A 49812-nucleotide genomic window follows, 5' to 3' on the forward strand; every position below is an offset into this window, starting at 1 on the left:
GGTCAATTCGCTGACCAGCTGTAGGCAGGGATTCGACAAATACCCGAAATTCATCAACCACGACTACAAGCCGTGGCAATGGTTGCGGAACTGGCGTGAGCATTTGATATTCGCCGAGATCGCTACATCCGCTATCAGCAAGGAGTTTTTCCCTACGACGTATTTCGAATTCAAGTTGTTCAAGGGTGCGCTGTGCGGAGGACTCGTCTAAATCACTGGCGAAAAGTTGAACGTGGGGGAGCGGCTCAAAAACTGATAATCCTGCGCCTCCTTTGAAATCGATAAGGACGAAAGCTATATGCTGCGGCGAGAAGCTATGTGCAAGATCCGCAACTATGCGGCGCAGGGCTTCCGATTTTCCTGAACCGGTCGTTCCGCAGATCAGCATGTGTGGCCCGTCCGAATCTAGGTCAAGTGCTACCTCGGTTCCTTCATCGGTGACTCCGATAGCAGCTCGCACGCTGTTTGCAGGTTCCGATAATGCTTGTTGCGCGGCAATAGGCGCTGATGGCAGCAAACGCAATAACTGCTGGATGGTTCGGTCGAATCGCATCAAGCTTAATCGGTGCAAATTCTTGAGTACGAAGCGCTGGTCAGGAAGGTGAGTTGATTGGGAGTTAATTTCGATCCAGTGTTCTGCGGCCTCCGGGAGCCTAGGGCCAAGGCCGATTATTAAGGTCTCGGGGAGGAGCCGAGTCGGCGCGGCTGTTAGATAAATGGACTTAAGCAAAGGAACTTCGCGTTGCCAGGGACTCTGCTCCGAGGGCATCGGTGGGCTGGAAGCGGTGACATTCTTCATCAGTAATAAGGAAGCCGGCAAACAACGGATGCTCGGATCGATATAGAGCGATAGTTTTCCCGTGGCGATCAGCGGTAAGAAACGTGCAAGAACACTGGCCAAGACTTCTCCAGTTTCCGGACCTTGAGCCCCGACCAAATGCCAAACTCCAGGAACTGGCGGAGAAAAGACAGGACCATGCCAGGGCGCACCTAGCTCCCGGCTCTTGAGCTTGAACCGTGATCTTTGCGTAGCATCGGACTGTGGAGACTCATGCAATTCTGGAGACCAGAGCCCGTCGCCCCAAACCAACGGAGGTACGGACGGCGAGTTAATGTTCAAGGCGGTCGCGTCTAGCCCTGCAATAATTACTTGCCCCAACGGAGCGGCATACGTGGATCGATTCTGGATTACTGCATTCCGTTGGGCGCGCATGGCTCGTTTCCAACGTCTGAGCTCAGATACCAATTGGCTTGCCGGGGCCAAGCCCATGAGGGCAGAGATCCCACTAATGATCAGAAAGAACATCGTTCCCATCAGTATTGCCAATAGAACGCCGGTCAGGATCGGGACGAGGGCAGCCAGCGAGAGCATCACCAGCCGGCTCATTTCAGGCTTGGGAGGGACATGGACTTCCAAGTCCTCATCTCGAATTGTTTTTTTGGATTCCGTGGCGACCGGGTCGCCAACCACGAAAAACGTATTTCCTAAACGAAACCGAGAACCTAGAACTAGGTCCATTGAGCTGCAGAGAATCCCATCCTCACGAGCTATCTGGTGGTTGGCTGCTGCCACCAGCCGTAGGCGACGCGTAGAAACATTTAAAGTCGCGTGGCATCGTGAAATAAGTGGGTCTTCGAGCCACAGTGGAGCCCCCCGGCCAATTGAATGCTCTCCTTGAGTGAGAGAAATCCAAGCTCCAGAATCTGGGCCGTGGGGGACATAGAGCTTTAAGGTAGCTGATTTATCGATGTATTCAGGCTGCACCTGAGGAATATCGCTCAGAATCAGTTTTTGGCCTGATGCTAAAGAGCCCAAGGTTTCCAGGCTGTCTTGTCCGAAATACCAATACTGATTGGGAAAAGATGACAGGAGAATTGACGACAATTTGTCTCCAGTCAGTCTCCCGGCCGAGACCAATTCAAATTGCCGTGGATGCTGGAAAAGTTGCGATATCAAGAGAAATTCGTAGCGGGGCATGAAGAATCCTGATCGTATGTGACAAGGCTTGTATGACCAATAAAAGCGTGATGGTCCACCTGCTCGCATAACTAAAAAACGGCCTGTGGAGAAAGAATTTTCGGTTATCCACAAAAGGAAAACCTCTTGAAAGCTAAGCGAAGTGCCTATAGCATCCCTTGTCATACGAATATGAATGCTGCACCGACGATGCGCTCGCCGATGGTCCCCGACTTCGGGATTCTTTGTTACGAAGAGCCACAGGGGTGCGTCGTGGAAGCTCTGTCCATCGTTGAGGACGAAGTTCGTGAGTTGGTGAGACGCCGCGGACTGGATCCGGCTAAGCAACCGACTTTGATCAAGTCCTTGATCGAAGAAGTAATCAAGGACTATGACGAGCGTGCGCTGCTTGGTGCAGTACCATCCCTGGGCTCACTTGACGCTGCCCGTCAAACAATTTTTGATAATGTCGCAGGTTTTGGCGCGTTACAACCACTTCTCGATGACCCTACTGTCGAGGAAATTTGGATAAATGCTCCACATCAAGTGTTCTGCGCCAGAGGTGGGCAAAGCCAACTAACCCATATCCGCATGGAATCTTCAGAGATTGCCGCATTGGTCGAGAGAATGCTCAAGTCTTCCGGACGGCGATTGGATCTGTCGCAGCCGTTTGTAGATTGCCAGCTTCCGGATGGGTCCCGCCTACATGTGGTAATTCCAGATATTACGCATGAGCACTGGGCAGTGAATATTCGCAAATTCATCGCGCGCGCAGGGAAACTGGATGATCTGGTGGAATTGGATTCCTTGAGTAGGCAGGCCGCTTTGTACCTGTCAACGGCCATCAACGCGGGACTGAACGTTATTGTCACGGGACCAACACAGGCTGGCAAAACGACGATGCTCAATTGTTTGGCCTCTTCAATTGGTCCGCGTGAGCGCATCATTACCATTGAAGAAATTTTTGAACTTAATCTTTCTTTGCGCGATGTGGTGGCCATGCAAACGCGGCTCGCAAACCTTGAAGGAATGGGCGAAATTACGATGCGTCGCCTAGTCAAAGAGGCGCTTCGTATGAGACCGGACAGGATTATTGTGGGGGAGGTCCGTGAGGCCGAGTCGCTAGACATGCTCATCGCCCTGAATTCAGGGATTTCTGGGCTTTGTACCCTTCACGCGAATTCTGCGAGGGACGCGATTACGAAGATTTGCACTTTACCTTTATTAGCCGGTCCGAACATCACAAGCGACTTCACGGTCAAAACTGTTGCTGCTTGTATAGATCTAGTCGTGCATTGCGTACGCAGCCCTGGTGGGAATCGATACGTAAGTGAAGTCCTCAGCATTCGTAACCGGGTGGAAGCAGGACAAATCGAATCGTCTACTTTGTTTGAAAGACGAGATGGAAGTCTTCGCGCCTCGCCAGGCGCGGATTGGGAGCACGAAAAATTCGATCTTGCCGGGATCAACGTCGCTGAACTGATGGCGGTATAGCGATGATCGCGTTTTTTGCATTGCTTGGTGGTCTCGGGCTGGCTGTCTTGGTCGATTGGCTACTCTTCGCACCGTGGGTGCGTGCCCCGAAGCGGAGGTCAGCGATCAAGGGGGCCCTGCTGCAAGCTGGAATGACAAATGTGACACCGCCCAAGTTCCTCATGATTTGTTTGGTGTGTGGTGTTGCATCAGGATTATTGGCCTTGGGGCTAACTGGCGCGTGGCTGTTTGCCCTTCTATTCTTCAGCTTTGGAATTTTCGCCCCATGGGCATTTCTGCGTCGTCAAGCGTCTAAGCGGCGGGCTGCATTGCAGGAACAATGGCCTGAAGTCGTTGACCATCTGCGAAGCGCCATACGTGCCGGGCTGTCGTTGCCTGAAGCCCTGAGCCAACTCGCAACAGTGGGACCAAAAATACTAAGGCCACTATTCGGGGACTTTGCTTTGGACTATCGAGCCACCGCCAACTTTAACGTAGCTCTGGAACAGCTTGGTGAGCGAATGGCCGACCCAGTTGCCGACAAGATCTTGACCACTCTTCGAATCACTCGCGAAGTCGGTGGCACTGATTTGGGACACACCTTAGCAACTTTGTCTGCTTTCCTTCGCGATGACGTACGCACGCGTGGCGAACTGGCCGCTCGGCAGTCCTGGATAGTCTCCGCAGCCCGGTTGGCTGTGGCAGCGCCATGGATTCTGCTTCTGATTCTGGGAACCCAGGACGCGGCAAAAGACGCGTACATGACGGCCGGTGGAGTGCTTGTCCTGGGTCTAGGAGTATTAATCTCAATCGTCTGTTACCGAATCATGCTGCGGTTGGGCACGTTACCGGCGGAAGAGAGAGTTCTGTCATGAACTCATACGTTTCATGGGCTGCCCTGTGCGGACTCGGGTTCGGGCTAGGGATATGGATCATCCTGGTCAATCTGCCCGGATGGAGAAAAATGGCTTTCGCCGAACGAATTGCCCCACATGTCCGCGTCGGCGTCAGAAGTTCGCGGATGCTTGAGGACTCTTGGCATTCAGAGTCGGGGCATTCAGCGCTGGCCCAACTTGCATCGCCATTGATCTCGCAAATGAGAAAGTTTGCCAGTAGCCATAGCCCTTCCAATGACATTCTCAAGAAAAGGCTCCATGCCGCTGGCCTTGAGTTGAGCATAATTGACTATCGCTCACAAGAGATCATCTGTGCATTGGCCGGAGTTGTGGCAGGGGCCATTTGTACTGCGTTTATTTCAATGCAATACGACCTTTCGCTGGTCTTTTCTATCTTGGCCGTTATTTGCTGTGGGATGTTGGGTTACGCGTTGCGAGGCTGGTGGCTTGGCGAACAAATTCATCGCAGAGCTCGAAAAATATTGACCCAATTCCCAACGGTTGCTGAAGTCCTGGCCTTGACGGTCGGTGCAGGGGAATCAACTACTGGTGCAATCGAACGTATCTCCCGAATCTGCCACGGAGTCATAGGTGAAGAATTCGTGAAGACGTTGAACGACATTCATTCCGGAACTCCTATGGTTCATGCGATGCAAAATATGTCTGATCGAATGCAAGTCGGAACGATCTCAAGATTTGTTGATGCAATCGTGGTTGCTACCGAACGTGGGACTCCTCTAGCCCAAGTACTCAGAGACCAAGCTCAAGACGTTCGAGACGCATCGAAACGCGAATTAATGGAAGTTGCGGGAAAACGAGAAATTTTCATGCTCGTACCCGTTGTCTTTGGCATTTTGCCCTTGACGATCGTATTCGCGGTATTCCCGGGACTAGCGCTATTGGAGATGAGCTATTGAACGAAATTAGTAGTGATGTAACTCCGAACCTTGAAATTACGAACACTGGAAGGCACGCCATGTTGAACATACAGGAATTTTTCGTTGGTCTCTTTTTACGATTAGTGGTTGTGGCAAAGAGGCTGTGGGGAAAAATCTCGCCCAAAATTGGAGACTCTCGAGGCGACGTGCCTGGTTGGGTGATGATCACTCTCATGTCGGCTGTCTTGGTCGCAGCACTTTTAGCTATCGCAGGACCGCGATTGCAGGACCTCTTCAATCAAGCCATTGATCGGGTTTCGGGGTTGGGATAGAAGGCAAACATGCGCCGCGTCGTGCCGAATGGAATACCGCCAGTATTTAGGCGGTTCTTTGGTGAATCCAAGGGATCAGCCGTAGCGGAATTTGTCATGATCACGACGCTGTTAGTTCTCATCGCGTTGACTCTAATTCAACTCGCACTTGTCCTGCACGTTCGTAATACGTTGATCGATGCGGCTGCAAACGGCGCACATTATGGTGCGCTAGCGAATCGGTCCACGGCAGATGCGCAAGATCGGACACGGCACTTGATCACTGAGAGTCTACATTCGGGATTCGCCGGAAACATTAGCGTTCGCTCCGCGAATATCGGCGAGGGCAGCGTGATCACAGTGTCAGTTGAAACGAAGGTGCCGTTAGTCGGTTTACTACCCAACGGATGGAACCTGCATGTACAAGGTGAAGCTGTGAAGTATGGCTAATTTACAGAGAACTATCTCGGCAGCTTTGCGCAACACTTCGCAGGACGAATCCGGAAGCGCGATCGTTGAGTTTATTTTCGCGGCGACAGTACTTTTGATTCCAATGGTCTACTTAATTCTTGCCGCAAGTCATCTCCAGGCAGGTAGCTATGCAGTGGTTGGAGCCGCGGACCAGGCAGCTAAGGTGTTTGCACTAGCCGATACTCCAATTCAAGCGCAAGCAGATGCCAAAGAAACGGTACGCCGTGCGATGAATAATTTTGGCTATCCCAACGCGAAAACGAGTATTTCTTGCGATTCTGAATGCTTGAGTCCTGGAAGCGTAGTGACGGTCACCGTCGAATTGGACGTTCCGTTGCCCTTTATCTCGGCGATGTTTGATGTATCAGCCTTTTCAGTTGATTCAGCAGCTTCCCAAAGAGTTGATCAATTTGGATAGCCATGGCAACTACAAGAAGTGGGCATCTGCAGAAGATGGGCAGTCCTTAGTGCTTGCTATTGGACTCTGCGCAATTACTCTGTTGACTATCTCGGTAGTTCTGGCGGCGAGTGCGGTAAATCTGAAAGCACGCCAATTATTGTCTATCGCAGACGGGGCAGTGGTCGCGGCCGTAGATGAGTTCGAATTCGTGGCAGATGGGCCCAACCCCCGAATCGAGTTGAGCCAACAACGGGTTCAGCAGGCCGTAGGTAAGTACCTCCTCGATGTTGGAGCTGCCGGAAGGGTCGATGATTTGCGGATAACTTCAGTGGAGATCCGCCCCGATGGGCAGGGTGCTACTTTAGAACTGTCGGGAACTGTACGACCTCCAATCGTCGGCTGGATTGTGCCGAATGGAGTCCCGATTTCAGTGAACTCCACTGCGCAGACGGTCCTGAGTCGCTGACAGGGGACTCCGGTATCGGAGGTGAAATGACGTAGTCTTAGAGGACCATGGCAAAAACTGACTTCTCTGCTGAAATCCGCACACTGCGCTCAACTTTCTCTGCAATTGAAGATGTTAGCGACGTTGATCAGATCAAGGCTGACATTGCAACGCTCTCCGAGGAAGCGGGCGCCCCTGATCTCTGGGACGATCCTGCCGCAGCGCAAATTGTCACTAGCAAGCTTTCATACCGCCAGTCGGAGCTAGAGCGCCTCACGAAGCTCAAGACGCGGATTGATGATCTAGAAGTACTCGTCGAGTTGGCCGAACTCGAAGATGACGACGAAACGTTGCAAGAGGCCGAAAAAGAACTTATCGGCATCCGCAAGGCCCTCGATGAACTGGAAATTGTTACTTTGCTCAGCGGCGAGTTCGATTCCCGAGGTGCCGTGGTAACAATTCGTTCCGGGGCTGGCGGCGTCGATGCTGCGGACTTTGCCGAGATGCTCATGCGAATGTATTTGCGTTGGGCTGAAAAGCGCGGATTCAAAGCTACCGTGATGGACACGTCCTATGCTGAAGAAGCTGGACTGAAGTCGGCTACCTTCGAAATCGACGAACCTTACGCTTTTGGAACGTTGTCCGTAGAGGCTGGAACTCATCGCCTTGTCCGAATTTCGCCATTCGACAACCAGGGACGTCGCCAAACTTCCTTCGCTGCCGTTGAAGTAGTTCCACTTATTGAACAGACCGACAGCATCGAAATTCCAGAATCGGAAATTCGCGTGGATGTGTTCCGTTCTTCGGGCCCTGGTGGGCAGAGCGTCAACACTACCGACTCGGCGGTTCGCATGACTCACATTCCAACTGGAGTTGTTGTCTCCATGCAGAATGAAAAGTCCCAGATTCAGAACCGTGCTGCTGCACTTCGCGTTTTGCAGTCCAGGCTTCTGCTCCTGAAAAAGGAACAGGAAGACGCACAGAAAAAAGAGTTTGCTGGTGATGTGAAAGCCTCGTGGGGCGACCAGATGCGTTCGTACGTGCTCAATCCATACCAAATGGTCAAGGATCTGCGCACTGAACACGAAGTAGGCAATACTCAAGCTGTGCTTGATGGTGAGATTGATGATTTCATCGATGCAGGGATCCGCTGGCGCGCAGGACAGCGCCGCCCAAGCAAATAGCAGATGCTGCGAATACCTATCTAGTAGTACGGACTTGTCAAAAGCAGTGTAAGTATCGTCACCGGGCCCATCGGCCAAGGGCGAAATACATCAAGTAATGCATGATCTCAGTGGTTTATCCTTGCTGTGCTTATCGGATGAATATGGCAACACACCTAGGAATTATGCTGGTTCGACGGCTTGCACCGATAGTGTTTGGAACACTGGCGCATCTATTGACGTTTGATCTCGAGATTGGTATTCGTGGGTCGCGCCCCGACGAAAACTAGCGATTGAAGACATGATTAAATTCGAAAACGTCTCGATGGTTTATGAGCCAAGACAGCAGAATGCCGCCTTGGACGACATAAACATCGAGATTAGCCGCGGCGAATTCGCCTTCTTGGTCGGCGAATCCGGTTCCGGAAAGTCGACCTTCCTGAGCTTGGTGCTACGCGAAAAGCGTTCTACCGACGGGGCTGTTTACGTTGCAGGGCAGAACCTGAACCGGATCCCAAGTCGACGTGTGCCAAAACTGCGTCGTGATATCGGGTTCGTGTTCCAGGACTTCCGCCTCCTGCGCGAACGTACAGTCTTTGACAATGTGGCCTTCGCGATGGAAGTAATCGGCGCCTCGCGTGCGCAGATTCGTGAACGCGTCCCAGATGCTTTGAAGCTGGTGGGACTTGAAGACAAGGCTCGTCGCAAGCCTACCGAGCTTTCCGGCGGTGAGCAGCAGCGTGTCGGTATAGCCCGCGCCATTGTGAATAAGCCGTCGATCCTTTTGGCAGATGAGCCCACCGGTAACCTCGACCGCAAGAACAGCATCGAAGTCATGAACGTGCTGAATCGCATTAATCAGAACGGGACAACCGTTTTGATGGCAACGCACGCACACGAGCTTGTTAGCGAATACCGTCATCGCGTGATTGAACTGCAGCGCGGACAGGTGATCCGCGACGAAGTAGAAGGTCAATACACGCCAATGACCACGGTGGTGAACCAAGACGGATCTCGCGAGCTACTCGTGGGCGATTCGGCTGTTGAACACCACGAAGATTCACAGGTTGCTGAGGACCAGAAAGACGAGGACCAGTGAGACTAGGATTTATTCTCCGCGAAGCGGCGAAAGGCCTTCGGCAGAATGTCGTGATGGTCGTTTCTGTCGTCCTGGTGACTTTCGTTTCGCTAACATTCGTTGGCGCGTCGATTCTTCTGCAACTGCAGATTAACCAGATGAAGGGCTACTGGTACGACCGCATGGAGGTAGCGATCTATCTCTGTGACGACACCAGCACTTCGCCGAACTGTGGCGGAAATGAAGCCACTGATGCTCAGCGGCAGAACATTGAGAAGGTTCTCAAGTCCGAACAGTTGGCTCCGTATATCAAGGAATATGCCTATGAATCGAAAGATCAGGCGTATAAGAACTTCTTGGATCAGTATGAGAACTCTTCCCTAGTTGACCAGATCACTCCTGAGCAGCTGCCTGAATCCTTCCGTGTTGCATTGGTTGACCCGGAGAAGTATCCGGTGATCAACGAAGCGTTTTCGACGGTCGACGGGGTGGACTCCGTAATCGACCAGCGTGACCTGCTAGAGAAGGTCTTCCAGCTCGTGCGCGTTGCTTCGGCTGCTGCAGCCGTGGTTGCAATCGTGATGATCATTTGCGCGGTCCTGCTTACAGGAACAACGATTCAACTCTCAGCTATGCATCGACGGTTGGAAACAACCATCATGCGGCTGGTCGGTGCATCCAAAGCGACAATTCAGCTTCCGTTCATCATTGAAGGTGTTATTGCCTCATTGATCGGTGGATTGCTAGCTTCGGGAACCTTATGGCTTCTTCTCAAATTCCTCGTCGAAGACAAGCTTGCCAGTGAAAATGTCGGCGTTGCCTTCATTTCTACCGGAGAAGTTTGGCTTGTTGCGCCTGTCCTCTTGATAATCGGTATCGTTTTGGCCACAATTTCATCAGTGGTAACGTTGAAGCGTTACCTGAAGGTTTAGCCGAATCGTTATCTCCGGCCTATCTGATGCACGACAATTCACTCTAAGGAGTCACATGCTGTCCAACGCAGTGCGTAGTAAGTTCTTGCGCGCCACTCTCGGTGGCGCCATGGCACTGGCCTTGACGTTGCCGGCTGGAATTGTCGCAGCTGATGAGCTGGACGATAAAAAAGCTCAGGTTGAAGGCAACATCAATAACCTAGAGCAAGACATGGAATTCCTGGACGCCGATATCCAGGCCACCGACAAGAAGCTGCGTGACCAGCAGGCTCAGGTTCCTGCAGCGGAACAGGCATTGGCGGACGCGCAGAGCCGTGTCGCCAATGCCCAAGCGGCAGTTGCCGATCTGAACAACCGTTTAATTGCTGCTCAGGGAACGCGCGATCAAGTCGCGGCCGAAATTGAGGCAAACGCCAAGAAGATTTCTGAAGCAAAAGAAGCCATGGCTTCGATTGCGTCAGAGGCTTATAAGCGCGGCGGCGTTTCTAGCGGGCTGGACATGATCCTGAACATGGAGTCGGCCACTGAGATCGCAGACGGTCTTGACCTGGCAAACCGAGCGATGGCTTCGCAGAGCGCTACCTACAACGACTTGGCGCAAGAGCAGGCCAACAACGAAAACAATAAGGTTCGACTTGACGCCGTTGAGAAGGAAATCTCATCGCTCAAATCCCAGGCCGAGGACGCGTTGGCTCAAGAGCAGGCAGCTCGAACCCAAGCGCAGAACGCAAAGAACGAACTCGATGCTTTGGTTGCAAGCACTGAAAAACTTGGTGCTGAGCTTGAAGCCAAGAAGCCTCAAATCCAGGCAAAACTAGCTTCGCAGCAGAAAGAATACGCCCAAGTTCAGGCGGACATCAAGGAGCGTCAGGAGCGCTTGTTGCGTGAGGAAGCTGAACGAAAGCGCAAAGCGGCTGAAGCTGAAGCAAAGCGTAAAGCGGCTTACGAAGCCGAGCAAAAGCGTCTTGCAGAAGAAGCCGCTGCCAAGAAGAAGGAATTTAAAAAGAAGGCTTACGTTCCTCCAGCGCCGGCAGAACCCGAGGTGAGCACCTCTAATGGTTCCAGCGCCTGGGGATTGGTAAAGCCAACGACCAGCAACAATCTGACTTCCTCCTTCGGCTGGCGTCCAACGCCCGCCGGAACCATCGATTATGGTGGACGTGGCGGATATGTGCACGCTGGCATCGACTGGGGCTTCGGTGGCCAGTGTGGTGCGCCCATTACGGCTGCAGCCGATGGTGAAGTGTGGATGGCTGGCTGGGGCGGTACCTCCGGCAATAAGGTGCTCATTTCCCACGGTGTAGTTCGTGGCAAGGCACTGGCGACTGGGTACCACCACATGTCACAAGTCGCCGTGAGCGTAGGGCAGCACGTCAAGCAGGGCCAAGTTATTGGCTACGTTGGCACCACCGGCAACTCCACAGGCTGCCACCTGCACTTCGAAACTATTGTCAATGGCACGGCCGTGAACCCATTGGGACTTCTCTAGCGCTAGACTTGTAGTCTGCGTGCGAGAATTCGCCCGCGACATGCAAGGAGTAACGTGGCTAAGAAGAATCAAGAAGATCGGGTGATCGCGAGCAACCGCAAGGCGCGCCACGATTTTGAAATCCTCGATACCTTCGAAGCTGGCATGGTTCTCACTGGTACGGAAGTCAAGTCATTGCGAGAAGGCAAAGCCTCACTCGTTGACGGCTTCGGCCAGTTCTACCGTGGTGAGCTTTATATCGAGAACGTCTACATCCCTGAGTACCTCAACGGATCATGGACCAATCACGCGGCACGTCGCCGTCGCAAGCTGCTGCTCCACCGGCAAGAACTGCTCAAGATCGAGCGCAAGATCGGCGAGGCTGGACTCACTGTTGTTCCGCTGAGCTTGTACTTCAAGTCAGGTCGGGCAAAGATCGAGATCGGTATCGCCCGTGGTAAGCGTGAGTACGACAAGCGCCAGACCCTGCGCGAGCAACAGGACAACCGCGAAGCAATGCGCGCCATGCGCGAGCGCAACCGAGGGCACGCCTAAAACTTGGTGTGGCGCATTCCGCGTTGGGGCAGAGCACGTGGATGAGTTATGATTGATGAACACGCTTTCGGGTGTGGTTGTATCCGGGAAACCGGGACTGACAACAAAATACGGGGATGATCGGTTTCGACGGTGTGAGTCGCGACAGATGAAGCGGGCCGAGGACGCAAAGTTATCTCGTAAACGCTCTTTGCAAACCAATAAGTGCCGAATCAAAGCGCACTGACTTCGCTCTCGCTGCCTAAGCAGCCAGACAGTCCGTTAGCCAGGGGATGCTATCGCCTCTGTTCCTAACGTCATTTAGATAGCCACTGTATCCAGCGGTTGTTACCGCTGCTGGGTACATATTTTGGTAACTGTGCCCGGATCAACCACATGTTTGCGTGATGGTTGGGGCAGAGAAAATCCGCAGCAAACTGCGCCCGGAGAAGACCTGGCAACACCACATCGGACGGGAGTTCAATTCTCCCCATCTCCACGTTTTGAAGCTCTGGAACTAGGCTAAATGCCTGGTTCCAGGGCTTTTTTCGTTGGTGGAATTCATGTTGGCTTCGCAGGCCGGCCAATCCCTGGCAACGGCGGTCATTGCGGCTAAACACTTCTGGAATCTCGCGAGTCTATTCGCGGCATGGAGGATTTGCACATAGACTTGAAATGAAAAGCCGGAGATTACTGGTCGGTGGTCATTGCGGAATTGGAGTGAGATTAGAGTCGATGGGTAAAACAAGCTCCCAGCGGGTATCGCCGTTTCTCTCAGGCACCTACGCAGTGGTGGCTTTCCTGCTTGAAGTTGGCCTGCTATTTGCCGCCGCCTTAGCAGCTATCGCTTTCATTCCGTGGCCAATGATTCTGGCCATTTTAGTGGTTGTCATCCCGCTGTTGATCATTTGGTCAATTTTCTTTTCGCCCAAAGCAGTGGTCAAACTCCGATTGCGAACTCGCGTGCTGCTGATCCACCTCATCTACCTGGTAGGTGCCTATGTGCTGTGGCTCAGCGTCGATCACAGTTTCTACGAACAATCACAAATTTGGGCGATTGCGATGCTGTCGCTCACCGGGATTAGCGCAATCCTGGTGTTGGCTTCCGGCGGTTACGTGGTCCCGCATGACCGAACGCCCAAGCCGATCAAGCCAGCGCCAAAGCGACAATCCACCGGCGCGCCCAAGGGACGGCGAGCTGCCCGTTAGAAACAACTTCAAAGCCCAGCCAGACGGCTGGGCATTTCTTGTATCCACTGCGATCCCGCCCAGTTTGTATTAGAGCAGCGAGGAGAGAAGATAACCGCCCCAGGCGGCGAGGACGGCCGCTAATAACGTTCCAAGGGCATTCGCCAAGCTGGAGAAGGGGCGGCCGGCTCGCAGCAGGCGCAGGGTATCAAAGCTGGCGGTCGAGAAGGTGGTGTAGCCTCCGAGCACCCCTGTGCCCATGGCCAAAAGCCAGGCTTCGTTCAATTGGGTGTTTGCCAGCAAACCGGTCAGAAAACCCAAAGCGAAGGAGCCCGAAACGTTGATCGTGATGGTTCCCCAGGGAAGCAACGCCCCGAATTTGGCACTGATGAAAGAATCGAGCCCATAGCGCAGCGCCGCGCCCAGGCCGCCGCAGAGTGCAACAAGCGCAAAGAGCACCGGTGTCGTGCCCATCATTTTGCATCACCCTGCGGCGTACGGCGCCTGGTGCCCAACAGCATGCCGACCCAGGTGGCGAACGCCCCGAGCAGCACGGTTCCCAGGCCATATGCCAGCCCAATGGCCGTCGATCCTTGCGTGAACAGCAACATGGTGTCGGTGGCTAGCGCGCTGTAAGTGGTGAAACCGCCCATGAATCCTGTTCCAAGCAGCAACCGCAGCTTTTTCCGGCGCGTAGTTTCCGGTCCCCGGGCGGCCAGGGCTGTCAGCAGCCAGCCCAGGGCCAAGGCCCCGGCGAGGTTGACGAACAAGATGGCTACCGGCAGCGGGCCTTGTTGAGGCAGCAATAGGCTGACCGCCAGTCTGCTGGCCGTCCCGGCGCTTCCGCCAGCGAACACCAGCAGCAGCTCGATCGGGCGCAGGGTGAATCCTTGGGTTGACATCGGCCAGATCACTTCGACTCGTTGTTGCGGACCCAAATCAGCGAGGCCTCGATATAGTCCAGCTGATGCGGAAGCTTGATGGGGGCCCCGGGCACCAGCCCCTGCGCGGCGGCGCGGCGCAGGAAGTCCGGGTCCTCGTCGCTGATCCGGTCGATGATGGCCAGTTCTCCGCCAAAACGGTCCAGGCGGATCGCTCCGGATACCGGCAGGCTTCCATCAGAGGCCGGGATTGCGTCGCCGTGGGGGTCGTGGCGGGGATGGCCCAGCCGGGCATCCAGGGCGTTGATGAAGCGGTCGCTGACGGTATGCTCCAGGGCCTCGGCCTCGTCATGCACTTCGTCCCAGCCGTAGCCCAGCTCGTCGCGAAGGAAGGTCTCCAATAGCCGGTGCCGGCGAACCATCCGCAAGGCTTCACGACGACCGCTGCTGCTGAGGGCCACCGTCTTGCGGGGCACATGATCGACCAGCCCCTTGCTCGATAATTTCTGGATCATCGAGGTCACCGACGCGGGGGACAGGCCCAGCTGGTCTGCCAATGCGCCGGTGCTGACCTCGGTATCTTCCCATTCGGTCAGCGTGTAGAGCGCCTTGAGGTAGTCCTCTTCGCTGGTGGTCAGCATCAGCGGTTCAGGTAGGGCAGAATTGCGGCGTGCAGCTTGCCATTGGTGGCCAGCGCATTGCCGCCGTGGCAGCCTTCCTCTCCGGCCACCGAGGTGAAGCGGCCCCCGGCTTCGCGAACTACCGGGACCAGGGCTGCCATGTCGTAGAGCTCGAGCTCCGGCTCGAAGGCCGCGTCGACCGCACCTTCGGCCAGAAGCGCATAGGAATAGAAGTCGCCGTAGCCACGGGTTCGCCAGGCAGCATCGAGCAGGTCCAGGAAGCCGTCGAGCTTGCCGGCGTCCTTCCAGCCGTTCAGGGAGGCGTAGGCCAAGGAGGAATCGGCGAGTTCGGACACCGAGGAGACCGAAATCTTGCGGGTGGCCCGCTCTCCTGCGCCGGCCGCGGGTTCGCTGACGTAGGCGCCCAAGCCGGTTGCGGCGTGCCAGCGGCGGCTGAGCGCGGGGGCGGAAATGACGCCGAGCACCGGCTCGTCGTCCACCAGCAGGGCAATGAGCGTGGCCCAGACCGGGACGCGCCGCACGAAGTTCTTGGTGCCATCGATCGGGTCGATAACCCAGCGCCGCGACCCGCTGCCGTGCACCCCGAATTCTTCGCCGAGCACCGAGTCCTGCGGGCGGTGCTTGGCAAGCTCGGCCAGGATCAGCTGTTCGGCACCGCGATCGGCATCTGAAACAGGGGTCATATCCGGCTTGGATTCGACCACCAGATCGTTGGAGCCATAGCGGGCCAAGGTCAGCTGGTCGACCTTATCGGCCAGGGCTAGGGCAAAGTCGAGATCTTGCTGCAGGGTGAAATCTGCCATGGTGTACCGGCGCTCAGAGTGCGCCGAGCTCCTTTTCGTGCGTGGTTTCCTCGGTGGTGACCAGCCGGCGGTATGAGGCGAGGCGGTCGGCGGGTTGGCTGTTCGGCGCTGCTTGCGCCCAGGCTTCCAAGGCGCAGCCAGCTTCGCCGGCGGCATGGGTGCAGCCGCGCGGGCACCCGGTGGCGATCTCGGCCAGGTCTTCAAAGGCGGCCAGGATGTTATCTGGATCCACCAGGCCCAGCCCGAAGGATCGAATGCCCGGGGTATCAATCAGCCATGAGCCAGGGATCTGGCCCAGCCGAAGTGCCAAGGCGTTGGACGAGGTGTGGCGCCCGCGCCCGGTGACCGCGTTGACATGGCCAGTAGCCCGGTCGGCGCCGGTGAGCGCGTTGACCAGCGTGGACTTGCCGACCCCGGAGTGCCCGAGCACGACCGAAACGCAGCCGCCCAGCAGCTCTTCGAGTTCCTCCAGCGCGTTCGCGTCCAGGCGCGCACTGGATCCGTCGGCGCCGCGGGCATCAACGCCCGAGGCATCTGCGGTGGTGGTGCGCGAAATGACCACCGGGAAGTCCAGCCCCTCGTAGTGCTTGAGGAAATCCGCCGGGTCCTTCACATCGGCCTTGGTCACGCACAGCACCGGCTGGATGCCGGCGTCGTACGCGGCCACCAGGGCGCGATCGACAAATCCGGTGCGCGGCTCGGGGTTGGCGGCAGCCACCACGATGACCAGCTTGTCCACATTGGCCACGACCACTCGCTCGGTGGCGTCGGTGTCATCGGCGCTGCGGCGCAGCAGCGTGGTGCGTTCCTCGATGCGCACCAGCCGGGCGAGCGTATCGGGCTTGCCGGAGGTATCGCCGACCAGGGCGACCAGGTCTCCTGGCACGATCGCCTGGCGGCGCAGCTCGCGGGCGCGCGCGGCGATCACGATGCGCTCGTTGCTGGTGTCCTCGTCCAGGATCGCGGTGTATCGCCCGCGGTCCACGGTGATGATCCGGCCGATTTCCGCCTTCTCATAGGCCGGGCGATCCTTGGTGCGCGGACGCGACCCGCGCTTGTTCGGGCGGACGCGGACCGAGGACTCGTCGTAATCCAGGTAGCGCATTAGCCAGCTGCCTTCGCGGTGGAAACCATATCCGCCCACAATTGCGGGAACTGTGGCATGGTTTTGGCGGTGGTGGCAATATTTTCCACGCGGACCCCTTCGATGGCCAGGCCCAGCAGCGCCCCGGCGGTGGCCATGCGGTGGTCCTCGTAGCTGTGCAGGTCGGCTGCCTGCAGCGGGCCCGGGGTGATCGCCAGGCTGTCGCCTGTAGCCACGACGTTTGCTCCGACTTTGGCCAGTTCGTTTTCCAGGGCCGCCAGGCGGTCGGTCTCATGCCCGCGAAGGTGCCCGATCCCGGTCAGGTTGCTCGGGGAGCTGGCCAAGGCGCATAGTGCCGCCAGGGTGGGGGCAAGCTCGGAAGCATCGGCGTAGTCGATCCCGCGGATCACTCCAGTTCCGCGTACCCATAGCACCCCGTCGTCGCCGTGGTGCACCTCGGCGCCCATCTGGGACAGGATCTGCACCCATTTTCCGCCGACCTGGGTGGTGCTGGCGGGCCAGAAGCGGATGCCGACGCTGCCATTGCTGGCCAGGGCCGCGGCCAGGAATGGCCCGGCGTTGGACAGGTCGGGTTCCACGGTGACGGTGAAGCCGGCAAGTTCGCCCGGGGCGATGCGCCAGCCGCGCCCATCCTCGTCCACGGTGATGTCCACGCCCAGTTCGAGCAGTGTCTGCACGGTCATCATGATGTGATCCGGCGAGGCGATCGGGCCATCAGCGGCACGCAATGCCAGGCCGCCGGGCAGGGCATGGCCGGCGAGCAGCAGTGCGGAAATGAATTGCGAGCTGCTGGAGGCATCGATCACGACCTGATCGACGGGCTCCAGGCCGCTGGCATCCATGGTGAAGGGCAATTTGCCCGGGTCCCCGCCGAAATCGATGGTGGCGCCCAGGGCCTGCAGCGCATCGAGCACCGGAGCCATCGGGCGCAGGCGCGCGTGCGGATCGCCGTCAAAAGCGACGGTGGCGCGGGCTACCGCGGCCAAGGGAGGCACAAAGCGCATCACCGTGCCGGCCAATCCGCACTCGATGCCCAGCGGCCCGGTGGCCAGTTCAGCTGCGGGATGGACCTGGACGGTGGTGGACCCGTCGGCCTGCTCGATCCGCTTGATCCCTGTGCCGAAGCTGGCCAGGGCTCCAAGCATCAGCTCGGTATCGCGGCTGATCAGGGTGTTGTGGATGGTGGAGGGGGAGGAGGCCAGGGCCGCAAGGATCAGATAGCGGTTGGTCAGCGACTTGGAAGCGGGCACCGAAACGATGGCGTCTACGCCGGTGCTGACATGAGGTGCCGGCCACCAGTGCGTCCCAGCGTGCGGGGGATCGGACTGCGGGTTTCCAGAGGCGCTTGCGGAGTTGATTGCTGATCCTTAGGCTCGTGCGGTTTTAGTTAAATCCTAGCCGAGATCGGCGCGGGAATAAGGTTTTGGATCCCATGGTTATACCCAGTGTGACGATCAGACAGGATACTTCAACAGCCGGCGGCACCACATGCGTGGTGGCCGAGGAGCCCCGCGGCACCCGCAGCGCTACCCGATCGCGGACGAATTCGCGCAATAGCGCAAGCAACCGCGTAGACTCAGGCGTGATGAACAACAAGAGTGTGGACGAGAATTTGCCCGACGTGGCCACCGAGTCCGAGGCACAGCGTCGCGAACGGTTCGAGCGCGATGCCATGTCTTATGTGGACCAGCTGTATTCGGCTGCCCTGCGCATGGCTCGCAACCCTGCGGACGCCGAGGATCTGGTGCAGGAGGCCTACACCAAGGCGTATTCGGCCTTCCACCAGTACAAGCCCGGGACCAACCTGAAGGCTTGGCTGTATCGCATCCTGACCAACACGTACATCAACCTGTACCGCAAGCGCCAGCGCGAGCCGCTGCGCACCAGTACCGACACGGTCGAGGACTGGCAGATGGCTTCGGCAATGGAGCATTCGCCCGCCGGATTGCGCTCGGCCGAGGTCGAGGCGCTGGATCACCTGCCGGACTCGGACGTGAAGGCCGCGCTGCAGGCTATCGGCGAGGACTTCCGGATGGCGGTGTACTTCGTGGATGTCGAGGGTTTCAGCTACAAGGAAGCCAGCGACATTTTGGGTGTGCCCATTGGCACCGTGATGTCCCGGTTGCACCGTGGACGCAAGAACTTGAGGGAACTGCTCGCCGATTATGCGGCAGACCGTGGGATAGCCACCGGGGCTCGCAACAAGAGCGCCGCAAAGGCTGATGGAGGAGCGAAATAAGATGGACTGCAATTCATTGGGTGATTGCGCCGATGACCGCATCGTACGCATCTACGAGTACCTCGACGGTGCCCTGACGCTCAGCGACCTCAAAGAGGTCAAGTCGCATTTGGATGGATGCCCCGAATGCACCGAGGAATACGACCTGGAGTGCATTATCCGTTCGGTGGTGCGCCGCAGCTGCCAAGAGCAGGCCCCCCAGGCGCTGAAGGCCAGCATCATCGCCCGGATCTCGCAGATACGGGTGGAATCAGGCCACTAGCAGGCAAAGAGAAACCCCGTAGCGTTCGAGCAAAACTCGAATGGTACGGGGTTCTTTTTATGTTCGCTTCGCTTAGCTGTTTGGGCGCTTGCCGTGGTTGGCACCGCCACGCTTGCGATCGCGACGCTTACGAGCGCGCTTCGACATGGTGACTCCTTAGAGGGATCAATGGATCTTCCCGATAGTTCGGGCCGGCTAATAGTCTTTCATACTTTGCGCCGTTTTTCCTAACGGGCACAGGGTGCCTTAGCCCTCGCCAGGCTCCGGCAAGTCCAGCCACGAGTACCAGCCGCGGTGCAGAACCAGCCAGGCCATCAGGCCGTAGCCAGCTTGGCCGGGAACCCCGCCCGAGGCATTGAGGTCAGCGCGCCACTGCGCGTGGGCACGCAGGGGAGTGAAGGTATCGACGTAGTGGTGGTTGCGGCGCAGGGCCACGTCCGAATACACGCGATTAAGCTCCGCGACCCGCTGATTGCGGGCGTCATCCAATCCCGGGGCCGGGCCGACCAGCAGCGCCTTGATGCTCATCTGCGACGCGGAATCCAGGATGTTGGCCAGGTTCAGCCGGCTGCGGGCGGTGGAGACATCCAGATCCACATCGCGATCGGAGAGCGCGATGACCAGGCGATTCTCGTATTGGTCGCTGAAACGCCGCGAGGCTTCGCCCATCCAGCGTTCGGCCAGGGCCTCGGAGCCTTCGGCAGGGGCAGCCAGGACGAAGGACTGCAAGCGCAACGCAGGATCCTGGGTCCGAGCCATAACCCGGCCGAACCAGCCTAGTCCGCGCGGGTCCCCATGTCCGGCCAGCAGCTCATCTCCGATTGCGGTAATGCGGATTGTGCGTAACTCCAACTGGGCGACCTTTCGTTGGCTTCAAGAATATGAATCGATCCCCACCTTAGCAGTGAAGTCGCCGGCATCGCGGGAGATCCATGCTGGATAAATGCCACACATTGCCCCCGGAGCGCCGCAGCGGGTTAACGAGCAGTTGCCGGCGAGTTTTCCCAGAATTACCTGGGAGAACTCGCCGGCAACGTCACAACAGCCCAGTGTTGCGAGGTGCTTTAGCGGGCGAACGCCTGCTGCAGCAGCACTGCGTTTTCTGCGTCGTGGCGCTTTGCGTTACCTGCAGAGGTTGCTGCCGATGCCGGGCGGGAGACCAAGGTGATCTTCTGCTCCAGCTGCGGTGCAACGTAGAGGCCGAAGAATGGCCATGGACCCTGGTTGGCTGGTTCGTCCTGGACCCAGACAGCCTTGGCATTCGGGTACTTGGCCAGCTCAGCAGCGATCTGCTCGGACGGTGCCGGGTAGAGCTGCTCAACACGCACGATCGCGGTCTTGGAGTCCTGCGCCTTGCTGCGCGCGGCGACCAAGTCGTAGTAAACGCGGCCCGAGCACAGCAGCACCTTGTCAACGGCGTTGGCATCGGTGATGGTGTGATCGCCGATAACCTCCTGGAAACCGCCGGTGGTGAAGTCCTCCACCGAGCTTGCCGCGGCCTTCAGGCGCAGCAGCTGCTTCGGGGTGAAGACGATCAGCGGCTTGCGCGGACGGGCATAGGCCTGGCGGCGCAGCAGGTGGAAGTGGTTGGCACCGGTGGAAGGCTGGGCCACGACCATGTTGTTCTCGGCGCACAGCTGCAAGAAGCGCTCGATGCGTGCCGAGGAGTGGTCCGGGCCCTGGCCCTCGTAGCCGTGCGGCAACAGCATGACCAGCGAGGAGGACTGCGACCACTTCTGCTCGGCCGAGGAGATGAACTCGTCGATCACGGTCTGCGCGCCGTTGACGAAGTCGCCGAACTGGGCTTCCCACATCACCAGCGCATCCGGGCGCTCCACCGAGTAGCCGTACTCGAAGCCCAGGGCTGCGTATTCGGAAAGCAGCGAATCGTAGATCCACAGCGGGGCCTGGTCCTCGCTCAGGTTGTGCAGCGGGTACCACTCGTTGTCGTTCTCGCGGTCGTGGAAGACCGAGTGGCGCTGCACGAAGGTGCCGCGGCGCGAGTCCTGGCCGGCCAGGCGAACTGGCACGCCCTCCATGGACAGCGAGCCCAGGGCTGCGACTTCGGCGAAGCCCCAGTCGATGCCGCCCTCGCGGGACATCTTCTCGCGGCGCTCGAGCAGCGACTTGAGCTTGGTGTGCATCGTGAAGCCCTCAGGAATCTGAACGTGGGCTGCACCGATATGTGCCAAGGTCTGGGCGGAGATGGCCGAACCGCGGGCGCCGTCGATGGTGTTCTCGTCGGCAGCCTGGGCGAATGGCTTCTCCAGGTCGTTGATGGTCGAGCCCGGGGTGATGATCGGGATCGGGGAGGTCTGGGCCGCATGCGTCTCGGCGAAGATGCGCTCCAGGTTCTCCTTGTACTCGGCCAGGACGTGCTCGGCTTCTTCCTGCGTGATGTCGCCGCGGCCCACCAGGGCCTCGGTGTACAGCTTGCGGGTGGAGCGCTTGGCCTCGATCAGGTTGTACATGATCGGCTGGGTCATCGAAGGATCGTCGCCTTCGTTGTGGCCGCGGCGGCGGTAGCACACCAGGTCGATGACGACGTCCTTGCCGAACTTCTGGCGGTACTCGAAAGCCAGCTGGCCCACGTGGACCACTGCCTCCGGGTCATCCCCGTTGACGTGGAAGATCGGAGCCTGCACGGTGCGCGCCACATCCGAGGCGTAGACCGAAGAGCGTGAGGAGCTCGGAGCGGTGGTGAAGCCGATCTGGTTGTTCACGATCACGTGGACGGTGCCGCCGGTCTTGTAGCCGGGCAGCTGGCTCATGGCCAGCACCTCGGAGACCACGCCCTGGCCAGCGAAGGCCGCGTCGCCGTGCACCAGGATTGGCAGCACTTCGTTCTTCGAGCCCAGTCGATCCAGCTTGGCGCGGGTGATGCCCTCGAGCACCGGATCAACCGCTTCCAGGTGCGAAGGGTTGGCAGCCAGGTAGACCTTGGTCTGGTTGCCCGCATCCGAGGTGTAGGAACCCTCGGTGCCCAGGTGGTACTTCACGTCGCCCGAACCCTGGACCGAGCCCGGGGTGGCGGTGCCTTCGAATTCGCGGAAGACCTGTGCGTAGGTCTTGCCGGCGATGTTGGTCAGCACGTTCAGGCGGCCGCGGTGGGCCATGCCGATGGCGACTTCGTCCAGCTGGTCGTCGGCGGCATCGGAGATGATGGCATCCAGCAGCGGAATCAGCGATTCGCCGCCTTCGAGGCTGAAGCGCTTCTGGCCGACGAACTTGGTCTGCAGGAAGGTCTCGAAAGCCTCGGCGGAGTTCAGCTTGCTCAGGATGCGCAGCTGCTCTTCGCGGGTTGGCTTCGCATAGCGCGACTCCAGCTTGGACTGGAACCACTCGCGCTCTTCCGGGTTCTGCAGGTGCATGTACTCGGTGCCGATGGTGCGGCAGTAGGCATCGCGCAGGGTGCCGAGGATATCGCGCAAGAGCGCGCGATCCTTGCCGCCCAGGCCGCCGGTGATCCACTCGCGGTCCAGATCCCACAGGGTCAGGCCGTAGTTGTTGATGTCCAGGTCCGGGTGCTTGCGCTGGACGTATTCCAGCGGGTTGATATCGGCCATCAGGTGGCCGCGCTCCCGGTAGGAGTTGATCAGGTGCTGGATGCGGGCGACCTTGTTGACCTGCAGGTCGATGTCGACCTGGTTGTCAACGGCCCAGCGAACTGGCTCGTAAGGGATGCGCAGCTGCTCGAAGATCTCGTCGTAGAAGCCCTGCTCGCCGAGCAAGAGCGATTCAACCAGCTTCAGGAATTCGCCCGAACCGGCACCCTGGATGACACGGTGGTCGTAGGTGGAGGTCAGGGTGATGTGCTTGCCGATACCCAGGGCAGCGACGGTCTTTTCCGACGAGCCGCGGTACTCGGCAGGGTATTCCAGTGCGCCAACGCCGATGATGGCGGCCTGGCCCTTGGATAGGCGGGGGACCGAGTGAACGGTGCCGATGCCACCTGGGTTGGTCAGCGAGACCGTGGTGCCAGCGTAATCGTCGGCGGTCAGCTTGTTGCCGCGGGCACGCTTGATCAGATCTTCATAGGTGGCCCAGAACTCGTTGAAGCTCAGGGTCTCCGCAGCCTTGACGTTGGGCACGGCGAGCATGCGGGTGCCATCTGGCTTTGGCATGTCGATCGCGATGCCGAAATTCACGTGAGCCGGCTGGATCGCAGTTGGCTTCTTGTCGATGACATCGTAGGTCACGTTCATCGATGGGATCTGCTTCAATGCGCGAATCACGGCGAAGCCGATCAGGTGGGTGAAGGAGATCTTGCCACCACGAGCGCGCTTGAGGTGGTTGTTGATGACGATGCGGTTGTCGATCATCACCTTGGCCGGAACCGCACGCACGGTGGTGGCGGTCGGCACGGCGAGGCTGGCATCCATGTTGGTGGCGATGGCCTTCATTGGCCCGCGCAGTGGAGTGCGCTTTTCCTCACCGAAAAGTTCGGTGGAAGGGGTGGCCTTTGGAGCCTGAGCCGGAATCGGTGCAGTCTTCGGCGCTGGCTCGGCCTTCTTTGCCTCAGCGTCTGGCGCTGCGGCAGGTGCTGGCTTTGAAGCTGGTGCTGGCTCGGAGGCCCGAGCCTGGGTTGCGGCGCGTGGTGTGCCCTGCCCGGTCGTTGCGGGTGCTGCAGTAGTTGCTGCTGGCGCCGCTGGCGCCGGCTGCGTTGCCGGTGCCTTCTTGTCGGCGGCGAGAGATTCGAAAATATCCCACCATTTCTTATCTACCGAGTTCTTGTCGACGAGATACTGTTCGAACAGCTCGTCTACTAGCCACTCGTTTCCACCAAACTCTTCAGTAAGTCGGTGGTGTGCTTGCTCTGGCACGTGCAACGCCTCTTCCCTGATTTCTACGTTGTTCTAGCTGAGCCGGTGGTCTTCCGAGGACGTGAATCGACCACTTCGGCTCACAAGATATCTAGACCTGCGCACCAGTCTAGTGACTTTTACGCGCAGTTGGCCACGGGACGTAGGTAATCTCACGAAAGTGTCGTGTATAACATCCCGTTCAGCGTGGTGAAGCTACCGCTGAACGCCACGACATTGAAGTGGTGCGCAATGAGGGCATCGTTCGATAGACTGAGTCGCACTATGGAATCACACTCTCCAAGCCGGTGTGCCGCCCGCGGGCGCAGTGCCGGCCAACTCAGTCCATGTTCAGCAGGTTCCGGCTCCCGATTGGAGCCTTCTAGTTGCCGTCGAATCGGCACTGAACCTCTCATTCCCATGCCGATGAACAGGTGGTGGTAACCACCTATGGATTGGCTCTTCATACTTCTTGGCCTGTTGCTGATTCTCGGCACCGGCTTCTTCGTGGCCGTGGAATTCTCCTTGGTCGCCCTTGACAAAAGCACAGTGCAAAACGCCGTCGATCGAGGCGAACGCGGCGCCAAGCCGCTGTTGCAATGCTTGACCTCGCTGTCCACCCAGCTCTCCAGCTGCCAGTTGGGCATTACGCTGACTACCTTGCTCACTGGTTACGTTCTGGAACCGGCAATGAGTTCCTTGCTGGAACCATTGATGGAAATGACCGGTATTCCCGAAGCCAGCTCGGTAGCCATCTCCGTGGTGGTTTCCCTGGTGGTAGCCACCTTGCTCTCGATGCTGATCGGCGAATTGGTCCCCAAGAACTTGGCCATCGCCGAGGCAATGTCCGTCGGCAAGCTGCTGGCCCGTCCGCAGCTGGTATTCACCGCGATCTTCAAGCCAGCCATCGTGGTGCTCAACGGATTCTCCAACGCCGTGCTGCACCGCTTCTTCGGGTTGGAAGCCAAGGAAGAAATTTCCGCCGCTCGCTCGTCGCAGGAATTGGCCTCGCTGGTGCGCCGTTCGGCCCAGCTGGGCACCCTGGACGTTCAAACCGCTCGCTTCGTGGAATCCACGATCGAATTCTCCGAACGCACCGCGGCGGATGTGATGACACCGCGCACCTCCATGTCCACCATCGATTCGCAGGCGCCCCTGTCCGAGCTGATCTCGGTCAGCGCCGATACCGGTTTTTCGCGCTTCCCCGTGATCGAGGGATCCAGCGATGAGATCCAGGGGATCTGCCATGTCAAGGCGGTTGTCTCGGTGCCGCGCGAACGCCGTGCTGCATTGCAGGTGGGCGAGTTCGCACGTGACGCCCTGTATGTTCCTGAAACCATCCACCTCGATGTGCTGCTGGAGCAACTGCGCGCCGCGGAATTCCAGATCGCCATCGTGATGGATGAATACGGTGGAACCGCGGGCCTGGTCACCTTGGAAGACCTCGTCGAAGAAATCGTTGGCGAAGTCTCCGACGAACATGACGAGGACGAGGAAGAAGCAGTCACCCAGCCCAACGGCAACTGGCTGTTCCCCGGCATGTTCCGGCCGGACCAGGTCAATGAGAATTTCGACCACGAGGTGATCCCTGAAGAGTCCTCCTACGAGACCATCGGTGGATTCATGCTTGCCGAACTAGGCCGCTTGGCCGAACTCAACGACCAGGTCGAGACGGAAAATGGCACCTTTACCGTGACCGAGCTGGATGGCCGGCGTATCGCCCAGGTCCGCTTCGAACCGGTGGCAACGGAGCAGGAGGCCGGCAATGAATGACTTTATGGGCCTCGTGTGGCTAGTCGTCCTGTTGCTGTTCAACGCGTTTTTTGTTGCTGGCGAATTCGCGGTGATGAGCGCTCGTCGCTCGCAGATCGAGCCATTGGCCGATGAAGGCAACAAGCGGGCCAAGGTTGCACTGTATGCCATGGAACATGTTTCGGTCATGCTGGCCGTTTGCCAGCTTGGTATCACCGTCTGCTCTCTGCTGATCCTGAACATTTCCGAACCTGCGATCCACCACTTGCTGGCGGAGCCGCTGACCATGATCGGGATGCCGGAGTCGGCTGCGGATACCGCGGCCTTCTTGATCGCATTGGTGCTGGTGACTTTCCTGCACGTCACCTTCGGCGAAATGGTTCCGAAGAACATTTCGGTTTCCGTCGCTGATAAAGCTGTCATGCTTTTGGCGATGCCGCTGGTTGGCATGTCCAAGGTGCTCAAGCCGATCATCTCGATGCTCAACGGCATGGCCAACCTGGTGTTGCACGCCTTTGGCATCGAGCCGAAGGATGAAGTCTCAAGTTCCTACACTGCGGCCGAGGTGCGCTCGATCATCGACACCTCTTCCGAAGAGGGGACCCTGGATGAAGACAACGCGTTGCGACTGACCAAGGCCTTGGAATTCTCATCGGTGACCGCACGAAGCTGCATGGTTCCGCTGGATGACTTGTTCACCCTGGAATGGGGCGAAACCACGGCTCGCGAATTCGAGAAGAAGGTCGGCAAGACCGGATTCTCGCGCATGCTGATCACGAAAAATGATATTCCGGTGGGCTACTGGCACGTGAAAGACGTGATGCTGATCGACGACGCGCATTCGACTCAGCCGCTGCAGGACTTGCCGCTACATCCATTGGGCCAGCTGGGCGAGGACACGGAAATCGAAGCGGCCCTGGAGGAGATGCGCCAGGAAGGCAACCACCTTTCGGTGGTCGTTGATGCCGCCGGTTCTGCCCTTGGCGTGGTGTTCCTTGAGGATGTGATCGAGGTGCTGGTTGGCGAGATCACCGATACGACTAGGAAGCGCACTTCTCCACCGCGCAGGGAGAAGCAGGGAAACTAGGCGAAGCTCACCCCGTGGGCACGTATTGCGAATGAATCGCAACTGGTAGGATTGACTGCGGCACCTCATTGGGTGCCGCAGTTTTTCGTCGCCGGAAAAACAACAATCTCGCAGTGCAGAAAGCAGTCCATGTCATCTAGCCCCATTGTCCACTTTGAGGACGCACGCTTGGCCTATGGGTCGCGTGTGCTCTGGGATGAGCTCAACCTATCCATCGCGGCGGGCGAGTTTCTTGCAGTTTTGGGCCCTAACGGCTCCGGCAAGACCAGCTTCATTAACACCATGCTTGGAACCACCTCGCTGAATCGAGGTTCCGTAGCCATTGCTGGCGCTCCGGTTCGTCGTGGATCGGCGGCCGTTGGCTTGATTCCCCAGCAGCGTCCCTTTGGCGACAACGTCCCATTGCGCGCCCGGGATCTCGTTGCCCTCGGCGTAGATGGTTCCAAGCTGGGTATCCGCATTGGTCGAAGTGCGGTGCGTCAAAAAGTCGATGAGCTTCTGGAGATGGTGGGGGCTAGCGGCTACGCCAACCGGCCGGTATCCGATCTTTCAGGAGGAGAGCAGCAGCGTCTGCGTGCGGCTCAAGCCTTGGCCGGAAACCCCAGGGTATTGCTATGCGATGAACCGTTGCTGTCACTGGATTTGCACCATCAGCAAGCCATCAGCGAAGTGATTCATCGCCAGGCCGTCGAGCGCGAAAGCGCTGTCATTTTCGTGACTCACGAAATCAACCCGATTCTTCCGTATGTGGATCGCGTGCTTTATCTGGCAGAAGGCCGCTTCCATCTGGGCACGGTTGATGAGGTCATGCAGTCATCGGTGCTCACCGAACTTTATGGCGCCCCGGTGGACGTGCTTCGCGTGAATGGGCGAATCGTGGTCGTGTCCGGGGCCGCGAGCAGCGACTTGCCGGCAGATGGGCACGAGCATGCTGAAGACATCGACCTGGAAACCGGGAAGTAGGAGCGGGACATGAACTTTTCGGACTTCATCGACAAGGCATTTAACTTTGACGATTACGCGCAGCTCTTGCCGCTGGTTTCCAATTCGCTGATTGCTGGGGCCGTGCTCGGCGTTGTCGGCGGCTTGATCGGCATCTTCATCATGATGCGTGACATGGCCTTTGCCGTTCATGGAATCGCCGAGCTGTCTTTCGCCGGTGCCGCGTTTGCGCTGCTCATCGGAGCTGACGTCGTGACAGGATCGGTATTCGGGTCGCTCGTCGCAGCGCTGATCCTTGGATTCCTTGGGACCAGAGCGCGTGATCGCAATTCCATTACCGGCGTGCTGATGCCATTTGGCTTGGGTCTTGGCATTTTGTTCTTGTCCCTCTATGAGGGGCGCAGCGCCAACAAGTTCGGGTTGCTGACCGGCCAGATAGTTGCTGTCGATGATGTGCAATTGACTGGAATGCTGGTGCTGTCGCTTGTCGTTGTGCTTGCCTTGATTCTCGTGTGGCGGCCGTTGACATTTGCATCCGTAGATCCGGTGGTAGCCAATGCCCGGGGCGTTCGCACCTCTGGATTGTCGATTTTTTTCATGGTGATCCTGGCGCTTGCGGTGGCAGTTACCATCCAGGTGGTTGGCGCGCTGCTGGTGCTTGCTCTGCTCATTACGCCTGCAGCTGCGGCAATGCGCATAACTTCCAATCCAGTACTGACTGTGGTGCTGTCTATTGCGTTCGCAGAATTGGCTGTTGTTGGCGGTATCTTGTTGGCGCTAGCTGGCGCATTGCCGATTAGCCCGTACGTCACCACGATCTCGTTCCTGATTTACGTCATCTGCCGTGGAATTGAATATGTGCGTTCTCCCCGAAGGCGCCATCAAGTGTAAGTGGAAGTTTTCCAATCGCCCCAGTTCATGTGGACTGGGGCGATTGCTGTCTCCAGCTCACGTTCTACTCCCCGTGCGGGCAGGTAGCCCCGATCAGGCAGGGATATCCTCGATATCCGGCGGACTGCTCCCGGTGTCCGGCGGCCGGTTCAGCCAGTCCTCGAAGGAACGCACCCAGTCAGCTTCGCTCATGCACTGCGGGTAGGGCTGATGCGCAAAACCTGTCGCCGGCGGCGCGGTCGAATGATACGTCGGCCCCATTCCGGTAGCGATCTTCATCCGGTGCGGCCCCCGGGAGATGACAATTTCCTGCCATCCAGGGGTTTCCTTGGCCTGGTTGCAGAACTTGCACCGTCCATCGGCGTTGACCACGCAGGTGTGCCCGCCCAGGCAGGCCTGGGTGACGTGGTCGATTTCCTCGATCATCCCGTCGCAGAAGGGGGTGCGGCAGCGCCGGTCCCGGGTTCTGATGAACTTCTTCATTTTCTCCGGGAAGATCCGTGCGGTGGAGTCCATCGCGATCAGCTCCCGGTCCCCGGGAGCGGTATAGAGGCGGATCAGCTCGATGCTCGCTTCCAGGGTGTCGATGAAGGCCGGGGGCCGGGTGGTGGCCATTTCCGCGAGGGTCATGTTGTTCAGGATTTCCTTGCCGGCGACCAGCTCGCGCGCGTATTGCGGGGCGATGACCCCGTAGCCGTCGAGGTAGGCTGGCTGCCGGTCGCCGAGGAAGAGGGTCTTGTCGGTCATGACCAGCGCGACGTTCATGTTCACGGGCACTGTTGCATCCGGGCTGGTGCAGAAGCTGGAGAGGTAGTCGGCTTCGATTTGCGCGCGGGTGCGCGGGTCGCCGTGGGCTTTGAGGCTTGTGGATTTTGCCTTGATGTCGTTTTTCAGGGCCAGGCCGGCGATGATGGGCAGTTCGGCGTGGAGGCTCATCATGCCGGTGTCCGGGTGCGCGGTGAATTTGATGCGGCGTTGCTCTTCGGCGCTTTTTTGTTCTTTGCACTGGTCGTCCGAGGCGTAGGCGTAGGTGAAGTCCTTGACGGTGTCGCTGATTTTCCTGGTGCCCTGGTTGGCGAACAGTCGGGGGTTCTTGGCGTACAGCTGATCGAATTCGGTGCGGCGTTCGGCTTTGAGGATGCGCAGCGGGGTGAGGATGGCGCGCATTTGGGCTTCGGTGAATTCGCCGCGGCTGTAGGCCGCGGCCAGGTGCGGGGTGTCGTTGAAGAGGATGCGGCAGTTTTCGAGGTATTCGCGGTAGCCGTGGGGGTCTGTTTTGCGGGCGAGGGCTATGGTGGCGGCGGTGCCGCGGTTCAGCTGCTTGAGGTTGCCGCGGGTGGCGTTCTGGTGGACGACGTTGATTTCGGTTTGGTGGGCGAGGGCTGCTTGGTGGTAGCGCAGGGAGGAGATGGCGCGTTCCAGGCGGGCGATGCTGGTGAGGCATTCCTCGGTGGTTCCGTGTTCCTCGATGTGTGCCAGGCTGGTTTCCAGTCCTTTGACCACGGCGGTGAATCCGTCGTGGTTTTCGGGGTTGGGGGTTTGCGCTGGGGGGATCGTGGTTTCGGACATGTTCTTATTTTACGCCAGTTATTAGAATATGTCTTCGATGGTTTGGTTGCGGGTGGATAACTTTTAGAACACGGTAAAGTTACCAGTCAGCGATTGTATTGGCTTGGAAGCTGAGGGGAATTCAAGCTTCAGGAGAGTGCTTTGGCGCGGCATTCAGCGCAGATGCCATAGATCTCGACGGTGTGTTCGGGCTCGGAAAAATCGTGTTCAGCAGCAACCCTCGCAGCCCAGCGTTCCACCGAAGGGGCTTGAACCTCGACGGTCTTGGAGCATGACCGGCACACGAGATGGTGGTGGTGGGTTTCAGTGACGCACTGGCGGAAGCGGGCTTCGCCATCGCCGCTGCGAAGGACATCGAGCAGGCCGTCATCAGCCATGGACTGCAGCAGGCGGTAAACGGTGGCCAGGGAAACCTTCTTCTCGGAATCCTGCAACCAGCGGTGAAGCTGCTGGGCCGTAGCGAAATCGTCGATCTCGCTCAAGGCCTGCGTAACAGCCAATCGCTGCTTGGTGATCCGGGTTTCTGGCTGGGACATCTACGTGCACCATTCCTTGACTTCGTCGCGGGTCGGCAAAGGGCCTGTCTGCTCGGCCGATCACCTGTACTTCCTCTCAATTTTAGCCAACTTTCCCAGATGATGCGTGTCTGTGGCTGGCACGGGCGGGGCGCGAAGCCTACGCTATGGATATGCGTATCAAAACCAGAGGCCATTCTTGTATAGAACTGAGCACGATCGACGGTTCGCTGCTGCTGGATCCTGGCGTCTTTTCCGATCTGACTGGCGTATTCGAAGGCAAGCACGCGGTGCTGGTGACTCATGAGCATGCGGATCATGCCGACCGGAATGCGATCGTCCAGGCGCTTGCAGCCAACTCTGTTTTAGAGCTCTACGCACCCGCGGCGCTGGCCCGGGAATTGCGCGAGCAGCTTCCTTCGGCCGCCGCGGCCCAGGTGCACACGGTGTGCGCCGGCGCGGACTTCATCGTCGGCGGGATCAAGGTGCGCGCCACCGGTGGTACGCATGCCACAATCCACCATTCGATCGATCTTGTCGCCAACGTCGGCTACCTGCTCGGCGACCACGCGGTGGGCCAGCCGGTGGTCTACCACCCGGGCGACAGCTACCACGTCCCGGTCGGCGTGCCGGTGGACGTGCTGCTGCTTCCGGTCATGGCGCCCTGGGCGAAGATGTCGGAGGCCGCGGACTTCGCGACGGCGGTCAAGGCGGAGGCCTGGGTGCCCATCCACGATGGGCTGCTCAATGAACGTGGTGTCGCGCTGTTTGATCGCCAGCTGGGTGCGATCGCCGAACGCGCTGGCAGCCAGTTTGCGCGCCTGGAGAATGGCGCCGAATACAAAGTCGAAGAACTCGTAGCAAGGTAGCGCAGATGAACCCGTTGATTTCCGCCCAAGAGCTGAAGGCCCTGCTTCCTGGCGAGTGCGTCCTGCTTGATGTCCGGTGGGTGCTCGGACGGGATGACGGCGCGCAAGAGTATGCGCTCGGGCATCTTCCCGGTGCGGTGTTTGTCGATATGGAGCGGGAGCTGTCGGGCGCGGTGGGCGAACATACCGGGCGGCACCCGCTGCCATTGCCCGCGGACTTCGAAGCGGCCGCCCGGCGCTGGGGGATCAACCCGCAGAGCCACGTGGTGGTGTACGACGATTCTGGCGCGCTGGCCGCGGCCCGGGCCTGGTGGCTGCTGCGCCATGCGGGGTTCGAGCAGGTGCAGGTGCTCGACGGGGGACTGGAGGCTTGGAGGCAGGCCGCGGGGCCGATCTCCACGCAAGCCCCCGAGGTGAGCCCCGGAACGGTGTCGCTGTCCTGGGGGCGGATGCCGGTGGTGGACTTCGACGAGCTGGAATCCCTGGACGGGGTCTTGATCGATTCACGGGCCACCGTACGGTATCTGGGGATCACCGAGCCGGTGGATCCGGTAGCCGGCCACATTCCCGGCGCGCTGAACCGCCCGACCACCGACAACCTCGATGAGCAGGCCCGCTTCTACGGCCCGGAAGCCTTGCGGGCCGCCTTTGAAAAGCTGGGGGCGCAGCAGCCCGGATCGGCCGCCTACTGCGGCTCCGGGATTACCGCGGCCCACCAGGTGCTGGCCGCTGCCAGCGCCGGGATCGAACTCGGACTGTATCCAGGCAGCTGGTCCGAGTACTGCTCCTACCCGCAGGCGCCGATCGCCACCAGCGACGAAAAGCACCGCCACTAGATTTCCGCAACCCGACGAAAGGCTGCCATGAGCACGCTGTTCAGCAAGATTATCCAGGGGCAGATCCCCGGCCGGTTCGTGTGGCAGGACGAAACCTGCGTGGCGTTCCTGTCCATCGGCCCGCTCTCCGATGGCCACGCCCTGGTGGTGCCGCGCGAGGAGGTCGACGAGTTCACCGATGCCTCCGAGCAGCTGCTCACGCACCTGACCCTGGTGGCGCAGAAGATCGGGCAGACCCAGAAGCGGGTTTTCGGCGCGCAGCGTGCCGGGCTGATGATCGCCGGCTTCGAGGTTCCGCACCTGCATGTGCACGTGTGGCCGACCAATTCGCTGGCGGATTTCGACCTGTCCAATGCGGCCGACAACCCGGATCCGCAGGCGATGGACAATAATGCGCAGAAGCTGCGCGACGGGCTGGTCGCCGACGGCCACGGCGAGTTCGTGCCCGGGGCCTGACAGCGTGGCCGGCACCCCTGCACGCTACAGCTGCGCCAGCCCGTCCTTCATCGCCTTGCGGATGCGCTTTTCGCTCACCGAATAGGCCGTCCCCAGCTCCTGGGCAAAGAGCGAGATGCGCATTTCCTCCAGCATCCACTTCACCTGCGCCAGCAGCGCCGGGACGCGTGCGCCCTGTGGCACCTTCTCCAGCGCGCTGTCGTACTCGTCTTCCAGCTTCTGGATCACCACCAGCGCCTGGGAGTCGCGGGTGACCGCACCTGCGCGCAGCTTCTCCAGGCGCTTTTCGACGCCGGCCACATAGCGCGGCAGGCGCATCAGATTCGCCGCTCCCGTGGCGGCGATGAACCCCGGATAAATCAGCTGCTCCAGCTGTGAACGGATATCGGTGACCGCCGCGAACATGGCCAGGGACTTGGTGCTCTTCAAATCCTTGTTGATGCGGGTGGAGGCGCCGAACACCTTGGCCACGATCGCGGTGATCGTGAAGATGGTGTCGATCTGCTCGGCGCGCACCGCTTCAAAGAGGGCCTCGAAGCCTGCCCGGTTCATCGGCAGCGACTCGGGAACCAGCTGATCGACCGCGGCCATGGTGCAGTCGGCGATCAATTTGTCGATCGAGCCATGCGGGTTCTGCGTGAAGACCAGCTTCTCCGCGTTGTTCAGGTGCGAGATCACGAATTTTGCCGCCGGCGGCAGGCGCAGCATCAGCAATCGGATCACGCCGGAGCGGTGGGCGGCATCGCGCTCGGCTTCGCTGCGGAAGACCGTCAAATCCACGGTGCTGCCGTTATCGTCCAGCCCCGGGTAGGCGGTGATTTGCTGGCCCATCACGGTGGTGGTCACCTTGGCCGGCAGGGTATCGCCCAGGGTCTGGCCCGAGGACTCCAGCTGCGGCCAGGTCTCCAGGGCCTTCTGGTCCCAGGCGCCGGTGGCCGCCGAAGCCTGGGCCTTCTTGCGCTGGCTGGCAGCAGCCACGGGCTTGCCGGGCTTGCCGGGTTTCCCGGCACCGGGGGAGTTGACCCCGCTGGCCAGGGCGGTCCGGTTGGCGGCGGCGAATTTGTACTGCAGGGCGGCCAGGTCATCGCCCTGGCCGAGCACCTTGCCCGAAGCGTCGGTGATGGTGAAGCCAAAGCGCAGGTGCGGCGGCAGCGTGGCGAAGTCGAAGACCGCCGGGTCGACCACCATGCCGCGCAGCCGGCGCAATACCAGCGCCAGGGATTCGGCCAGATCGTCGGCGGACGGATCGAAGTCGGTGTTGAGCATTTCAAGCGCCTTGGCCGCCACATCCGGGGCGGGCACGAAGTTCTTGCGAATCGACTTGGGCATGGAGCGGATCAGTGCGGTGATCAGCTCGTGGCGCAGGCCCGGGATCAGCCAGGCGAATCGCGCCGGATCCAGCTGGTTCAAGAACACCACCGGAACGCTGAGCGACACGCCGTCGCCCTCGGAGCCGGCGGCGGCAGGGTTGTATTCGTAGCTCAGCGGCAGGTGGATGGAACCAAGCTGCCAGGTGGTCGGGAACAGCGTTTCGTCCAGTTCCCCGCCGTCGGCCAGCAGGGCTTCGGGATCAAAGTCCAGCAGCGCCGGATCGGTGGCCCGGGCCTTCTTCCACCAGCGGTCGAAGTGCCGCTCGGAATAAACCTGGGCGCCGACCCGGGCGTCGTAGAACGCGAAGAGGTCATCGTCGCTGATCCGCAAATCATGCCGGCGCATGCGGGTTTCGAGCTCTTCCACTTCTTCGAGCAGCGCCTGGTTCTTGGCGAAGAACTTGTGGTGGGTCCGCCAATCGCCCTCGACCAGCGCGTGGCGGATGAACAGCTCGCGCGCCAGGAGAGGATCAACGCGCCAGTAGTGGAACTGGCGGCGGGGAATGATCGGCAGGCCAAAGAGCGTGACCTTCTCATAGCCCATCACCGAGCCGGTGCGCTTGGACCAGTGCGGTTCGGAGTGCGTGCGCTTGAGCAGATGCGGGGCTACTTCTTCCACCCATTCGGGCGCGATGGCCGCATTTACCCGGGCCCAGAGGCGCGAAGTTTCCACCAGCTCGGCGGACATGACCCAGGTGGGGGACTTCTTGAACAGCCCCGATCCGGGGAAGATCGCAAAACGGGTGCCGCGCGCGCCCAGATAATCGCGCTTGCGCTCATCGTAAAGGCCGATATGCCCCAGCAGCCCGGCCAGCAGCGACTTGTGGACCTGGTCCTCATTGCCCGCCGGATCGATCGGCGCGGCCGCCACGGTAATGCCCAGCGGCTTGGCCAATTGGCGCAGCTGGGTGAACAGATCCTGCCATTCGCGAACGCGCAGGTAGTTGATGAATTCGGACTTGCACAACCTGCGGAAGGCCGAGGAGGACAGCTGCTTTTGCTGTTCCTGCAGGTAGGCCCACAGGTTCAGCAGCGCGATGAAGTCGGACTTCTCGTCGGCGAAGCGCTTGTGCAATTGAACCGCGCGCTCGCGCTGCCCGGTCTCCTCGCTGGGGCGCTCGCGCGGATCCTGGATGCTCAGCCCGGCGGCCAGCACCATGAGCTCCTTGGCGACGCCGCGATCCGCGGACTCCACGATCATTCGGCCCAGGCGCACATCCAGCGGCAACTGGGCCAGCTTGCGCCCGATATCGGTGAGCTTGGCGGCCTTGGTGGATTCCAGGGCGCCGAGCTCGCGCAGGAGGTTCACGCCATCGGTGATGGCGCGGGCTTCGGGCGGCTGCACAAAGGGGAACTGGGCCACCTCGGTGGCGGAGGAGACCACGCCCATGGAGATCATCTGCAGGATCACGCTGGCCAGGTTGGTGCGCAGGATTTCCGGGTCGGTGAATTCGGGGCGCGCCTGGTAGTCGGGCTCGGAGTACAGGCGGATCGCGATGCCCTCGGAGACACGGCCGCAACGCCCCGATCGCTGGTTGGCGCTGGCCTGCGAAACACGCTCGATCGGCAACCGCTGCACCTTGGTGCGGTGCGAGTAGCGCGAGATGCGGGCGGTGCCGGTATCGATCACGTACTTGATGCCCGGCACGGTCAGCGAGGTTTCGGCCACGTTGGTGGCCAGGATGATGCGCGGGGCGCCGCCCGGGTGGAAGACCCGGTGCTGCTCGGCCAGCGACAGCCGGGCGAACAGCGGCAGCACCTCGTAGCGCGGCAGGCGCTTATTGGAGGCGACCAGGGCGCGCAGGGCCTCGGCGGCGTCGCGGATTTCGCGTTCGCCGGAGAAGAAGATCAGGATGTCGCCCGGGGCTTCGCGGGACAGCTCCTTGACCGCGTCGGTGACCGCATCGAGCGGGTCGCGCTCTTCTTCCAGGGAATTCTCGTCGGCGTTCTCGGCGTCCAGCTCGGCTTCGGCCTGCAGTGGCCGGTAGCGCAGTTCCACCGGGAAGGTGCGCCCGGAGACCTCGATGATCGGGGCCGGTTCAATCTCGCCCGATGGCAGCGGCGTCCCGAAGTGCGCGGCAAATCGTTCCGGGTCGATGGTGGCCGAAGTGATGATGATCTTCAGCTCGGGGCGCCGGGGCATGATCTGCTTGAGGTATCCGAGCAGGAAGTCGATATTCAGGCTGCGCTCGTGGGCCTCGTCGATGATGATCGCCGAATATTTTCTCAGCAGGCGGTCGCGCTGGATTTCGGCCAGCAGGATGCCGTCGGTCATGACCTTCAGCTTGGTATTGCGCGAAACTTCGCCGGTGAAGCGCACGTGGAAGCCGACTTCGTCACCGATCTGCGTGCCCATTTCCTCGGCAATGCGCTCGGCGACGGTGCGCGCGGCGAGGCGCCGGGGCTGGGTGTGCCCGATCATGCCCTGCTCGGCCAGGCCGAGTTCGATGAGCATTTTGGGCAGCTGGGTGGTTTTGCCCGAACCGGTTTCGCCGGCAATGACTACTACCTGGTTTTCGCGCACCGCCTTGAGGATGTCTGCGCGACGGGATGAGACCGGGAGGGCTTCGGGATACGTAATGCTAAGCGCCATGATGTTCCCATTCTATTCGCGCCACGCGCATTCGTGGTGGCCGCCGGGCCGAAGCCCGGGTCGACACCAAAAATGCGCCTTGGGGAGTAGTGCGCCAAGAGTCAAATTTTCAGATTGTCCAAGCAATTGTCGACAACTTAAGGCCGAGAAATACAAAACTTCCAGATACTGGCGCAATCCGGATCATTTGTGTCCACTAGAATCCAGATCAAGATGCAAACGTCTGGGAATCGACCTTGATCGTAGTCAAGGTGAGGTCGTTCACATGTAAGATCGAGGGTAATCATCGACGTGTTGCCTGGACGGTTCCCGCATGCTGCGCAGCTGTTGCGCTTCATAACCGGGCATCCGCGCTATCGGTGGGATTCACTCGCAAGGGAACTTTGAAAGGAACTTCAATGAAGAGCTTCACCGCCATGAAATTCGCTGCTATCGCAGCAGCTGGTGCACTGGCCTTGACCGCTTGTGGCGGCAGTGGCGACGGGGGCACTGCTGCTGGCGGCGATGACGCCGTCAAGATCGGCATTTCCCAGTTCGTCTCGCACCCTTCGCTTGACGCTGTAGTTACCGGTTTCAAGGCTGGCATGGAAGAAGCCGGCTACACCGGCGACAAGATCGAATACGACATGAACAACGCCGAAACCGATCAGGCAACCAACACCTCGATCGCCGGCAAGCTTGCCGCCGATTCGGATATCGACCTGGTTTTGGCAGTTGCCACCCCTTCGGCCCAGGCTGCAGCGCAGGCGATCACCAACGTTCCAGTGCTCTTCTCCGCCGTCACCGACCCGGTAGATGCCAAGCTGGTAGCCTCCAACGAAGCGCCCGGCGCCAACGTCACCGGCACCTCGGACATGAACCCGGTCGACGAGCAGCTGCAGCTGCTCAAGGATCTGGCGCCTGATGCCAAGAAGGTCGGAATCGTCTACTCCTCGGGTGAAGCCAACTCGGCTGTCCAGGTGAAGATGGCTGAGGAAGCGGCCAAGTCCCTGGGCCTGACCATCGAGAAGGCCGCAGTATCGGCATCGAGCGAAGTCCAGCAGGCTGCCAGCTCGCTGGATGTGGATGCATACTACGTGCCAACCGATAACGCAGTGGTTTCCGCTCTGGAAGGCCTGCTGCAGGTCGCCGAGAAGAACAACGTCCCGGTGATCTCCGCTGATGGCGAGTCCGTCAAGCGCGGCGCCACGGCAACCTACGGAATCAACTACGAGAAGCTGGGCGAGCAGACCGCCGCCATGGCCGTGAAGATCCTCAAGGGCGAAGCCGAACCGGCAACCCTGCCAGTGGAGACCATCTCCGAGGTTGATCTCTACCTGAATGAAAAGGCCGCCAAGAAGGTCGGCGTTGAATTCACCGATGAGATGAAGAAGGAAGCCGTCGAGGTTTACTAAACCCCGGCAACAACTTACCGACGCAAGGCGGGGCGCATAACCTGATGCCTCGCCTTTCGTCGTGACTACTCGCAAAACTTACAACTCAAGGATCCACACATGATCACAGCGGTTGAACTCGGCCTGATTTACGCCATCATGGCGCTCGGGGTGTACCTGACCTTCCGTATCCTGGACTTTCCCGACCTGACCGTCGATGGCAGCTTCACCACCGGTGCCGCCGTTGCCTCGGTCGGCATCGTGAACGGGATGAACCCATGGCTGGCCACGGTGCTGGCCTTCTTCGCCGGCATGGTTGCCGGTGTCATCACCGGCCTGCTGCATACCAAGGGCAAGATTGATGGCCTGCTCGCCGGTATTTTGACCATGATCGCGCTGTACTCGATTAATTTGCGCATCATGGGCAAGGCCAATACGCCGCTGCTCGGGGAACAGACCCTGATCAGCCCGATGCGCGCCTCGGGCATCCTCGGATCCTGGTCATCGGTCGCGATTTTCTTCGCCGTGTGCCTGGCATTTGTTGCGGTGATCGTCTGGTTCCTGCATACCGAATTGGGCATGGCCATGCGTGCCACCGGCGACAACCAGGAAATGATCCGCTCCTTCGGCGTGAGCACCGACAACCAGAAAATCCTGGGCCTGGCGCTGTCCAATGGCCTGGTGGCCCTGTCCGGCGCGGTAATCGCCCAGTACCAGGGCTTCGCCGATATCGGCATGGGCATTGGCCTGATCCTGATCGGCCTGGCTTCGGTCATCGTCGGCCAGGCCATCTTCACCCAGCGCTACATCTGGCTCGCTGCCATCGCCGTGGTCTTCGGCGCGGTGATCTACCGCCTGGTCATCCAGCTGGCACTCTCTGCCGGCCTGCAGGTCAACGACATGAAGCTGATTTCCGCGGTGCTCGTGGTGGTCGCGCTGCTGCTGCCGAAGTGGAAGGGCTTCCAGAAGATCATCAAGACCTTCACGAAGCGCCCGCAACCCGTTACCGAATCCAAGGAAGAGGTTCGCACCAATGCTTGAAATCAAGAACCTGTCGCGTACGTTCTTCCCCGGAACCGTGAACGAGCGCAAGGCACTGCGCAACATCAACCTGAACCTGGTTGACGGAGAATTCGTCACCGTCATCGGCTCCAATGGCGCTGGCAAGTCCACGGTGCTGAATATGGTGGCAGGCAAGCTGCAGCCGGATGCCGGCTCGGTGACCATCGGCGGCAAGAATGTCACCAAGCTGGCCGATTACCAGCGCGCCAAATACATCGGCCGCGTTTTCCAGGACCCGATGGCCGGAACCGCCCCGACCATGTCCATCGAGGAGAACATGGCCCTGGCCTACGCCCGCGGACGTTTCCGCGGGCTGGGCTTGGGTGTGGGAGCCAAGCGCCGGGAACTGTTTGTCGAGGAGCTCAAGAGCCTGGAACTCGGGCTGGAAAAGCGCCTGAAAACCAAGGTGGGGCTGCTCTCCGGCGGCCAGCGCCAGGCGCTGAGCCTGCTCATGGCGACGTTCTCCAAGCCGAAGATCCTGCTGCTTGATGAGCACACCGCCGCCCTGGATCCGCAGCGTGCGGCGCTGGTCTCGCGCTTGACCAAGGAAATTGTGGAACGCCACCAGCTGACCACCCTGATGGTCACGCACAATATGGAACAGGCGCTCGCCCTGGGCACCCGCTTGATCATGATGCACGATGGGCAGATCATCCTGGATTTGAACCAGGAAGAGAAGTCCAAGATGACCGTCAAGGACCTGCTCGACGAGTTCGGGAAGATCAAGGGCGCGCAGCTCGACGACAAGACCATGCTCCAGTAATTACAGCGAACAGCTGCAAGGGCTTTGCCTGACCCTCGAGGTCGGCAAAGCCCTTGCTGCGTTAACCAGGTTCTCGGCTCAGCTTCTTTCGCAATAGGAACTCGATTCGACCCGAGGTTTCATCAATGAGTTCCTGGCCAGTGTGCTGGTATCCGCAGGACAGGTACAGCTCGATCGCACGCGAATTATCGGCAATAACCCATAAGCGGAGTTCCACGTGACCGGCGCTCGCTGCATGGCGGTCCACCTCGGAAAGCAAAACTCGCGCAATGCCTTGGCCCCAGAAATCGGGCGCAACGGCGACGTAGTAAATTTCCAGATAGCCATCGTGGGGTGAGGCGATCTAAATCCTGCCGGAACTTCGTCCTTGGATGCCATCACGAGCCTGGCTTCCGGCAGCGCCAAGCGACGTTGAACTCCAGCAAGCGCTTGGCTGCCGTCTGTTGGCGTGGGCTTGCGATCGCGTTGCGCGGCAGCTTGCGCCCAGATTCTCGCAGCATGGTCAATGCATTGCGAATCCTGCCGCGTCGCTTCCATAAAGGTGAGCGATGAGTCATCCATGCACATGGTGCTAAGACCTCAGATCCAAGGTGCAGGAATGGCCGGTCTTAAGGCCCTCCGCGATAAAATCCAGGACCAAATGCCCGGCTTCTTGCGGGGGAGCAGGGGCGTAGATCCACGTGGCTTCCCAAGGCGATTCAAGCGAGGCTGTCTCACCACCGACCCACATGTATTCCGTGCCCAAATCGTCTGTCACTTCAGCTTCGATGCGCTCGAAAAATTTATCACTCGGCAGTGGCGGTGCACTTCCGGCGATGCTTGCTCCACGCTCTTCGAGCTGAGCCTTCCAGGCCTCTTTCTTGCTGCTGAAGTCCGCATCGAGTTGGCGGGTCATTTCATTGGGCACAGCGCGCAGCGTGAACTCGAAACTTGAAGTGAACCCGACATCGCAGTCTTCGGATTCAAGGTGCCAAGGCGGGAGGCCCGTGCTTAGATTGAGCCCGGCAAAAGAAACATCAACGCCTTGGTGGACGGCGACGATTAGATCGTGCGGAGCTGATTCCATGCGTGCCATGGCATCAGACTACACAGCGAGTCATCGATGATTCCCTTCGTTAAAAGGATATGCCGTGTCTGCCTGGCCACCAAGCGAAGCGGCGAGTGCGTTTGCTCTAGATCATTCCGCTGGAGCCGAGCAGTGAGCCAACAAAGAACGTCGCGGCCAGGGCCAGCGCGCCACCGATTACCAGCCGGAGCGCTGAGACCCGTTTGGAGCTTCCACCGATGTAGGCGCCGAGCGTTCCGGTGAGCGCCAGGGCAACGAGCACCGCGGCAAAGGTCACGGGAATGCGGATCTGTTGCGGTGGCAGCATGATGGCAAGCATGGGCAATATCGCGCCAACCACGAAAGCCGCGGCGGAAGCATAGGCCGCATGCCACGGGTTGGCCTCTTCTTCTTCGTCGATATTCAGCTCTGCCGACAAATGGGCTGCCAGCGGATCGTGTGCGGTCAGTTCGGTGGCCACCTGCATCGCGGTTTGCCGGCTCAGCCCCTTCGCCTGGTAGATGCCGGCAAGCTCAGCGAGTTCCGCCTCGGGATCTTCGGCGAGCTCTTGGCGTTCCTTCTCCACCAGGGCGCGCTGGGAATCCCGCTGGCTGCTGACCGAAACATACTCGCCCAGTGCCATGGAGATGGCACCGCCGATCACCGCGGCCATTCCGGCAATGAAGATTGGGGCTGACTGGTTGGTGACTCCTGCTACGCCTACGACGGTCGCCGCCACCGAGACAATGCCGTCGTTAGCGCCGAGCACCCCGGCACGCAGCCAGTTGAGGCGTTCGGCGAAATTCAGGTCATGAGGTTCGCCGGGATGGGCATTAGCTGATTGGCTCATGCCCCAAGATAAGCACCAGGCGTACGATCAGCGCTAGTTCTTGCTCTCCAGGGGATGGGGAAAACGGCGATCCGGGAATAAAAAAATTGCAGGCCCGGATGAACCAGGACCTGCAATTTGCTGGTGCCCCTGAAAGGAATCGAACCTTCGACCTTCTGCTCCGGAGGCAGACGCTCTATCCACTGAGCTACAGAGGCGTGTTGCTGGGCAACAGAAGAAATACTATCAGGTGGTGTGCTGATCTGCGCAATTCGAGCAGCCAGGTTGTGCTGTGTTGCAAAAGTCACCGAACCCGGCAAGCCTCACAGCCTTGGGGGAGTCATGAATGCTGAACATGCGGTGCAATTACCGGTATTCTTGAACGGTGACTCCTGAAGAACTCTCCGCAGCAATATCCGCATGCCTCACCGAAGCCGTCGCCGCTGGTGAAATCTCCGTTGAGGTTCCAGACACCGTGCGTGTCGACCGTCCCAAGAGCCGTGAGCACGGTGACTGGGCAACCAACATCGCGCTGCAACTGGGCAAGAAGGCTGGCATGGCCCCGCGCGACTTCGCGCAGATCCTTGCCCGACGCCTTGCCGAGGTTCCAGGAGTCGGTGCCGTGGACATCGCAGGCCCTGGCTTTTTGAACATTACCCTCGAAGCTGGCGCGGCCGGCGAGCTGGCCCGCACCATCGTCGACGCCGGTGCAGCCTATGGCAGCAACCAGGCCCTGGCCGGCCACGTGGTCAACATGGAGTTCGTTTCGGCGAACCCGACCGGTCCGCTGCACATCGGCCACACCCGCTGGGCTGCCCTGGGCGATGCGATCTCGCGCGTCCTGCGCGCTTCGGGCGCCTCGGTCACCAGCGAGTACTACATCAACGACGCCGGCAACCAGATGAACGTCTTTGCCCGCTCGGTCTACAACCGCATCCACGGCCTGCCGGTTCCCGAGGGCGGCTACCCAGGCGAATACATCAAGGAACTGGGCGATATCGTCCTGGCCCAGAACCCGCAATTGGGCGAACTGGAAGAAGCCGAAGCCATCCCGGCGCTGCGCGATGCCGCCTACAAGGCGCAGCTGGCAGACATCAAGTCGACCCTGGCCGACTTCGGCGTCAGCTTCGACGTGTACTTCTCCGAGACCGCCCTGCACGAAGGCGGGGCCGTGGCCGATGCCGTAGCCCGCCTGCGCGAACAGGGCCACATCTTCGATTTGGAGGGCGCCGTCTGGCTGCGCACCACCGACTTCGGCGATGACAAGGACCGCGTGCTGATCCGCGCCAATGGCGAGCCGACCTACTTCGCTGCCGACGCCGCCTACTACCTGTCCAAGAAGGACCGCGGCTTCGAAGAGAAGATCTACCTGCTGGGAGCCGACCACCACGGCTACGTCAACCGTCTCAAGGCCATTGCCGCCTGCGCGGGGGATGACAAGGAAAAGAACATCGAGGTGCTGATCGGCCAGCTGATCAGCGTTAACGGCGCCAAGCTCTCCAAGCGCGCCGGCAACATCATCGAGCTGCGCGATTTGATCAACTGGATCGGTGCCGACGCGCTGCGCTACTCGCTGGCCCGCTTCCCGGCTGATTCGCCGATCGCGCTGGACCCGGAGCAGCTGAAGAAGAACTCCAACGACAACCCGGTGTTCTACGTGCAGTATGCCCACGCCCGCTCGGCTGCCGCGGCCCGCAATGCCGCCGCCAAGGGAGTGACCCGCGACGAGTTCGATGCCGCGCTGCTCACCGACCCAACCGAAAACGAGCTGCTGGCAGTGCTCGGCCAGTTCCCCTCGGTGGTCGCAGGCGCCGCTGAATTCCGCGAACCGCACCGCATTGCCCGCTACCTGGAGCAGGTCGCCGGCGCCTACCACTCCTGGTACGCCGCAACCCGCATCACCCCGGTGGCTGAGGACGAGGCGATCGCACCAGTTCACAGCACCCGCCTGTGGCTGAACGACGCCGCCACCACCGTCTTGGCAAATGGATTGGAACTGCTGGGCGTTTCCGCCCCAGAGAGGATGTAAATAGCCGATGGCCGTATCGCCGCTAGCCCCGCAATGGCTGCAATTCCCCGAAAACATCAACGCGCTTCGCCAGATCGAATGGGCTTCGGGGGTTTCCCGCGAAGCTAGCGGCGAACTGTCCGTCCAGGGCATCACTGCCAGCGCGCTCGCCGAAGAATTCGGCACGCCGCTGTTTGTGCTCGACGAGAACGACTTCCGCGCCCGTGCCCGCGGTTTCAAGACCGCCTTCGACCAGGCGTTCAAGGAGTTGTGCGGGGCAGTAGACGTCTACTACGCCGGCAAGGCCTTTGTCTGCACCGAGGTGGCCCGCTGGGTGACCGATGAGGGGCTGCGCCTGGACACCTGCTCCGGCGGCGAATTGGCGGTGGCCCAGGCCGCCGGCGTTCCCGCGGCGAATCTCTCGCTGCACGGAAACAACAAGTCCGCCGCGGAGATCACCCGGGCCATCACCATGGGCGTCGGGCGCATCGTCATTGATTCGCTCGACGAGCTCGAACGCGTCATCACCCTGGCCGGCTCCCTGGGCCGCACCGCGGAAGTGATGCTGCGCATCACCCCGGGAGTGCACGCCTCGACCCATGAGGCGATCGCCACCGCCCATGAGGACCAGAAATTCGGGCTGTCGATCCTGGCCGATGCCACCGGCACCTCGCCGGCATTGCGCGCGGTGGCTCGTGCCATCGAGGCAAAGAACGTGAACCTGCTGGGCCTGCACGCCCACATCGGTTCGCAGATCTTCGAGGCCGAGGGCTTCGCCATGGTCGCGCGCACCATGCTGGGCTTGCTCGCGCAGATCCGCGAGATCCACCAGGTGGCGCTGCCCGAGCTGGATCTGGGTGGCGGCTACGGCATCGCCTACACTTCCGAGGACCACCCCTCCACCCCTGCGAAGCTGGCCAGCCAGATGGCCGAGGTCGTTGCCGCGACCTGCCAGGAACTGGCGCTGGACTGCCCGCGCATCTCGATCGAGCCGGGCCGCGCCATTGCCGGCCCAACCACCTTCACCCTCTACGAGGCCGGAGTCCGCAAGGACGTCCAGGTGGAAGACGCCAGCGGAGAGCTGTTCGAGCGCCGCTACATTTCGGTGGATGGCGGCATGAGCGACAACCCGCGCCCGGTGCTCTATGACGCGCAATACACCGCCGTGCTCGCTGGCCGTATGACGCAAAGCGACGCAATTATTTCTCGCGTAGTTGGGAAACATTGCGAGTCAGGTGACATAGTCGTGAAGGACGTTTACCTGCCCGAAGACGTGGCCGCTGGCGACTTGCTCGCGGTTCCGGCCACCGGCGCCTACTGCTGGGCCCTGTCGAGCAACTACAACTACCTCACCCGCCCCGCGGTGGTAGCGGTACGCGATGGCCAAGCCCGCCTGATCGTGCGCAGGGAAACCGAAGACGACTTGCTAGCCCGCGACATGGGAGTTTAATTGAGCGGCGAAAAGAACCTGAAGGTAGCCCTGCTGGGTTGCGGCACGGTCGGAGCCCAGGTGGCCCGGATCCTGCTGGAAGACGCGAATGAACTGGCATCCCGCTCGGGTGCCGGACTGCAGCTGATCGGCATTGCGGTGCGCAACCTGGAGACCAAGCGTGATGTGGACTTGCCCAAGGAGCTTTTCACCACCGATGCGCTGGCACTGATCGAACAGGCCGATGTGGTCATCGAGCTGCTCGGCGGGCTGGACCCGGCCGGGCAGTACATCGCCGCCGCCCTGTCCAAGGGCGCCAGCGTGGTCACCGGCAACAAGGCGCTGATCGCGCTCAAGGGCGCGGAGCTGAACGAGGTGGCCGCAGGCAGCGGCGCCCAGCTGCGCTATGAGGCCGCCGTGGCCGGGGCCATCCCGATCCTGCGCCCGATCGCCGATTCGCTGGCCGGGGACCACATCACCAAGGTGATGGGCATCGTCAACGGCACCACCAACTTCATCCTGGACGCCATGGACACCACCGGCGCGGCCTTTGGCGACGTGCTGGCCGAAGCCCAGGCGCTGGGATACGCCGAAGCCGATCCGACCGCCGACGTGGGAGGGCACGATGCCGCGGCCAAGGCCGCCATCCTCGCCTCGCTGGCTTTCCACACCAGCATCTCCTCGGAACAGGTTTCCACCGAAGGCATCACCGAGGTCACCGCCGAGGATGTGGCCGCCGCTGCCGAGGCCGGCTACGTGATCAAGCTGCTGGCCATCGCCGAACAGGGCGACGCAGGCATTTCGGTGCGCGTCTACCCGGCGCTGATCCGCCGCGGCCACCCGCTGGCCACCGTTCACGGGGCCTTCAACGCGGTCTTCGTCGAAGCCGAAAACGCCGGGGACCTGATGTTCTACGGCGCCGGGGCCGGAGGCAACGCCACCGCCAGCGCCGTGATGGGCGACGTGGTCGCCGTGGCACGGCAGATCGCCGCCGGCGCGCCGCTGCCCAACGGCTCGGTGCACCAGCGCCCGCGGATGCTGGATTTCGACGCGATCACCACCCGCTACTGGATCGGCCTGTCGGTCAAGGACCAGTCCGGGGTGCTCGCGGCCATCGCCACCGTCTTTGGCGAGCATGGCGTGTCGATCCAGTCGATGAGCCAGCAGGGCGACGCGCACTCCGGCGCGCAGCTGCGCATCCTCACCCACCAGGGCACCGAATCGGCCCTGGCCAGCACCGTCGAAGCACTCAAGGCCTTGGACGCGGTGCATTCAGTACTATCCGTTATGCGAGTTGAAGGAAACTAACGTGGCTCACCAGTGGCGCGGAGTAATCCGCGAATATGCCGAACGCCTGCCAGTCGACGAGAACACCAAGGTCATCACCCTGGGCGAGGGTGGAACCCCGTTGGTCTACGCCCCGGCCCTGTCGGCTCACACCGGCAACGAGGTGTACCTCAAGGTCGAGGGCATGAACCCGACCGGATCCTTCAAGGACCGCGGCATGACCATGGCGATGACCGCCGCGGTCGCCGCCGGCGCCAAGGCCGTGGTCTGCGCTTCCACCGGCAACACCTCCGCCTCGGCCGCGGCCTACGCCACCCAGGCCGGCCTGAAGTGCGCGGTGCTGGTGCCGGACGGCAAGATCTCCATGGGCAAGCTCTCCCAGGCCATCGCCCACGGCGCGGACATCATCCAGATCGACGGCAACTTCGACAACTGCCTTGAAGTGGCCCGCAAGCTGAGCGAAAACTACCCGGTGTTCCTGGTCAACTCGGTGAACCCGGCCCGCATCCAGGGCCAGAAGACCGGCGCCTTCGAGGTCGTCGACTTCCTGGGCGACGCTCCGGACTACCACCTGCTGCCAGTGGGCAACGCGGGCAACATCACCGCGTACTGGAAGGGCTACAAGGAGTACTCCTCGGCGTGGACCAACGAGGCGGGCAAGGAACTGGAACCGGTTTCGACCAAGAACCCGATCATGTGGGGCTTCCAGGCCGCCGGCGCCGCGCCGATCGTGGCCGGGCACCCGATCACCGAACCCGACACCATCGCCACCGCCATCCGCATCGGCAACCCTGCCTCCTGGGAACAGGCCGAGGCGGCCCGCGACGAGTCCGGCGGGCAGATCGACTCGGTGACCGATGAGCAGATCCTCGAAGCGCACCGCTGGCTCTCGGCCCGCGAAGGCGTATTCGTGGAGCCAGCTTCGGCCGCCGGCGTGGCCGGACTGCTCAAGCACCACGCCGCAGGCAACGTGCCCACCGGCAAGAAGATCGTCATCACCGTCACCGGCCACGGCCTGAAGGACCCGGACTGGGCCCTGAAGCAGGCCGATGGCTCCGAGGTCGCGCCGAAGAAGGTGGCCTTCGACGTGGTCGAGGTCGCCGGCGCACTGGGCCTGGCCTAGAACCTCTTGCCGGGAAGCCCCGGCACCACACGGCCCGCCGCGCGCAGAAGCGATCCCGCTGGGATCAGCCGTCAGCCGCGGCGGGCCGTGGTCCATTAACCCTTGACCTGTTCTGACACTGAAGGAACCATGACTGCGCAGATCGCCCCCGGCCAGCACCTGATCGTTTGCCCGCCCGCCACCTCCGCCAACCTTGGCCCGGGCTTTGACTCGCTGGGCCTGGCCCTGGAATACCGGGACCGACTGGAAGTGCGCACCGCCCAGTCCAGCAGCGTGCAGATTGACGGCGAGGGTGCTGGCGAGCTGCCGACGGATGAATCGCACCTGATCATCAAGGAAATGCGCCGCTACTGGGGCAAGGCAGGATTTGAAGCGGCCGGGGTGCAGCTGATCGCCCACAACCGCATTCCGCACGCCCGCGGCATGGGCTCTTCGGCGGCGGCCATTGTTGCCGCCTACGCCGCGGCCGACGCGCTGCTGCCCGAAGGATCGCGCGGCGGCACCGAAGCGGTCTTCCAGGCCGCCGCCCAGTGGGAAGGCCACCCCGATAATGTGGCACCGGCCGTTTTTGGCGGCCTGAGCATTTCCTCCACCAGCGCCGATGGCAGCTTCAGCTCGGTGCAGGTTCCCTTGCACCAGGATTTGCGCGCGGTGCTGGCCATCCCCTCCAACGGGCTGTCCACCGAGGTGGCCCGCGGCGCCCTGCCCGCCCAGGTGGACCACTCCATCGCCGCCGCCAACAGCGCGAGCGCTGCGCTGCTGATTCATGCCTTGAGCAACGACCCGTCGGTGCTGCTGGCCGGCACCAAGGACTATCTGCACCAGGACTACCGCGCGGCATCCATGCCGCAGAGCGCCGCGCTGATCGCAACGCTGCGCGAGGCCGGACTGGCCGCGGTGGTTTCCGGGGCCGGGCCAACCGTGCTGACCTTGGTGGCCGGCGACGCGCAGGTGGCCGAGGTGCTGGCCAGGATTGACGAATTTTCTGCCCATTCCACGGTGTCGTGGCGTGCGGAAGTTCCCACGCTGGCCGCCAACGGTGTTACAGTAGAAGTGCTGTAGCACTATGGCAGGCCGGATTGCTGGGTCGTTACCCGGTTCAAATCCCTTTTGGCCAGTGTTGCTGCGGATAAGTTCGGTTCTTGAACCCCATTTTGTCCGTCCAGCCGTTCCGGATCTTCCTGCCGTTCACAGCACCTTTGATATCCCACATTCATGCACAGCCTCGTGCCGTCGAGATATCAGTTTCCTCATATTCCACCGCAGTTTAGTGCCCTGAACCCTGGGCTCGCTCGGTGGAGCGTGGAGCAACCATGAAATCTTCGGCTGCTGCACAACATTTACGGCACAGTGGGCCTGCCTAGAAGCGGCCCATCCTACGAGTCAGAAGGAACTTTCGTGACCGAAACCACGAGCCTCAACGAAGGCGTGGACACCAAGACTTCCGAAACCAAGAGCGCCGGTCTGGCCTCTTTGAAGATGACCCAGCTCCAGCAGCTGGCTTCGCAGCTGGGCATTACCGGCGGATCGCGAATGCGCAAAGCCGACCTGGTCAAGGCCATCGGCGATCACCAGCGTGGCGGCTCCGTTGCCGCCAAGGACGCCAAGGCCGCCAAGGCTGACACCGGAACAGCGGCAGCTCCAGCCGAGCAGCCAAAGGAAACCAAGGCCCGCTCCCGCCGCGCACCGAAGGCAGAAGCCAAGGTCGAGGCCGAAGCAGCGCCTGAGGCACAGCCAGCCGCCGAGCCAGCTGCCGCCGAGCAGAAGCCAGTGCGCACCCGCCGCCCATCGCGCCGCGTGACCGACTCGGGCAAGGCCCCGGTCGCCGCCGAAGCGAAGACCGAGGCGCCGGAAGCTGCCAGCGAAACCGAAGCAGCCCCGGCAGAGCAGAAGGCTCCGCGCCAGCGCCGCAACTCCAAGGCCAAGGCAGAAGCCCCCGCCGAGCAGCCAGCAGCGAACGCCGAGCCAAAGGCCGAGGCCGCTGAAGGCAACGGTGAAGCCCGCGAGGAGCGCCGCGAGCGCAACAACAACCGCCGCGATCGCAACAACCGCCGTGAGCGCAGCAACGACCGTGCCGAGCGCAATG

The 49812-nt window shown here is 60.4% G+C and carries 45 protein-coding genes, 1 tRNA gene and 1 other RNA gene (1 of these 47 running past the window's edge); 32 read left to right on the top strand and 15 right to left on the bottom strand.

The genetic code is table 11. The features are described 5' to 3' along the window. Window positions 1–1978, bottom strand: the 5' portion of a protein-coding gene (locus tag H6F58_RS10050) for an FtsK/SpoIIIE domain-containing protein (RefSeq protein ID WP_195181696.1). Its footprint begins 1703 nt before the window's first position; the window shows 1978 of its 3681 coding nt (coding positions 1–1978); it begins with the start codon at window positions 1976–1978; its stop codon lies beyond the left edge, outside the window. 252 nt (window positions 1979–2230) lie between these two features. Between H6F58_RS10050 and H6F58_RS10055 the strand changes: the two genes are divergently transcribed. From H6F58_RS10055 to H6F58_RS10115, 14 genes are all read left to right on the top strand, one after another. Continuing rightward, a complete protein-coding gene (locus H6F58_RS10055; RefSeq protein WP_146274789.1) occupies window positions 2231–3451 on the top strand; it encodes an ATPase, T2SS/T4P/T4SS family in 1221 nt (406 codons plus the stop codon). A gap of 2 nt (window positions 3452–3453) precedes the next feature. Further along, a complete protein-coding gene (locus H6F58_RS10060) occupies window positions 3454–4305 on the top strand; it encodes a type II secretion system F family protein (RefSeq protein ID WP_171919031.1) in 852 nt (283 codons plus the stop codon). Continuing rightward, on the top strand, window positions 4302–5243 hold the full coding sequence (locus tag H6F58_RS10065; protein WP_146274791.1) for a type II secretion system F family protein: 942 nt from the start codon (window positions 4302–4304) through the stop codon (window positions 5241–5243). Before H6F58_RS10060 ends, H6F58_RS10065 begins: the two co-directional genes overlap by 4 nt. Before the next feature lie 59 nt (window positions 5244–5302). Then, on the top strand, window positions 5303–5536 hold the full coding sequence (locus H6F58_RS18210) for a hypothetical protein (protein WP_244652541.1): 234 nt from the start codon (window positions 5303–5305) through the stop codon (window positions 5534–5536). A gap of 9 nt (window positions 5537–5545) precedes the next feature. Continuing rightward, on the top strand, window positions 5546–5965 hold the full coding sequence (locus tag H6F58_RS10070; RefSeq protein ID WP_146274836.1) for a TadE/TadG family type IV pilus assembly protein: 420 nt from the start codon (window positions 5546–5548) through the stop codon (window positions 5963–5965). Continuing rightward, the gene (locus tag H6F58_RS10075) at window positions 5958–6404 is read left to right on the top strand and encodes a hypothetical protein (protein ID WP_146274837.1); all 447 of its coding nucleotides are present in this window, start codon (window positions 5958–5960) and stop codon (window positions 6402–6404) included. The genes H6F58_RS10070 and H6F58_RS10075 overlap by 8 nt, the downstream gene beginning before the upstream one ends. Then, the gene (locus tag H6F58_RS10080; protein WP_171919032.1) at window positions 6364–6852 is read left to right on the top strand and encodes a hypothetical protein; all 489 of its coding nucleotides are present in this window, start codon (window positions 6364–6366) and stop codon (window positions 6850–6852) included. Before H6F58_RS10075 ends, H6F58_RS10080 begins: the two co-directional genes overlap by 41 nt. A gap of 47 nt (window positions 6853–6899) precedes the next feature. After that, the gene (gene prfB, locus H6F58_RS10085) at window positions 6900–8015 is read left to right on the top strand and encodes a peptide chain release factor 2 (protein ID WP_146274839.1); all 1116 of its coding nucleotides are present in this window, start codon (window positions 6900–6902) and stop codon (window positions 8013–8015) included. A 280-nt stretch (window positions 8016–8295) separates the two neighbouring features. Then, entirely contained in the window at window positions 8296–9093 is a 798-nt protein-coding gene (ftsE, locus tag H6F58_RS10090) for a cell division ATP-binding protein FtsE (protein ID WP_060701251.1), read from the top strand. After that, entirely contained in the window at window positions 9090–10004 is a 915-nt protein-coding gene (gene ftsX, locus H6F58_RS10095; RefSeq protein ID WP_146274840.1) for a permease-like cell division protein FtsX, read from the top strand. Before ftsE ends, ftsX begins: the two co-directional genes overlap by 4 nt. A gap of 55 nt (window positions 10005–10059) precedes the next feature. Then, window positions 10060–11493 (top strand): M23 family metallopeptidase, encoded by a 1434-nt coding sequence (locus H6F58_RS10100; protein WP_171919033.1) that lies wholly within the window; start codon window positions 10060–10062, stop codon window positions 11491–11493. Between the two features lie 54 nt (window positions 11494–11547). Beyond that, window positions 11548–12027: an SsrA-binding protein SmpB gene (smpB, locus tag H6F58_RS10105; RefSeq protein ID WP_075972434.1), complete on the top strand. Its 480-nt coding sequence runs from the start codon at window positions 11548–11550 to the stop codon at window positions 12025–12027. A gap of 112 nt (window positions 12028–12139) precedes the next feature. Continuing rightward, window positions 12140–12508, top strand: a transfer-messenger RNA (tmRNA) gene (ssrA, locus tag H6F58_RS10110). 233 nt (window positions 12509–12741) lie between these two features. Continuing rightward, window positions 12742–13215, top strand: coding sequence for a DUF2568 domain-containing protein (locus tag H6F58_RS10115; protein WP_060701254.1), 474 nt, complete (start codon window positions 12742–12744; stop codon window positions 13213–13215). A gap of 69 nt (window positions 13216–13284) precedes the next feature. Here H6F58_RS10115 and crcB read toward each other — a convergent pair whose 3' ends face one another. The 6 genes from crcB to aroA are packed head-to-tail and all read right to left on the bottom strand — an operon-like array spanning window position 13285 to window position 17982. After that, window positions 13285–13671, bottom strand: a complete 387-nt coding sequence (crcB, locus tag H6F58_RS10120; protein ID WP_146274843.1) for a fluoride efflux transporter CrcB — start codon at window positions 13669–13671, stop codon at window positions 13285–13287. Beyond that, window positions 13668–14096 carry a CrcB family protein gene (locus H6F58_RS10125; protein ID WP_195181697.1) on the bottom strand — a complete coding sequence of 143 codons (429 nt, stop codon included), beginning with the start codon at window positions 14094–14096 and terminating at the stop codon, window positions 13668–13670. Before H6F58_RS10125 ends, crcB begins: the two co-directional genes overlap by 4 nt. Window positions 14097–14104: 8 nt before the next feature. Continuing rightward, window positions 14105–14716, bottom strand: a complete 612-nt coding sequence (locus H6F58_RS10130) for a metal-dependent transcriptional regulator (RefSeq protein WP_195181698.1) — start codon at window positions 14714–14716, stop codon at window positions 14105–14107. Then, a complete protein-coding gene (locus tag H6F58_RS10135; RefSeq protein ID WP_146274846.1) occupies window positions 14716–15519 on the bottom strand; it encodes an inositol monophosphatase family protein in 804 nt (267 codons plus the stop codon). Before H6F58_RS10135 ends, H6F58_RS10130 begins: the two co-directional genes overlap by 1 nt. Window positions 15520–15532: 13 nt before the next feature. Then, window positions 15533–16624 (bottom strand): GTPase RsgA, encoded by a 1092-nt coding sequence (gene rsgA / locus H6F58_RS10140; RefSeq protein ID WP_060701258.1) that lies wholly within the window; start codon window positions 16622–16624, stop codon window positions 15533–15535. Continuing rightward, a complete protein-coding gene (gene aroA / locus H6F58_RS10145) occupies window positions 16624–17982 on the bottom strand; it encodes a 3-phosphoshikimate 1-carboxyvinyltransferase (RefSeq protein WP_195181758.1) in 1359 nt (452 codons plus the stop codon). Before aroA ends, rsgA begins: the two co-directional genes overlap by 1 nt. A gap of 227 nt (window positions 17983–18209) precedes the next feature. On the opposite strand from aroA, the gene H6F58_RS10150 reads away from it, so the two are divergent. Beyond that, entirely contained in the window at window positions 18210–18863 is a 654-nt protein-coding gene (locus H6F58_RS10150; protein WP_084793157.1) for a sigma-70 family RNA polymerase sigma factor, read from the top strand. Between the two features lies 1 nt (window position 18864). Next, window positions 18865–19125, top strand: a complete 261-nt coding sequence (gene rsrA, locus H6F58_RS10155) for a mycothiol system anti-sigma-R factor (protein ID WP_060701261.1) — start codon at window positions 18865–18867, stop codon at window positions 19123–19125. A gap of 246 nt (window positions 19126–19371) precedes the next feature. Here the strand turns inward: rsrA and H6F58_RS10160 are convergent, their stop codons facing one another. Next, window positions 19372–19977 (bottom strand): GDSL-type esterase/lipase family protein, encoded by a 606-nt coding sequence (locus H6F58_RS10160; protein WP_060701262.1) that lies wholly within the window; start codon window positions 19975–19977, stop codon window positions 19372–19374. Window positions 19978–20189: 212 nt separating this feature from the next. Further along, window positions 20190–23948: a multifunctional oxoglutarate decarboxylase/oxoglutarate dehydrogenase thiamine pyrophosphate-binding subunit/dihydrolipoyllysine-residue succinyltransferase subunit gene (locus tag H6F58_RS10165; RefSeq protein ID WP_195181699.1), complete on the bottom strand. Its 3759-nt coding sequence runs from the start codon at window positions 23946–23948 to the stop codon at window positions 20190–20192. 429 nt (window positions 23949–24377) lie between these two features. Between H6F58_RS10165 and H6F58_RS10170 the strand changes: the two genes are divergently transcribed. From H6F58_RS10170 to H6F58_RS10185, 4 genes are all read left to right on the top strand, one after another. After that, on the top strand, window positions 24378–25700 hold the full coding sequence (locus H6F58_RS10170; protein WP_060701263.1) for a hemolysin family protein: 1323 nt from the start codon (window positions 24378–24380) through the stop codon (window positions 25698–25700). Next, window positions 25693–26766, top strand: a complete 1074-nt coding sequence (locus H6F58_RS10175) for a hemolysin family protein (protein WP_195181700.1) — start codon at window positions 25693–25695, stop codon at window positions 26764–26766. Before H6F58_RS10170 ends, H6F58_RS10175 begins: the two co-directional genes overlap by 8 nt. Window positions 26767–26895: 129 nt before the next feature. Next, window positions 26896–27729 (top strand): metal ABC transporter ATP-binding protein, encoded by an 834-nt coding sequence (locus tag H6F58_RS10180; RefSeq protein ID WP_195181701.1) that lies wholly within the window; start codon window positions 26896–26898, stop codon window positions 27727–27729. A 9-nt stretch (window positions 27730–27738) separates the two neighbouring features. Further along, on the top strand, window positions 27739–28599 hold the full coding sequence (locus tag H6F58_RS10185) for a metal ABC transporter permease (protein ID WP_060701266.1): 861 nt from the start codon (window positions 27739–27741) through the stop codon (window positions 28597–28599). Between the two features lie 93 nt (window positions 28600–28692). On the opposite strand, the gene H6F58_RS10190 is transcribed toward H6F58_RS10185, so the two are convergent. Beyond that, window positions 28693–30168 (bottom strand): DUF222 domain-containing protein, encoded by a 1476-nt coding sequence (locus H6F58_RS10190; RefSeq protein ID WP_195181702.1) that lies wholly within the window; start codon window positions 30166–30168, stop codon window positions 28693–28695. Between the two features lie 128 nt (window positions 30169–30296). Next, window positions 30297–30704 carry a Fur family transcriptional regulator gene (locus tag H6F58_RS10195; protein ID WP_146274851.1) on the bottom strand — a complete coding sequence of 136 codons (408 nt, stop codon included), beginning with the start codon at window positions 30702–30704 and terminating at the stop codon, window positions 30297–30299. Window positions 30705–30856: 152 nt separating this feature from the next. Here H6F58_RS10195 and H6F58_RS10200 point away from each other — a divergent pair, with 152 nt between their 5' ends. Genes H6F58_RS10200 through H6F58_RS10210 form a run of 3 tightly spaced genes read left to right on the top strand, consistent with a single transcriptional unit; the run spans window position 30857 to window position 32844 of the window. Then, window positions 30857–31552, top strand: a complete 696-nt coding sequence (locus H6F58_RS10200) for an MBL fold metallo-hydrolase (protein ID WP_206693610.1) — start codon at window positions 30857–30859, stop codon at window positions 31550–31552. Window positions 31553–31557: 5 nt separating this feature from the next. Continuing rightward, the gene (locus tag H6F58_RS10205) at window positions 31558–32388 is read left to right on the top strand and encodes a sulfurtransferase (RefSeq protein WP_195181704.1); all 831 of its coding nucleotides are present in this window, start codon (window positions 31558–31560) and stop codon (window positions 32386–32388) included. A gap of 27 nt (window positions 32389–32415) precedes the next feature. After that, window positions 32416–32844, top strand: coding sequence for an HIT family protein (locus H6F58_RS10210; RefSeq protein WP_146274854.1), 429 nt, complete (start codon window positions 32416–32418; stop codon window positions 32842–32844). A gap of 24 nt (window positions 32845–32868) precedes the next feature. Here the strand turns inward: H6F58_RS10210 and hrpA are convergent, their stop codons facing one another. Continuing rightward, window positions 32869–36807: an ATP-dependent RNA helicase HrpA gene (hrpA, locus tag H6F58_RS10215; RefSeq protein WP_195181705.1), complete on the bottom strand. Its 3939-nt coding sequence runs from the start codon at window positions 36805–36807 to the stop codon at window positions 32869–32871. A 398-nt stretch (window positions 36808–37205) separates the two neighbouring features. Between hrpA and H6F58_RS10220 the strand changes: the two genes are divergently transcribed. The 3 genes from H6F58_RS10220 (at window position 37206) to H6F58_RS10230 (ending at window position 40005) form a co-directional block, all read left to right on the top strand. Continuing rightward, complete coding sequence (locus tag H6F58_RS10220) at window positions 37206–38201, top strand: ABC transporter substrate-binding protein (RefSeq protein WP_171919861.1); 996 nt, start codon at window positions 37206–37208, stop codon at window positions 38199–38201. A gap of 99 nt (window positions 38202–38300) precedes the next feature. Beyond that, window positions 38301–39221 carry an ABC transporter permease gene (locus H6F58_RS10225; RefSeq protein ID WP_171919862.1) on the top strand — a complete coding sequence of 307 codons (921 nt, stop codon included), beginning with the start codon at window positions 38301–38303 and terminating at the stop codon, window positions 39219–39221. After that, entirely contained in the window at window positions 39214–40005 is a 792-nt protein-coding gene (locus tag H6F58_RS10230) for an ABC transporter ATP-binding protein (protein WP_195181706.1), read from the top strand. Before H6F58_RS10225 ends, H6F58_RS10230 begins: the two co-directional genes overlap by 8 nt. A 571-nt stretch (window positions 40006–40576) precedes the next feature. Here the strand turns inward: H6F58_RS10230 and H6F58_RS10240 are convergent. From H6F58_RS10240 to H6F58_RS10250, 3 genes are all read right to left on the bottom strand, one after another. After that, window positions 40577–41080 (bottom strand): hypothetical protein, encoded by a 504-nt coding sequence (locus tag H6F58_RS10240; protein WP_206693611.1) that lies wholly within the window; start codon window positions 41078–41080, stop codon window positions 40577–40579. A gap of 97 nt (window positions 41081–41177) precedes the next feature. Beyond that, entirely contained in the window at window positions 41178–41900 is a 723-nt protein-coding gene (locus tag H6F58_RS10245; RefSeq protein WP_060701278.1) for a VIT family protein, read from the bottom strand. Between the two features lie 121 nt (window positions 41901–42021). Further along, window positions 42022–42097, bottom strand: a tRNA-Arg gene (locus H6F58_RS10250). Window positions 42098–42264: 167 nt separating this feature from the next. Between H6F58_RS10250 and argS the strand changes: the two genes are divergently transcribed. The 6 genes from argS to H6F58_RS10280 form a co-directional block, all read left to right on the top strand. Beyond that, entirely contained in the window at window positions 42265–43908 is a 1644-nt protein-coding gene (gene argS / locus H6F58_RS10255) for an arginine--tRNA ligase (protein ID WP_060701279.1), read from the top strand. Between the two features lie 7 nt (window positions 43909–43915). Further along, a complete protein-coding gene (gene lysA, locus H6F58_RS10260; RefSeq protein ID WP_195181708.1) occupies window positions 43916–45337 on the top strand; it encodes a diaminopimelate decarboxylase in 1422 nt (473 codons plus the stop codon). Continuing rightward, window positions 45338–46624, top strand: a complete 1287-nt coding sequence (locus tag H6F58_RS10265; RefSeq protein WP_060701281.1) for a homoserine dehydrogenase — start codon at window positions 45338–45340, stop codon at window positions 46622–46624. It begins immediately after the preceding gene. A gap of 1 nt (window position 46625) precedes the next feature. Next, window positions 46626–47726, top strand: coding sequence for a threonine synthase (thrC, locus tag H6F58_RS10270; RefSeq protein ID WP_060701282.1), 1101 nt, complete (start codon window positions 46626–46628; stop codon window positions 47724–47726). A 129-nt stretch (window positions 47727–47855) separates the two neighbouring features. Next, the gene (thrB, locus tag H6F58_RS10275; RefSeq protein WP_195181709.1) at window positions 47856–48788 is read left to right on the top strand and encodes a homoserine kinase; all 933 of its coding nucleotides are present in this window, start codon (window positions 47856–47858) and stop codon (window positions 48786–48788) included. 336 nt (window positions 48789–49124) lie between these two features. Continuing rightward, the coding region (locus H6F58_RS10280) for a Rho termination factor N-terminal domain-containing protein (protein ID WP_348536388.1) at window positions 49125–49812 on the top strand (688 nt) is incomplete at its 3' end.

The sequence above is a fragment of the Glutamicibacter sp. FBE19 genome, assembly GCF_015524875.1.
GTDB classification, from domain to species: Bacteria; Actinomycetota; Actinomycetes; order Actinomycetales; family Micrococcaceae; genus Glutamicibacter; species Glutamicibacter halophytocola.

Excerpts from the sequence above, each read along its gene's own strand:
- H6F58_RS10060 (WP_171919031.1), top strand. The coding sequence starts at position 3,454 with ATGATCGCGTTTTTTGCATTGCTTGGTGGTCTCGGGCTGGCTGTCTTG.
- H6F58_RS10065 (WP_146274791.1), top strand. The coding sequence starts at position 4,302 with ATGAACTCATACGTTTCATGGGCTGCCCTGTGCGGACTCGGGTTCGGG.
- H6F58_RS18210 (WP_244652541.1), top strand. The coding sequence starts at position 5,303 with ATGTTGAACATACAGGAATTTTTCGTTGGTCTCTTTTTACGATTAGTG.
- H6F58_RS10070 (WP_146274836.1), top strand. The coding sequence starts at position 5,546 with ATGCGCCGCGTCGTGCCGAATGGAATACCGCCAGTATTTAGGCGGTTC.
- H6F58_RS10075 (WP_146274837.1), top strand. The coding sequence starts at position 5,958 with ATGGCTAATTTACAGAGAACTATCTCGGCAGCTTTGCGCAACACTTCG.
- prfB (WP_146274839.1), top strand. The coding sequence starts at position 6,900 with ATGGCAAAAACTGACTTCTCTGCTGAAATCCGCACACTGCGCTCAACT.
- ftsE (WP_060701251.1), top strand. The coding sequence starts at position 8,296 with ATGATTAAATTCGAAAACGTCTCGATGGTTTATGAGCCAAGACAGCAG.
- H6F58_RS10100 (WP_171919033.1), top strand. The coding sequence starts at position 10,060 with ATGCTGTCCAACGCAGTGCGTAGTAAGTTCTTGCGCGCCACTCTCGGT.
- H6F58_RS10115 (WP_060701254.1), top strand. The coding sequence starts at position 12,742 with ATGGGTAAAACAAGCTCCCAGCGGGTATCGCCGTTTCTCTCAGGCACC.
- crcB (WP_146274843.1), bottom strand. The coding sequence starts at position 13,671 with ATGATGGGCACGACACCGGTGCTCTTTGCGCTTGTTGCACTCTGCGGC.
- H6F58_RS10125 (WP_195181697.1), bottom strand. The coding sequence starts at position 14,096 with ATGTCAACCCAAGGATTCACCCTGCGCCCGATCGAGCTGCTGCTGGTG.
- H6F58_RS10130 (WP_195181698.1), bottom strand. The coding sequence starts at position 14,716 with ATGCTGACCACCAGCGAAGAGGACTACCTCAAGGCGCTCTACACGCTG.
- H6F58_RS10135 (WP_146274846.1), bottom strand. The coding sequence starts at position 15,519 with ATGGCAGATTTCACCCTGCAGCAAGATCTCGACTTTGCCCTAGCCCTG.
- rsgA (WP_060701258.1), bottom strand. The coding sequence starts at position 16,624 with ATGCGCTACCTGGATTACGACGAGTCCTCGGTCCGCGTCCGCCCGAAC.
- H6F58_RS10150 (WP_084793157.1), top strand. The coding sequence starts at position 18,210 with ATGAACAACAAGAGTGTGGACGAGAATTTGCCCGACGTGGCCACCGAG.
- rsrA (WP_060701261.1), top strand. The coding sequence starts at position 18,865 with ATGGACTGCAATTCATTGGGTGATTGCGCCGATGACCGCATCGTACGC.
- H6F58_RS10170 (WP_060701263.1), top strand. The coding sequence starts at position 24,378 with ATGGATTGGCTCTTCATACTTCTTGGCCTGTTGCTGATTCTCGGCACC.
- H6F58_RS10175 (WP_195181700.1), top strand. The coding sequence starts at position 25,693 with ATGAATGACTTTATGGGCCTCGTGTGGCTAGTCGTCCTGTTGCTGTTC.
- H6F58_RS10180 (WP_195181701.1), top strand. The coding sequence starts at position 26,896 with ATGTCATCTAGCCCCATTGTCCACTTTGAGGACGCACGCTTGGCCTAT.
- H6F58_RS10185 (WP_060701266.1), top strand. The coding sequence starts at position 27,739 with ATGAACTTTTCGGACTTCATCGACAAGGCATTTAACTTTGACGATTAC.
- H6F58_RS10190 (WP_195181702.1), bottom strand. The coding sequence starts at position 30,168 with ATGTCCGAAACCACGATCCCCCCAGCGCAAACCCCCAACCCCGAAAAC.
- H6F58_RS10195 (WP_146274851.1), bottom strand. The coding sequence starts at position 30,704 with ATGTCCCAGCCAGAAACCCGGATCACCAAGCAGCGATTGGCTGTTACG.
- H6F58_RS10200 (WP_206693610.1), top strand. The coding sequence starts at position 30,857 with ATGCGTATCAAAACCAGAGGCCATTCTTGTATAGAACTGAGCACGATC.
- H6F58_RS10205 (WP_195181704.1), top strand. The coding sequence starts at position 31,558 with ATGAACCCGTTGATTTCCGCCCAAGAGCTGAAGGCCCTGCTTCCTGGC.
- H6F58_RS10210 (WP_146274854.1), top strand. The coding sequence starts at position 32,416 with ATGAGCACGCTGTTCAGCAAGATTATCCAGGGGCAGATCCCCGGCCGG.
- hrpA (WP_195181705.1), bottom strand. The coding sequence starts at position 36,807 with ATGGCGCTTAGCATTACGTATCCCGAAGCCCTCCCGGTCTCATCCCGT.
- H6F58_RS10220 (WP_171919861.1), top strand. The coding sequence starts at position 37,206 with ATGAAGAGCTTCACCGCCATGAAATTCGCTGCTATCGCAGCAGCTGGT.
- H6F58_RS10225 (WP_171919862.1), top strand. The coding sequence starts at position 38,301 with ATGATCACAGCGGTTGAACTCGGCCTGATTTACGCCATCATGGCGCTC.
- H6F58_RS10230 (WP_195181706.1), top strand. The coding sequence starts at position 39,214 with ATGCTTGAAATCAAGAACCTGTCGCGTACGTTCTTCCCCGGAACCGTG.
- H6F58_RS10240 (WP_206693611.1), bottom strand. The coding sequence starts at position 41,080 with ATGGCACGCATGGAATCAGCTCCGCACGATCTAATCGTCGCCGTCCAC.
- H6F58_RS10245 (WP_060701278.1), bottom strand. The coding sequence starts at position 41,900 with ATGAGCCAATCAGCTAATGCCCATCCCGGCGAACCTCATGACCTGAAT.
- lysA (WP_195181708.1), top strand. The coding sequence starts at position 43,916 with ATGGCCGTATCGCCGCTAGCCCCGCAATGGCTGCAATTCCCCGAAAAC.
- thrB (WP_195181709.1), top strand. The coding sequence starts at position 47,856 with ATGACTGCGCAGATCGCCCCCGGCCAGCACCTGATCGTTTGCCCGCCC.